Below are 57,671 nucleotides of genomic sequence, written 5' to 3'. Positions count from 1 at the left end.
CGTGAACGGCTCGAAAGGCGGCTTCGACGGCAAATATCACTCGGTGACCATCGACGCCAACGATCAGCTGCGTACCGCCGATGAGTACGGCAATTTGATCATCACTTACCAAAACGGTGCGGCGCTGCGGCTAAAAGATATCGCGCATATCGAGCAGGGACCGGAGAACAGCTTCCAGTCGGCGTGGGCCAACAACAGTCCGGCGATTGTGATCAGCGTGCAGCGCCAGCCGGGCGCCAACGTGATTCAGGTGGTGGACAGCATCAAAGCGCAGCTGCCGAAGCTGCAGGCGGCGCTGCCGGACGGCGTGAAGATGAGCATCTTGTCGGATCGCACGCAAACCATTCGCGCCTCCATCAGCGACGTGCAGTTTGAGCTGATGCTGTCGGTGGCGCTGGTGGTGATGGTGACGTTCCTGTTCCTGCGCAACGTGGCGGCGACGCTGATTCCCAGCGTGGCGGTGCCACTGTCGCTGATTGGCACCTTCGGCGTGATGTATCTGGCCGACTTCAGCCTGAATAACCTATCACTGATGGCGCTGACCATCGCCACCGGCTTCGTTATCGACGATGCGATTGTGGTGGTGGAGAACATTTCGCGGCGGCTGGAAGAGGGCGAAACGCCGATGCAGGCGGCGCTGAAAGGCTCGCAGCAGATTGGCTTCACCATCATCTCGCTGACCTTCTCACTGATAGCCGTGCTGATCCCGCTGCTGTTTATGGGCGACGTGGTTGGGCGGTTGTTCCGCGAATTTGCCATCACGCTGGCGGTGTCGATTCTGGTGTCGATGGTGGTGTCGCTAACGCTGACGCCGATGCTGTGCGCCTATCTGCTGCAGCACATTCCGCCAGAAAAACAGTCGCGCTTCTCGCGTAAAGGCGGCGAACTGTTCGACAAGCTGGTGCGCGGCTACGACCGCATGCTGACGGTGGTGCTGAACCATCAGAAGCTGACGCTGCTGGTGGCGCTGGCGACCTTTGCGCTCACCGCGCTGCTGTATATCGCCATCCCGAAAGGCTTCTTCCCGACGCAGGATACCGGGCTGATTCAGGGCGTCACCGTGGCGTCGCAGGATGTGTCGTTTAGCGAGATGTCGAAGCGGCAGCAGGCGCTGGCGAAAGTGATTCTGCAAAATCCGTCGGTGGAGAGTTTGTCCTCAACCATCGGCATTGATGGCAGCAACACCAGCCTGAATAGCGGGCGCATCCAGATCAACCTCAAGTCGTTTGAACAGCGCGACGACAAAGCCGACGTGGTGATTAAACAGCTGCAACAGGCGGCGCAGCAGGTGGCGGGCATTCAGCTCTATCTGCAACCGGCGCAGGATTTGACCGTTAACGATCAGGTGTCGCCGAGCCAGTATCAGTTCACGCTGGATGATGCCGACAGCGAAAACCTGGTGCGCTGGACGCCAAAGATGGTCGCCGCCTTGCAGCAGCGTCCGGAGTTTAACGGCGTGGTGAGTAACCTGCAGGATCAGGGCCGCGTGGCTTACGTCGAGCTGAACCGCGATAAAGCGGCGCGCTACGGCATTACCGCCGCCGACGTCGATACCGCGCTGTACAACAGCTTCGGTCAGCGTCTGGTCTCCACCATCTTTACCCAGGCCAATCAATATCGCGTGGTGCTGGAAGTGGCGCAGCAGTATCAGCAATCGCCCGCTTCGTTTGATGATGTCTATTTGCCGGTGACCAGCGCGAGCAGCAGCACTTCCACCACGGATGACACCACCACAACCACCACCGGCATGGTGAAGCTCACGTCCATCGCCACCATTCACCAGCGCACCGGTTCGCTGATGCACATGCGGCTCAATCAATTCCCGGCGGTGATGGTGTCGTTCAATCTCAACAAAGGCTATTCGCTGGAAGAGGGGCAGAAGGCGATTGCCACAGTAACGCAGCAGCTGAATTTGCCGTCGAGCATCACCTTGCGTTATCAGGGCGAAACCTCGGCATTCCAGAGCGCCACCGGCAACACCCTGTGGCTGATTCTGGCGGCATTAATCACCATGTACGTGGTGCTCGGCATTCTCTATGAGAGCTTTATCCATCCGGTGACCATTCTCTCGACGCTGCCGTCGGCGGCGGTCGGCGCGCTGTTGACGCTGCTGCTGGCGGGCAGCGAGTTCAGCCTGATCGCGCTGATTGGCGTAATTCTGCTGATCGGTATCGTCAAGAAGAACGCGATTATGATGATCGACTTCGCACTGGAGGCGGAAAACAAGCAGCACATAAGCGCGCGGGACGCGATTCATCAGGCCTGTTTGATGCGCTTCCGCCCGATTCTGATGACCACCATGGCGGCGCTGCTCGGTGCGCTGCCGCTGATGCTGGCGTCCGGTTCCGGTGCCGAGCTGCGCCAGCCGCTCGGTCTGGTGATTGTTGGCGGTTTGATCGTCAGCCAGGTGCTGACGCTGTTCTCCACGCCGGTAATTTACCTGTGGTTTGATGGCATCGCGCAGCGCGGCAAGCGCTACATGCAGCGCAAGCAGCAGCAGGCGCGGGGCGAACGATGAACCTCACCCGGCTGTTTATCTTCCGCCCGGTTGCCACGTTATTGCTGACGCTGGCGATCCTGCTGCTGGGCGCGTTGGGCTATCGGCTGCTGCCGGTGGCGCCACTGCCGCAGGTGGATTTCCCCACCATCATGGTGAGCGCCAGCCTGGCCGGTGCCAGCCCGGAAACCATGGCGGCCACCGTCGCTACGCCGCTGGAGCGTTCGCTGGGGCAAATCGCCGGCGTCACCGAGATGACTTCCAGCAGTTCGCAGGGATCGACCAGCGTGATTTTGCAGTTTGATCTCGATCGTGACATCAACGGCGCGGCGCGTGACGTGCAGGCGGCGATCAACGCCGCACGCAGTTTGCTGCCGAGCGCGATGGAGTCGCTGCCGACCTATCGCAAAGCCAATCCATCGGATGCGCCGATTGTGATGCTGGCGCTGACGTCCGCCACGCGCACGCCGGGCGAACTCTACGATCTGGCCGAAAGCAAAATTGAGCAGGCAATGGGCCAGGTGAAAGGCGTGGGCGAAGTGTCGCTGATGGGCAGCGCCTTACCGGCGGTGCGCATCGATCTGCAGCCGCTGAAGCTGGCGCAGTATGGCATTTCGCTGGATACGGTGCGCAGCGCCATCGCCAACAGCACCAGCAATAAGCCGAAAGGGATTTTGCAGGGCAGCAGCCAGTCGTGGGTGGTGGACAGCAACGGCCAGCTGGATAAAGCCGCGCAGTATCAGGATCTGATCGTTACGTATCAACAGGGCAAAGTGGTGCGGCTGCATGATGTCGCCACCGTGTATGACTCGGTTGAAGATCAGTATCAGGCCGGTTTCCTCAATGCCATGCCATCGGTGATGGTGGGCATTAAGCGCCAGGCCGGTGCCAACATGCTCGACACCATTGATGCCATCAAAGCGCAGCTGCCGGCGCTGGAAAAAGATCTGCCCGCCGATACGCAACTGAAAGTGGTGGTGGATCGCTCGCCGACGGTGCGCGCCTCGCTGTATGACACCGAAGAGACGCTGCTGGTGGCGATGCTGCTGGTGATCGCCGTGGTGTTTGTGTTTCTGCGTAACGTGCAGGCGGTGATTATCCCGGCGCTGGCGCTGCCGGTCTCGCTGATTGGCACCTGCGCGGTGATGTATCTGTTGGGTTACAGCCTCGATAACCTGTCGCTGATGGCGCTGATTATCGCCACCGGCTTTGTCGTCGATGACGCGATTGTGGTGCTGGAAAACATCACGCGCCATATCGAAGAAGGGCTCAGTCCGCTGCGCGCGGCGCTGCGTGGCGCGCAGGAAGTGAGTTTTACCGTGCTGTCGATGACCATGTCGCTGATTGCGGTGTTCATCCCGATTCTGCTGATGGGCAGCATCATCGGACGCTTGTTCCGCGAATTTGCCGTCACGCTGACGGTATCGCTGCTGATTTCGATGTTTGTCTCGCTGAGCCTGACGCCGATGCTGTGCGCGCGCCTGCTGAAGCCAAAGCCCAAAGTCACGCAACGCCCGCATCCGCTGTATCAGTTTATCGAAAACCAACTTAACGCATTGCTGGCGGCTTATTCGCGTGGGTTAACCTGGGTGATGGCGCACCAAAAGCTGACGATGTTCAGCCTGGTGCTGACCGTGCTGCTCAACCTGTTCCTGTTTTCCGTGGTGCAGAAAGGCTTTTTCCCCAATCAGGATACCGGCCTGCTGATGGGCGCGCTGCGCGCCGATCAGAACATCTCCTTCCAGGCGATGAAGCCGAAAATGCTGCAGTTCACCCACATCATCCAGTCCGATCCGGCGGTGGAGAGCGTGATGTCGTCGATGGGCAGCGGCATGTTCGGCTCGCGCAACAGCGCCAACTTCTTTGTGCGCCTCAAGGATTTTGACAAGCGCGATGCCACCGCCACCGAAGTGGCGAACCGTCTGAGTATGAAAACCAGCCATATTGCCGGCGCGCAGATGTTCCTGATGGCGGCGCAGGATCTGCACATCGGCGGGCGCAGCGCCAACGCCACCTATCAATACAGTTTGCAGGCCGACGATCTCGATCTGCTACGTGAGTGGACGCCCAAAGTGCAGGCGGCGCTGGCGGCAATCCCGCAGCTGAATAGCGTCGATTCCGACTCGCAAACCGGCGGTCAGGAAGTGGTGATTAATATTGATCGTGACCGCGCGAAACGGTTGGGCGTGGATGTGCAGATGCTCGACACCCTGCTGAATAACGCTTTCAGCCAGCGTCAGGTCGCCACGCTCTATCACACGCTTAATCAGTATCATGTGGTGATGTCGCTGCAGAATAGCTACACGCGCGATCCGGCGATTTTGCAGCAGCTGTATGTGATTAACGACAGCGGCGATCACGTGCCGCTCGCCGCATTCGCCAGCTTCAAGGGCGGCAACGCGCCGCTGTCGGTGGCGCATCAGGGCCAATCCGCCACCAGCACCGTGGCGTTTAACCTTAACGATGGCGTGTCGCTGGAGCAGGCGCAGGCGCTGATTAAGCAGGCGATGGCGCAGCTCGGTTTACCCTCCACCATTCAGGCCGGTTTTGCCGGCACCGCCGCCGCCTTCGCCCAGCTTACCGCCACCATGCCGTGGCTGATTATCGCGGCGCTGGCGGCGGTGTATATCGTGCTCGGCGTGCTATATGAGAGTTACATCCATCCGCTCACCATTCTCTCAACGCTGCCGTCGGCGGGCGTGGGCGCGCTGTTGTTGCTGCTGCTGACCAACACGCAGCTGACGGTGATCGCGCTTATCGGCATCATCCTGCTGATTGGTATCGTGAAAAAGAACGCCATCATGATGATCGACTTTGCGATTCACGCCGAGCGCAGCCAAGGCATGACGCCGCAGCAGGCGATCACCCAAGCCTGTTTGATGCGCTTCCGGCCGATCATGATGACCACGCTGGCCGCCTTCTTTGGCGCGCTGCCGCTGGCGCTGGGCAGCGGCGGCGATGCCGACTTACGTAGCCCGCTCGGGCTGGCGATTGCCGGTGGTTTGGCGCTGAGCCAATTATTAACGCTGTTTACTACGCCGGTGGTTTATCTCTGGCTCGACCGTTTAAGCCGCGCCACGCAACGTCAGTGGCAGCGGTTGCGTCATGTGGAATCCCGATAGATGAAAATGTCTCTGAAAATTACGCCGTTGCTCACCGTGATGTTGCTGGCGGGCTGCGCGGTTGGCCCCGATTATCAGCGCCCGAGCATGGCGATGCCGACCCATTTCAAAGAAGCCAAAGGCTGGACGCAGGCGACGCCGCAGGATGCAAACAGCAAAGGTGAATGGTGGCTGGTGTATCACGATGCCACGCTGGCTAGCCTGCTGAAGCAGGTGAGCATCTCCAACCAGAACGTTGCCAGCTATGCCGCGCAGTACCGCGAAGCGCAGGCGTTAGTTGGGCAATCACGCGCGGAGTTGTTGCCGTCGGTAAGCTACGACGCCAGCAGCACGCGCAGCGGCAGCCGCGCCAGCGCCAGCGGACAACGTAGCGTCAGCAACAGCCATGCCGCCGATCTCAGCGCCAGCTGGGAGCTGGATGTGTGGGGCAAACTGCGGCGCACGCTGGAGGAGAACAACGCCAGCGCCGAAGCCAGCAAGGCCGAGCTGGCGAATATCACCTTGAGCGCGCAGTCCGAACTGGCGCAGGACTATTTCCAGCTGCGCATCATCGACGAGAAAATCGCGCTCTATCAGCGCAGTATCGCGGCCTATCAACGCTATCTGACGGTGATTGAAAACAAATATGCGGCGGGCAGCGAATCACGCGCCACCTTAGCGCAGGCGCAGATGCAGCTGGAGAGCGCCCGCGCCTCGGCGCAGGATTACCAGTGGCAGCGTGCACAGATGGAGCACGCGATTGCGTTGCTGCTGGGCCGAGCTCCGGCGGATTTCTCCTTGCCGGTGGCGAAGCTGGAGGCCGCGCTGCCCGCGATACCGAACAGCGTGCCGTCGCAACTGTTGCAGCGCCGTCCCGATATCGCCTACGCCGAGCGCAACGTGGCGGCGGCGAATGCGGCGGTCGGCGTGGCGATTGCCGGTTACTATCCCGATTTGACGCTGAGCGCCAGCGGCGGCGTGAGTTCATCGGCGATCAACAGTTTGTTCTCGCTGCCCAATCGCGTCTGGTCTTTGGGGCCGGAGCTGAGCGGTACGCTGTTAGATTTCGGCGCCACCTCAGCGAAAGTCGAACAGGCGCGCGCCGCCTATGATGCCAGCGTTGCCAGCTATCGCCAGTCGGTGCTGACCGGCATGGGCGAAGTGGAGGATTATCTGGTGCAGCTGAATACTTTGCAGGGCGAAATCGCCGCACAACAGCGCGCCACCGACGCGGCGCAGGAATCGGCACGCGTGACGCGCAATCAGTATGATGCCGGAATGATCGACTATCTCGACGTCGCCACCACCGAAAACAGCAGCCTGAGCGCGCAGCAGAGTTTGCTGTCGCTGCAGAGCACGCAGTGGGTCAGCAGCGTCGGCCTGATCGCCGCGCTGGGCGGTGGCTGGCAGCCATAAATCAGGTCAACACTGCGCGATAAATCGCGCCGCTACAAAAGCGCGCCTATTCCGTAGCGGCGCAATTTATTGCGCAATGTTGGTCGGGGCTAAGAATGCCAAACCAGCACGAATATCACTACGCCACTTGTCGAAAATCCCCAGATCCTGCATCGTAAGAGCCATTTTTATGATTGCTAAGGAGCTGGCATGCTACTCACTTTTTTCCGTTTCCTGTTCCGCCTGCTGTGGCGTGTGGAACTGCGCGGCGACCTCACGGCACTGCATAAAGAGAAAGTGCTGATCACCCCCAATCACACGTCGTTTCTGGATGGGGTATTACTGGCGCTGTTTCTGCCGATCAAACCGGTGTTCGCGGTCTATTCGTCGATCAGCGATCAATGGTTTATGCGCCTGCTGAAGCCGATCATCGACTTCGTTCCGCTCGATCCCACCAAGCCGATGTCGATCAAACATCTGGTGCGCATGATCAATCAGGGCCGTCCGGTGGTGATCTTCCCCGAAGGGCGCATCACCGTGACCGGATCGCTGATGAAGATCTACAGCGGCGCCGGCTTTGTGGCGGCGAAATCCGGTGCCACCGTGGTGCCGATGCGTATCGAAGGCGCGGAATATACGCCATTTGGTCGTCTGGCGGGCGTGTTTAAACGGCGCCTGTTCCCGCGCATCACCTTAACGGTGCTGCCGCCAACGGTAATCCCAATGCCTGAAGCCAAACGCGCGCGCGATCGCCGCACGCTGGCGGGCGAGCACCTGCATCATGTGATGATGGAAGCCCGCATGGCAGTGCGTCCGCGTGAGACGCTGTTCGAGGCTTTCCTGAATGCGCGTCAGCGTTATGGCGCGATGAAGCCGTGCATCGAAGACGTCAACTTCAAACCGGATAGCTATACCGGTTTGCTGAAGAAAGCGCTTGGCGTGGGCCGCATTCTGGAGCGTTACAGCCAGCAAGGTGAATACGTCGGTCTGCTGCTGCCGAACGCCACGGTGACAGCGGCGGCGATTCTCGGTGCCTCGCTGCGCGGGCGCATTCCGGCGATGCTCAACTACACCGCAGGCGTGAATGGCATGCGTGCGGCGTTGACCGCATCGCAGGTGAAAACCGTGTTTACCTCGCGGCAGTTCCTCGAAAAAGGCAACCTGTGGCACTTGCCGCAGGGACTCAGCGAAGTGCAGTGGATCTATCTGGAAGATCTGAAAGATACCGTTACGCTGCAGGACAAATTGTGGATTGTGGCGCATCTGCTGATGCCGCGCCGTGCCCAAGTGGCGCAGCAGCCGGAAGATGCGGCGATGGTGCTGTTTACCTCCGGTTCGGAAGGCCATCCCAAAGGTGTGGTGCACTCGCATAAAAGTCTGCTGGCGAACGTTGAGCAGATTCGTACCGTGGCGGATTTCACCCCGCGCGACCGCTTTATGTCGGCGCTGCCGCTGTTCCATGCTTTTGGTTTAACCGTTGGCCTGTTTACCCCGTTGCTGACCGGCGCACAGGTGTTTCTCTATCCGAGCCCGCTGCATTACCGCATCGTGCCGGAGCTGGTTTACGACCGTAACTGCACCGTGCTGTTTGGTACCTCAACCTTCCTTGGCAACTATGCGCGTTTCGCCAGCCCGTACGATTTTGCGCGTCTGCGCTATGTGGTGGCGGGCGCGGAGAAACTGCAGGAAGCGACGCGTCAGATCTACATGGAAAAATACGGCATCCGTATTCTCGAAGGCTACGGCGTGACGGAGTGCGCGCCGGTGGTGGCGATCAACGTGCCGATGGCGGCGAAAAATCACACCGTGGGCCGCATTCTGCCGGGCATGGATTCGCGTCTGATTTCGGTGCCGGGCATTGAGCAGGGCGGTCGCCTGCAGCTGCGCGGTCCGAACGTAATGAACGGGTATCTGCGCGTGGAAAATCCAGGCGTGCTGGAAGTCCCGGTCGCCGATAACGGCGAAGGCGAGATGGAAGCGGGCTGGTACGACACCGGCGATATCGTCAGCTTTGATGAAGGCGGTTTCTGCCAGATTCAGGGCCGTGCGAAACGCTTCGCCAAAATTGCCGGTGAGATGGTGTCGCTGGAGATTGTGGAGCATATTGCGCTGAAAGCCTCTAACGAGAAGCAACATGCGGCGTCGCTGCGTCCGGACGGTAATCGAGGTGAGGCCTTGGTGCTGTTTACTACCGACAGCGAGTTGGGCCGTGACACGCTGCTGAAAGCGGCGCGTGAAATTGGCGCGCCGGAACTGGCGGTGCCGCGCGATATCCGCGTGATGAAACAGCTGCCGATGCTGGGCAGCGGCAAACCGGACTATGTCAGCCTCAAGCAGCTGGCGGAAGAGGAGCAGGCATGAGCCAGGCGTTAAATAAGGATGCACCGCTGTTATCGCGCAACATGCTGGCGGTGATTGTGGCGCAGTTCTTCTCGGCATTTGGCGACAACGCGCTGTTGTTTGTGACGCTGGCGGTGCTGAAAAATCAGTTCTATCCGGACTGGAGTCAGCCGATCCTGCAAATGCTGTTTGTGGCCACTTACATTCTGCTCGCGCCGTTTGTGGGGCAGATGGCGGATAGCTTTGCCAAAGGTCGGGTAATGATGTTCGCCAACAGTCTTAAGCTGCTCGGCGCGCTGGTTATCTGTTTCGGCTTCAATCCGTTCCTCGGCTATACGCTGGTGGGGATTGGCGCGGCATCCTATTCGCCAGCCAAGTACGGCATCCTGACGGAGATTACCAGCGGTGAACGCCTGGTCAAAGCCAACGGCTTAATGGAAGGTTCGACCATTGCGGCGATTCTGCTGGGTTCGGTGGCGGGCGGTATTCTGGCGGACTGGAACCTGGTCGCCGCGCTGGTGGTGTGTGCCATGACCTATGCGATGGCGGTGGTGGCGAACATCTTTATTCCGCGTCTGACGGCAGCGCGTCCCGGTCAGAGCTGGCATTTTGGCGCCATGCTGCGCAGTTTCATCGCGGCCACTAAGCTGCTGTGGCGCAATGGCGAAACGCGCTTCTCGCTGCTCGGCACCAGCTTGTTCTGGGGCGCGGGCGTGACGCTGCGTTTCCTGCTGGTGCTGTGGGTGCCGGTGGCGCTCGGCATCAGCGATAACAAAACCCCGACCACGCTGAATGCCATGGTGGCGATTGGCATCGTGATTGGCGCGGCAGCAGCGGCGAAGTTGGTGACGCTGCAAACCGTGCGTCGCTGCATGCCAGCCGGTGTGCTGATTGGCGTGATGGTGGTGGTGTTCGCGTTGCAAACCAGCTTGCTCAATGCCTATCTGGTTTTGATGCTGATTGGTGCGCTGGGTGGTTTCTTCGTGGTACCGCTCAATGCGCTGCTGCAGGAGCGTGGCAAGGCGTCCGTGGGTTCGGGCAACGCGATTGCGGTGCAAAATCTCGGTGAGAATACCGCGATGTTACTAATGCTGGGATTGTATACCGTGGCGATTAAGCTGGGCGCGCCTGCGGTGGCGACCGGCGTCGGATTCGGCGCGATTTTCGCCGTGGCGATTGCGGTGTTGTGGTGGAAAGCGCGGAAGTAACAAAAGCATAGCGTCGTAGCGGGGCAATGTATTGCGCAATGGCGAATGCCGCACAAGTGGAAAAATGTGCGGCGTTTTTAAAGCGCGCGATAAATCGCGCCGCTACGGTGTGGTGCGATTTATGGCGCTGGATAGGTAAACTGGCGATGAATCGCTTCCAGTTCCTCTAACACCTCGGCATTCAGCGTCAGATTGAAACTCTCAACGTTAATCTTCAGCTGCTCCAGCGTGGTGGCGCCCAGCAAGGTGCTGGCGACAAACGGCTGTTGACGCACATACGCCAGCGCCATCTGCGACGGATCCATATTGTGTTTCTGCGCCAGCGCAACATAGGCTGCAATCGCCTGCTGTGACTGATCGCCGCTGTAGCGGGTAAAGCGACTAAACAGCGTATTGCGCGCACCGGCGGGTTTGGCACCGTTCAGGTATTTGCCACTCAACGTACCAAACGCCAGGCTGGAATACGCCAGCAACTCGACGCCTTCATGCTGGCTGATCTCCGCTAAACCAACCTCGAAGCTGCGGTTCAGCAGGCTGTACGGGTTCTGGATGGTAACGATACGCGGCAGCTCATGCTTTTCAGCCAACTGCAGATAACGCATCACGCCCCACGCAGTTTCGTTCGACACGCCAATGTAGCGAATCTTACCGGCGCGCACCTGTTCGGTCAGCGCTTCCAGCGTCTCCAGCAGCGTCACCGGCACGCTGGAATCGGTGTATTGATAACCCAGCTTGCCGAAGTAGTTGGTCTGACGCTGCGGCCAGTGCAGCTGATAGAGATCGAGATAATCGGTGTTCAGACGTTTCAGGCTGGCATCCAGCGCTTCGCGGATGTTTTTGCGATCCAGCGCCTGGTTCGGGCGAATCGAGGCATCCGCGCCGCGTACCGGGCCGGCTACTTTGCTGGCGAGGATGATTTTGTCACGGCTGCCGCGCTTCTTCAGCCAGCTACCAATGTATTGTTCGGTTAATCCCTGGGTTTCCGGGCGCGGCGGCACCGGATACATTTCTGCGGTATCAATCAGGTTGATGCCACTGCTAACCGCGTAATCAAGTTGTGCGTGGGCGTCGGCTTCGCTGTTCTGCTCACCAAACGTCATGGTTCCAAGCCCCAGCTGACTCACTTCCAGCGTGCTATGGGGAATACGGTGATAGTGCATGTGCCGGCATCCTTTTTTCATTATGAAAGGGAATGTTGTGTCCTTTGGGACTATAGCGTGTGAAGCGGCGCGGAAGGAAGAGGGGAAAGTTCGGGAAATCGCCTGCACAAGGGGAAAACGCGTGCAGGCAGGGCAATTTGGCACTTAACGCTCAATGATGGTTGAAACCTCGTCACCATTGATCTGCATCTGATGGCCTTGCTCATCGGTGTACTGTACCAATCCGGTCTCTTTGTCGATGGCGGGTTTGCCATCTGTCATGATCATGCGGCCATCTTTGGTCGCCATGACGTAATCACTGCTACAACCACTCAATAACAGCGTCACCAAGGTTAAACCTACTGCACTCACCAACCCTTTCATTCTTATCTCCTTCTCGCGACTTCAACAGCAAAAGTGTAGTAATAAATGCTTTCGTCGTTAGGAGTAATCGCATCATTCCTAAAATTATCGGCAGCAATATGCATTTACAGTAAAAAATGTCGCGCCAAAAGCGGACCGGTGAAGCTTTTCTTCAGATAAAAGCCGCGCGGCAGCGTCATGATTGGCTCGCCGTGTTCGCCAATCGCTTCGGTCAACGCTTTGCTGTTGGCGGCTTTAGGGCGGATTTGCAGCCAGGCACCGTGACGTGCGGTGATGCGCTCCACCTGACCGAGCACAATCATATCCATCAACTCTTCCCAGTCTTCGCGCAGCTGTTGCTCCTCTTCTGCACTCGGATGCCACAGCAGCGGCGAACCGACGCGGCGTTCGGCCAGCGGCAAAGCACGATCGCCTTCGATCGGGATCCACAGCACCCGCGCCAGTTTGTGCCGCACATGGCTGGTTTGCCAGGTTACGCCGCTATTGCCGGTTAACGGCGCGACGCACACGAAGGTGGTTTCCAGCGGTTTGCCCTGCGCATCTACCGGAATCGTTTTCAGCTCAATGCCGAGATGGGCGAAATCCTGCTCGGCTTTGCTGCCAGCGCTGGCACCCAAATGCAGCTCTAACAGCATGCCAACCCAGCCTTTATCGCGTTTCAAATCTGCCGGAATCGGCAGGTTAATCTGCGCCGCCAGCGCGGCAAAGGTCTGTCCCGCCAGCTGCTGTGCGCGCTGCAGTAATTCCGCTTCGTTTTCAGGTGGCGATGGCAATAACGGTGAGAAGTGCATGCTAAAACCTACATTGGTTAAAGAGTGAACAGTAAACGCGAGCCGGGTTTGTCCACATGGCAGTTAGTTGAATAAAGGTGATAATAGCATGATTCAGCATGCTTTTTTATTTCAATAGAATGGGACGATCCAGTGATATGGCCCGGTTATCCCAGCTTGTTATCGACAATGAACAGGTGTTGAACCTGGTTATCCACAGAAAAGTGGGGTAACACCCTTTTGGGCATACCCCTGTTTCCATTTACAGCCTTGACTTTCGCGTTTTGAACGCTTTTTTTCCTTTCTTTGACCAGGTTTAGGGCATTCTCTGTGGATAAAAACGTCGGTGATGGATCTTTAACCGATCGAAAAAACTGAGCGGAGTATAACTACGGATCCTGGTAACGATTTAACGGTTAATAAGTTATATCTCAATGAATATTATGATTTTTTTTAGTGTTGCTATGTTGGGTGATGAGATTTATCCGAAGGGGTTATTCAATTCATTCCCGTGTTCTGCACAAAGCTATCCACAGAAAAGGTGAATAAGATCGCCGATAAATGGGGGCATCTGTTTATAACTTGGCTAATCTCTGTGAGTTATCCTGTTTTTATTCCGCCTGCGGCCCGCTATCCAGTGGTTTACCGCCTGTAAGGAGTGTGAAACAATCAGGCTATTCAAATTTAGCTTTGAGGTAGTCCAGTGATCGATGATGATGGCTACCGCCCGAATGTTGGTATCGTAATCTGTAACAGGCAAGGACAAGTGTTGTGGGCCAGGCGCTTTGGACAGCACTCCTGGCAATTTCCTCAGGGAGGCATCAATCCGGGTGAAACTGCTGAACAGGCGATGTATCGCGAGCTGTTCGAAGAAGTGGGTTTACACCGCAAAGATGTTCGAATACTTGCTTCAACCCGAAACTGGTTACGCTACAAGTTGCCAAAACGTTTGGTGCGTTGGGACACAAAGCCGGTGTGTATCGGCCAGAAACAAAAGTGGTTTCTTCTGCAGTTGATGTGCAGTGACGCGGAAATCAATGTGCAGCACAGCAGCACGCCCGAGTTTGATGGTTGGCGCTGGGTTAGCTTCTGGTATCCGGTACGTCAGGTGGTCTCTTTCAAGCGCGATGTGTATCGCCGCGTGATGAAAGAATTCGCGGGCGTAGTGATGTCTATGCAGGAGAGTGCGGGGCAGCGTAATAATGCCGCCCAACGACGTAAAAGAGGATAGGCCACGCCCTTTATGCTCACTCAGTTACGCGAAATAGTAGAGAAAGTGGCGAGTGCTCCACGTCTGAATGAAGCACTCGACATTCTGGTAAATGAAATTTGCCTTGCGATGGAAACCGAGGTTTGCTCGGTTTATCTCGCCGATCACGATCGTCGTTGCTACTACCTGATGGCGACTCGCGGGCTAAAAAAGCCGCGTGGTCGTACGGTCACGCTGGCGTTTGACGAAGGCATTGTTGGCCTCGTTGGACGCTTAGCCGAGCCGATCAACCTCGCCGACGCGCAGAGCCATCCCAGCTTCAAATACATTCCTTCCGTTAAAGAGGAGCGTTATCGCTCCTTCCTCGGCGTGCCGATTATCAGCCGCCGCCAGCTGCTTGGCGTGTTGGTTATCCAGCAGCGCGAACACCGTCAGTTTGATGAAAGCGAAGAGTCATTCCTCGTCACGCTCGCCACGCAAATGGCGGGATTGCTGTCGCAGTCGCAGCTCGGTCAACTGTTTGGTCAATTCCGTCAGACGCGGGTAAAAGCGATTGCCGCTGCGCCGGGCGTGGCGGTCGCGCCGGGTTGGGTGGATGAAACCCAGCCGCTGCTCGATCAGGTTTCCGCTGCGTCCACGCTTGACGTGCAGCGCGAACGCGAGCGTCTGGTGCTGGCGATGGGCGAGGCCGGCAACGAATTCCGCCGCTTCAGTAAACGCTTTGCTGCCAGCGTGCAGAAAGAGAGCGCGGCGATCTTCGATCTCTATTCGCACCTGCTTACCGATGCGCGGCTGAAAAAGGATCTGTTTGATGAGATCGAGCGCGGATCGGTAGCGGAGTGGGCGGTTAAAACGGTGATCGAGAAGTTCGCCGAGCAGTTCGCCAATTTGCAGGATCAATATTTACGCGAGCGCGCTGGCGATCTACGCGTGCTTGGTCAACGTCTGCTGTTCCACCTCGATGATTCGCTGGTCGGCACCAATGCCTGGCCGGAACGCTTCGTGTTAGTCGCGGATGAACTCACTGCAACCACGCTGGCTGAATTGCCGCAGGAGCGTCTGGCGGGCGTGGTGGTGCGCGACGGTGCCGCCAACTCGCATGCGGCGATTTTGACGCGCGCGATGGGCATTCCAACCGTGATGGGCGCGGATATTCTGCCGGCGCAGCTCAACAAACGCTTGCTGATTGTTGATGGTTATCGCGGCGAAGTGCTGATCGATCCGGAACCGGTGCTGGTGCAGGAGTATCAGCGTTTAATCAGCGAAGAGAACGCGCTGAGCAAAATGGCCGAAGGCGTGGTCGAGCAGCCCGGCGAGCTGAAAAGCGGTGAGCGCATTCAGGTGATGCTGAATGCCGGCCTCAGCCCGGAACACGAGCAGGCGCTCGATAACTGGGTGGATGGCATCGGTCTGTACCGCACCGAAATTCCGTTCATGCTGCACAACGGCTTCCCGTCCGAAGAGGAGCAGGTGGCGCAGTATCAGGGCATGCTGCAGCTGTTCTACGACAAACCGGTGACGCTGCGTACGCTGGATGTCGGCGCGGATAAACAGCTGCCGTACATGCCGATCAGCGAAGAGAATCCGTGCCTTGGCTGGCGTGGCATTCGCTTAACGCTCGATCAGCCGGAAATCTTCCTGGTGCAGGTGCGCGCCATGCTGCGTGCCAACGTGGCGTCCGGCAACCTGAGCATTCTGCTGCCGATGATCAGCCATATCGATGAGATCGATGATGCGCGTCGTCTGATTGATCGCGCTGGCCGCGAAGTGGAAGAGATGCTCGGCTATGTGATTCCCAAGCCGCGCATTGGCATCATGATTGAAGTGCCGTCGATGTTGTTTATGATCCCGCATCTGGCGGATCGCGTCGATTTTGTCTCGGTTGGCACCAACGATTTGACGCAATATCTGCTGGCGGTTGATCGCAACAACACGCGCGTGGCGAACCTTTATGATTCGCTGCATCCGGCGATGCTGCGGGCGCTGCACACTATTGCCAGCGAAGCCCGCCAGGCCAAGCTAGAGCTCTGTTTGTGTGGTGAAATGGCTGGCGATCCAATGTGTGTCGCGCTGTTAGTGGGCATGGGATATCACCATCTCAGCATGAACGGCAAGAACGTGCCGCGGGTGAAATATCTGCTGCGCCATCTCGATTTTGAAGAGGCACAGAAGCTCAGCGAGCATGGACTGGCCGCGCATACTGCCTCGGAAGTGCGTCATCTGGTCTCCACCTTTATGGAGCGCCGTGGTTTAGGCGGTTTGATTCGCGGCGGGCGTTAACGGTTACAACTTCACGACCTGTAAAAAAAAGTGGCTGTGCTATCATGCGCAGCCTTTTATTGTCCCGTTTCAGGGCAGAAAAATGATGGTGAAAGATGACTGACGGCTACATTTCGTTTCCCCAATTCGATCCGGTAATTTTCTCTATCGGACCGGTTTCGCTCCACTGGTACGGCTTGATGTATCTGGTGGGCTTTGTATTTGCTATGTGGCTGGCGACGCGACGCGCCAACAAACCTGGCAGCGGCTGGAAAAAAGAGGAAGTGGAAAACCTGCTGTATGCGGGCTTCCTCGGCGTATTCCTCGGTGGACGTATCGGCTATGTGTTGTTCTACAACCTGCCGTTGTTCCTTGAGAATCCGCTGTATCTGTTTAAGGTCTGGGATGGCGGCATGTCGTTCCACGGCGGCCTGATTGGTGTGATTGTGGTGATGCTGATTTTCGCACGCCGTACCAAGCGCACGTTCTTCCAGGTAGCGGATTTCATTGCACCGCTGATCCCGTTTGGTTTGGGGGCCGGTCGTCTCGGTAACTTCATCAACGGCGAACTGTGGGGCCGCGTGGCGCCTGATTTCAAATACGCGATGTTGTTCCCCGGTTCACGCAGCGAAGATATCGCGCTGGCGGCCAATAATCCGCAGTACCAGGAATTGTTGAACACCTACGGCGTGCTGCCGCGTCACGCGTCGCAGCTGTATGAGCTGTGCCTCGAAGGCATTGTGCTGTTCATCATTCTTAACCTGTTCATTCGCAAGCCGCGCCCCATGGGCAGCGTTTCAGGCCTGTTCCTGATCGGCTACGGCGCATTCCGCATCATCGTGGAGTTCTTCCGTCAGCCGGATGCGCAGCTTGGTCTGTTTGAAGGCGGCGTCAGCATGGGGCAGATTCTGTCGATCCCAATGATTCTGGCCGGTGTAATTATGATGATCTGGGCGTATCGTCGTCGCCCGCAGCAACAAACTCGTGAGGTAAAATGAAACAGTATCTGGACCTAATGCAACATGTGCTGAATGAAGGCGCAGAAAAGGCCGACCGTACCGGCACCGGCACGCTCTCCATCTTTGGCCACCAGATGCGTTTCAGTTTGCAGGACGGTTTTCCGCTGGTCACCACCAAGAAAGTGCACCTGCGCTCGATCATTCATGAGCTGTTGTGGTTCCTGAAAGGTGAGACCAACATCGGTTACCTGAAAGAGAACAAGGTCACCATCTGGGACGAATGGGCCGATGAGAACGGCGATCTTGGCCCGGTCTACGGCAAGCAGTGGCGCAGCTGGGGCAGCGCCTCGGGTGAAGAGATTGATCAAATCGGTAAAGTGATTGAGCAGCTGAAGCGTGACCCCGATTCGCGTCGCATCATTGTCTCGGCATGGAACGTGGGCGAGCTGGATCACATGGCTCTGGCGCCTTGCCACGCCTTCTTCCAGTTCTACGTGGCCAACGGCAAGCTCTCTTGCCAGCTCTATCAGCGCTCGTGCGATATCTTCCTGGGGCTGCCATTCAACATCGCCAGCTATGCGCTGCTGGTGCATATGGTGGCGCAGCAGTGCGATCTTGAAGTGGGCGATTTTGTCTGGACCGGTGGCGATACGCATCTGTACAGCAACCATTTAGAGCAGGCGCGCCTGCAATTAACGCGTGAGCCGCGCCCGTTACCGAAGCTGGTAATCAAGCGTAAACCGGCTTCTATCTTCGATTATCAGTTCGATGATTTCGAGATTGAAGGCTACGATCCGCATCCAGCCATTAAAGCGCCCGTCGCCATTTAACGCCACTCCCGCAAGGTCGCCATTCATGGCGACCACGCCCATATCGCACCACAATCCTGAATCTGTCTCACAAAATGCTGTACCTCTCTGCACCTCTCCTCGATTTCCTGCGCAACGTTTCCCAACGTCGATTTCTCCCCCTTGTTGAACGTCATGTTGCTGGGCACATTAGCCGCCATGAACAGAAACGTTAACCACGGCTTCACTTTGCCCGAACTGTTATTGGTGATGGTGATCGCCGGCATACTTAGCGTCGGCGCGCTGCAAGGTTGGCAGCGCTGGCAGCAATATCAACAGCTGCGCGACAGCGTACTGCAACTGCAGGGATTTCTGCTGCGTTTGCGCGCCCATGCTAACTGGCACAACCGCGATCTCACGCTGTGGGTACAGAGCGGTGAAAACGGCTGTCTTGGGGCGGGACCTAAACCTGCAGAGGGCTGCGCACTGCCCTCGCGCTGGTTATTTAAACCGCCGCACGACAGCGTGCGCCTTGTCGGCATCAATGGTGACGTCGGTTTTTACGGTCGGCGTGATGTCGCGCGTCCTGGCAGCATCGATCTCGCCAGTGCGGCGGGACGCTGGCGCTTAATTATCTCCGCCAGAGCGCGCATCCGTGCCTGTCAGCCGGGAGAGAAAGGATGCGAATAGCGCAACGCGGATTCAGCCTGCTGGAGATGCTGATTGCCATGGCGATTGGCGCGGTACTGATGATCAGCGTCGGACGATTTTTACCGCTGCTGCTGGAGCAGAATCTGCGTCTGCAACAGCGCGTGCAGTTACAGCAGGAGCTGCAGCAGATCGCCAATACGCTGCAAAAAGCGCTGCGCCGAGCCGGCTATTGCCACGGCCAGTGCAGCGGTTCGGCGCTAACGATTGCCGCCAGCGGCAGCTGCGTTTTACTGCGCTGGGATGAGAACAGCAACGGGCGCTGGGAAGGCGTGGGCCACAGCGAAAGTGACTATTACGGCTATCGGCTGCGCAGCGGACAGCTTGAAATGCAGCGTGGCGTGGATGAGTGCAACAGCAGCGGCTGGGAGAAACTCTCCGATCCGGCGTTTCTCACCATCGATACCTTCAAGCTTGAACGGCAGGGATCGCGTCTGGTGCTGCAACTGGCGGGACACGCCAACAGCCAAAGCGTAGAGCTGGCAAGCTGGATAGAAGGAATCAATCTGTGAAGCAGCGCGGCAATAGCACGCTGGGCATGGTGCTGATGATGTTACTGATGGGCGGATTGACGCTACACGCCACGCGAACGCAGCTCTCGCAAGGCATGGTGTTAGTGGCTGATGAGCAGCTGCACAGTCAGGATTTCTGGCAGGCGCAGGCGGCGTTAACGTGGGGCAGCGTGCAAAACTGGCCGCAGGCCACCGGCTGGCAATGTCAGCAATGGACAGCAGAACAGTGGCAAAGCTGCCTGCTACGAATGGAGGATGACAATGCGTTGTTATCGGGACATGGAGAAGGGCGCGCGCTGTGGCTCTATCGTTGGGTATCCATCCCCAACACGCAACCCCAGCCGCAAGCGCATGGCTGGATCGATTACTGCCCGCTGTCGCAGCCGGCGCTGTGCCAGCCAGAAGCAGCAGGGCTTTAGCCTGGCGGAAACGCTGGTGGCGATGCTGTTGCTGGCGATGACCATCAGCACATTACTGCAATATCATCGCGCGCTGGCGCTGGGGTTTAGCCAGCAGTGGCAGCAGCGTCAGGCGTGGCGCGTTGCCGGTCAGGCGTTGCTTGGCCGTGACGTTGAGGGATGGCAGAGTCAGCGCCAGCAGCAGAGCCTGGCGGGCGGCTGCACGCTGGAGCGCGTCACGGTCACGGGGCCACAGCAGCGTTCCGCCTCACTGGCGCAGCTCAATTGCCACTAGCGGTAGGCATCGCAGGTGATAAACGGTAGAGTGGCTCGGCTGCGTTGTTGTCTTGTGTTTAGGAGAAATATGTTCCGGGTCTATCACTCTAATCAGCTTGATCTGTTGAAAAATCTGGCAGGTATTCTGATTGAAAATCAACCGCTGACCGATCCGCTGGCGGCTGAACAGGTGCTGGTACAAAGCCCAGGCATGGCGCAGTGGCTGCAAATGGAACTGGCTAACAGTTTCGGCATTGCCGCCAACATTGATTTCCCGCTGCCTGCGAGCTTCATCTGGAACATGTTCGTTAAGGTGCTGCCCGATATTCCTGAAGAGAGCGCCTTCACCAAGGCCAGCATGAGCTGGAAGCTGATGCATCGCTTGCCAACTTTGCTGGAGCAGGACGCTTTCCAGCCGCTGCGTCACTACCTCAATGATGACGACGATAAGCGCAAGCTGTATCAGCTCAGCGCCCGTGTTGCCGATCTGTTTGACCAATATCTGGTGTATCGCTCGGACTGGCTCAACAGCTGGGAGCGCGGTGAACGGATTGATGGCTTAGGCGAATCGCAGCAGTGGCAGGCGCTGCTGTGGTGCGATCTGGTTAACTTTACCGAAAGCCTGGGTCAACCGATGTGGCATCGCGCCAACCTCTATGCGCGCTTTATCCAAAAGCTGGAACAGGCGCAAATGCCGCCGCCGGGCTTGCCGCAGCGCGTGTTTATTTGCGGTATCTCCGCGCTGCCGCCGGTTTATTTGCAGGCGTTGGAAGCGCTGGGCCGTCACATTGATATCCATCTGCTGTTCACCAATCCCTGCCGTCACTATTGGGGCGACATTCAGGATTATGCCTTTTTGGCGAAGCTGCAAAGCCGCCAGCGCCGCCGCATCCAATCGGATGAGCTGCAGCCGCTGTTCCGCGATCCGGCTAGCGCGTCAGCATTGTTTAACGATATCGGCGAGCAGCAGTTGACCAATCCGCTGCTGGCGTCATGGGGCAAGCTGGGGCGCGATAACCTGTTTCTGCTGAGCCAGATGGAATCCGCCGCCAACGACATTGATGCTTTCGTCGAGGTGCCTCAAGACAATCTGCTGCACAGCTTGCAAGCGGATCTGCTCAATCTGGACGATAAAGCGGTCATTGGCCTCAACGCCGGTGAGCTGGCGAACAGCGCCGAAAAACGCCTGCTTGACCCTGAAGATCGCTCAATCACGCTGCAGGTGTGCCACAGCGCCCAGCGTGAAGTTGAAGTGCTGCAGGATCATCTGCTCACGCTGATGGAAGAAGATCCCGAACTCAAACCACGCGACATCATCGTGATGGTGGCGGATATCGACAGCTACGCCCCTTTTATTCAGGCCGCTTTTGCCAGCGCGCCGAACGAACGCTATTTGCCGTTCGCCATCTCCGACCGCCGCGCCAGTCAGGCGCACCCGGCAATTCTGGCGCTGCTCAGCTTGCTGTCTCTGCCTGAAAGTCGCTTTGCCTCCGAAGATGTGCTGGCGCTGCTTGAGGTTCCCGCATTAGCGCAGCGCTTCTCGGTGGATGAAAGCGGGCTGCGCCTGCTGCGCCGCTGGGTGATGGAATCCGGCATTCGCTGGGGACTGGACGATGCCAGCGTGGAAGCGCTGGCGCTGCCGGTAACCGGACAACACACCTGGCGCTTCGGCCTGCAGCGTATGCTGCTCGGCTATGCGCTGGAGAGCCGCAACGGCGACTGGCAAGGGATCCTGCCGTATGACGAATCCAGCGGTTTGATCGCTGAGCTGGCGGGGCATCTGGCGGAACTGCTATCGCGACTCGAAGAGTGGCGTGCGCGTCTGGCAGAAGAGCGCACGTTAGCGGAGTGGCAGCCGCTGTGTCGTGAGCTGATTGAGTGCTTCTTTAGCGGAGACGCCGAAAGTGAAGCCGCGCTGCTGCTGGTGGAAACGCAGTGGAAACAGATTATCGAGCAGGGCATGCAGGCGGCGTATCAACAGCCGATTCCGGTTACGCTGCTGCGTGATGAGCTGCGTTCACGCCTCGATCAACAGCGTATCAGCCAGCGTTTCCTCGCCGGTCCCATCAACTTCTGTACGCTGATGCCGATGCGTTCAATTCCCTTCAAAGTGGTGTGTTTGCTGGGCATGAACGATGGCGTCTATCCGCGCACTTTAGCGCCGCTGGGTTTCGACCTGATGCAGCAACAGATGCGCAAAGGCGACCGTAGCCGCCGCGATGATGACCGCTATCTGTTCCTCGAAGCGCTGATTTCGGCGCAGCAGCAGCTCTATATCAGTTACATCGGCCGGGCGATTCAGGACAACACGGAGCGCTATCCATCGGTATTAGTGAGCGAGCTGGTGGATTACCTGGGGCAGAGCTTCCGTCTGCCGGGTGATGAAGCGCTCGAACCTGATATCAGCGAGCAGCGCGTGCGTGAACATCTGCAAAAGCTGCATAGCCGCATGCCGTTTGCCGCAGAGAACTTCCAGCCGGGCGCTCACGGGCAAAGCTTTGCTGCGGAGTGGTTGCCCGCAGCCACCGGCAGCGGCGTGGCACAGCCGGATTTTGTGCAGCCCTTGCTGCCTGCACCGATAGAAACCTTGTCGCTGGAGCAACTGCTGCGTTTCTGGCGCCATCCGGTGCGCGCCTGGTTCCAGCAGCGCTTGGGGGTGGCTTTCTGGATGGAAGAGAGCGAGCTGCCCGACAGCGAACCGTTCGCGCCTGACAGCCTGGAACGCTACCAAATCAACGCCCAATTGCTGAATACGCTGGTCAACGGTGACGATCCGGCGCAGCTGTATGCGCGTCACCGCGCCGCTGGCAATCTGCCTTATGGCGCGTTCGGGGAACTTTTCTGGCAGAGCCAGACCGAAGAGATGCAGGAAGTGGCCGCCGAGGTGAGTGGTCAACGCCAGCCCGCTGAAAGTTGGGAAATCAATCTGACGATCGGCGCAGTGCAATTGACCGGCTGGCTGACGCAGGTGCAAGCTGATGGCCTGCTGCGCTGGCGTCCGGGCGTGCTGAACATGAATGATGGTCTGCTGCTATGGCTTGAACATCTGGTGTATTGCGCGTTGGGCGGCAGCGGTGAAAGCCGCATGTACGGCCGTAAACAGAGTCACTGGCGCTTCGCGGCGCTGCCTGCTGAACAGGCGCTATCGCTTCTGCATGCGTATGTTGCGGGTTACCAGGCCGGATTAGTCGAGCCGCTGATGCTGCTGAATAAATCCGGCGGAGCCTGGCTGGAAGCCAGCTTTGATAGCAAGTCGCAGCAGTTGCTGGAAGACGAAGCCACGCAGAAAAAGGCACTTAACAAATTGCTGCAAGCCTGGCAGGGTGGTTTCCAGGTGGAAGGCGAGGGCAGTGATCCCTATCTGCAACGCCTGAGTCGGTCTTTGGACGATGATGCCGTGCAGGCGATTACTGCCGCCGCACGCCAATGGTATTTGCCGGTGCGCCTGGCGCATCAGAATGATGAATAGCATGGGGATACGGCCTCGTTTGAGGTTGTTCCTGACACGATAAGAAAGTTTGTCTATTTCACCGCTGGGCACACAGCCAGCGGAAAAGGGTAATGTAAGGGGTTTAAATGCGGATTTACGCACGCTGGATTGGAGCGCTGCTGCTGAGCACGTTAGCGCTGAATGCCTTTGCCGATACCGATCGCGGCTGGCAACCCATCAATGACACCATTCGTAAAAGCGATCACGATCCACGCAGTTATCAGGCGATTACGTTAAACAACGGTATGACCGTGCTGCTGGTCTCGGATGCCGAAGCGCCTAAATCGCTGGCGGCGCTGACCTTACCGATCGGTTCGCTGGATGATCCTAATCAGCAGCTGGGTCTGGCGCACTATCTCGAACACATGGTGTTAATGGGCTCAAAGCGTTATCCGCAGCCTGATAATCTCGCCGAATTCCTGAAAAAAAATGGTGGCAGCCACAATGCCAGCACCGCGTCGTATCGCACGGCGTTCTATCTGGAAGTGGAAAACAGCGCGTTGCAGCCCGCAGTTGATCGTCTGGCCGATGCGATTGCTGAACCGCTGCTCGATCCGGTTAATGCCGATCGTGAACGCCATGCGGTTAACGCAGAACTGACCATGGCTCGCTCACGCGATGGCTTGCGTATGGCACAGGTGGGTGCAGAAACTCTCAACCCTGCGCATCCCGGCTCGCGCTATTCCGGTGGCAACCTTGATACGTTGAGCGACAAGCCAGACAGCAAATTGCATCAGGCGCTGACCGATTTTTATCACAGCCACTACTCCGCCAATCTGATGAAGGCGGTGATTTACAGCAACAAACCGCTGCCAGAGATGGCCGACATTGCGGCAAATACCTTTGGTCGTGTGGCTAATCATCAAACGACGGTGCCAGAGATTGACGTGCCGGTAGTGACCGACGCGCAGAAGGGCATCATTATCCATTACGTGCCCGCACAGCCGCGCAAGCAGTTGAAAATTGAGTTCCGCATCCCGAACAACAGCGGCCAGTTCCGCAGTAAAACCGATACGCTGATCAGCTACATTCTGGGCAATCGCAGCAAAAACACTCTCAACGACTGGCTGCAAAAGCAAGGGCTGGCGGATGGCGTCAGCGCCGGTGCAGACCCGATGACCGAGCGCAACAGCGGCGTCTTCGCTATCAGCGTGTCGTTAACCGACAAAGGTCTGGCGCAGCGCGATGAAGTGGTGGCTGCGGTGTTCAACTACCTTGATATGCTGCGCAGCAAAGGCATCAGTAAAGAATACTTCGATGAAGTCTCCCACGTGCTGGCGCTGGATTTCCGCTACCCATCAATTACCCGTGATATGGATTACATCGAGTGGCTGGTAGATACCATGCTGCGGGTGCCGGTTGAACACACGCTGGATGCGCCTTATCTGGCCGATCAGTTCGATCCCGCGGCAATCAAAACGCGTCTCGACGAAATGACGCCGCAGAACGCGCGCATCTGGTACATCAGTCCGCAGGAGCCGCATAACAAAGAAGCCTACTTTGTGAATGCGCCCTATCAGGTGGACAAAATCAGCGACGCCCAAATTAGCGACTGGCAGCAACGTGCCGCGCAGCTTCAGCTGTCGATGCCCACGCTGAATCCCTATATTCCGTCGGATTTCGCCATCATCCCCTCCGATGGCAAAACCTACGATCATCCGGTCGCACTGACCAATGGCGACAGCATGCGTATTTACTGGATGCCAAGTCAGCAGTTTGCCAGCGAACCGAAAGCCGCTATTACCTTAGCGCTGCGCAACAAATTGGCGATCAGCGATGCGCGCCAGCAGGTGCTGTTTGGGTTGAATGACTATCTCTCCAGCCTGGCGCTGGATGAATTGAATTCGCAGGCTTCGGTTGGCGGCATCAGTTTCTCCACCGGGGAAGATGATGGCATCGTGTTTAGCGCCAGCGGGTTTACCCAACGTCTGCCGGAATTGCTGAAGAAGCTGGTGGAGGGTTACGCCACCTTTACGCCGGACCAGCAGCAGCTGGAACAGGCCAAATCCTGGTATCTGGATCGACTGGAAGCGGCAGAGAAGGGCAAAGCGTTTGAGCAGGCGATTCAGCCGATGCAGATGTTGTCCCAGTTGCCTTACACCCAACGTGAAACGCGCCGCAATCTGGTGAAAGACATCACGCTGAAACAGGTCACCGATTACCGCGATGCGCTGATTCAACATGCAACCCCGGAGATGATGGTGGTGGGCAATCTCTCTGCAGAGCGCGTGAAACTGCTCGGCGATGAGCTACAGCAACAGTTGCACAGCGATGGCCACGGCTACTGGCACAGTGATTATGTGGCGGTGGATAAAGCAATGAAGGCCAATCTGCAGAAAGCCGGCAGCAGCACTGATTCAGCGCTGGCCGCGCTGTATGTGCCGTTGGGCTACAGCGAATATCAAAGCATGGCCAACAGCACCATGCTGAGCCAGATCGTTCAACCCTGGTTCTACAACCAGTTGCGCACCGAAGAGCAACTCGGCTATGCGGTGTTTGCTTACCAGATGCCGATCGGACGCCAGTGGGGCATCGGATTCCTGCTGCAAAGTAACAGCAAGCAGCCGGCGTTTTTACTGCAACGCTTCCAGGCATTTTATCCGCAGGCTGAACAGCGTCTGCGCAGCATGAAAGCGGAAGATTTCGCCCAGTATCAGCAGGCGCTGATCAACGATATGAAGCAGCGTCCGCAAACGCTGGATGAAGAGGCGAACCGCTTTAACCGTGACTTTAAACGTCAGAACTTTGCCTTCGATACGCGTGAAAAAGCGATTGAGCAAATTCAGCAGCTGACGCCAGCCGGCCTGGCCGACTTCTTCCATCAGGCGGTTTTAGCGCAGCAAGGCATGGCGATGATTTCGCAGATCGGTGGCAGCCATGATGGCGCGACCAAAGATGACTACGCCCAGCTGCCGGGCTGGACCACATGGGATGAGGTTCAGAAGTTGCAGCAGTCGTTGCCCGTGAAGAGTGATGCGCAATGAGTCTGCTACCTGAATCGCTCAATCCTCTGACGCTGCCGCTGCGCGGTGAGCGTCTGATTGAGGCCTCAGCCGGCACCGGCAAAACCTTCACCATCGGCCTGCTCTATCTAAGACTGCTACTGGGATTGGGCGGACAACATGCTTATTCGCGCCCGCTGTCGGTAGAAGAGATTCTGGTGGTGACCTTTACCGAGGCCGCGACCGCTGAACTGCGCGGGCGTATACGCGCCAACATTCACGAGCTGCGGCTGGCCTGCCTGCGCGGCGTCAGCGGCAACCCGATGCTGATGCAGCTGCTGCAGGAGATTCCACAGCCCGCCGATGCGGCTTCGCTGCTGCTGGCCGCTGAACGACAGATGGATGAAGCCGCCATCTTCACCATCCACGGCTTCTGCCAGCGCATGCTGAATCTCAACGCCTTTGAGTCCGGCATGCTGTTTGAACAGCAGCTGATTGAGGATGAACAGCTGCTGCTGCGCCAGGCGACTGCCGATTTCTGGCGTCGTCACTGCTATCCGCTGACGCTGGATGTCGCGCGAGTGATTGTCAGCGAATGGAACGGCCCGGAGCAGTTGCTTTCCACCTTGCGTCCGTGGTTGCAGGGCGAATCGCCCAGCCTGCGTCTGCCGCCTGCCGACAGTGAAACCCTGGCTTCGCGCCACAGCGAAAACCTGGCGCGTATCGCCGCGATGAAAACGCAATGGCTGGCGGTGGGTGACGAAGTGCTGACGCTGGTGGGGCAATCTGACGTGGATAAGCGCAGCTACAGCAGCAAGAATTTGCCGGTTTGGGTCAATAAAGTCAGCTTTTGGGCGCAGAGCGAAACGCGTGATTATCAAGTGCCCGCCGAACTGGCGCGCTTCGGTCAGCGCATGCTTGAAGAGAAGACCAAAAAGGGCAGTCCGCCGCATCACAGTGTGTTTGACGCCATCGACACTTTCCTTGCTCAGCCGCTGTCGCTGCGCGATCTGGTGATTGCGCGTGCGCTGGTAGAGGTGCGCGCTGCGGTGCGCAAAGAGAAACGTCAGCAGGCACTGTTGGGTTTTGATGACCTGCTGAGCCGCCTCGACGAAGCACTGCAGCAGCCGAGCGGTGAGCAACTGGCTCAGGCGATTCGCCAGCGTTTCCCGGTGGCGCTGATTGATGAGTTCCAGGATACCGATCCGCTGCAATACCGTATTTTCCGCACGCTTTATATCAATCAGCCAGCGCATGCGCTGCTGTTGATTGGCGATCCCAAACAGGCGATTTACGCCTTTCGTGGCGCGGATATTTTTACCTATATCCGCGCGCGCAGTGAGGTCAGTGCGCACTACACGCTGGATACCAACTGGCGCTCGTCGCCTGCGATGGTCAACAGCGTTAACCAACTATTTGCGCGCCTCGACGCGCCCTTCCTGTTCGCTGAGATCCCGTTCCAGCCGGTGCAGTTTGCGCCTCCCAACCAGCAACTGTCGCTCAGTATCGATCAGGTTGAGCAAGCGGCGTTACGCTTCTGGCTGCAGCCGGGCGAAGGCTGCAGCGTTGGGGATTATCAACAACGTATGGCGCAGCAGTGTGCGGCCGATATCAGTCGCTGGTTGCAGGCCGGGCAGCAGCAGCGCGCGATGCTGGGCAAAGCGCCCAATTTGCGGCCGGTACAAGCCTCTGACATCACTGTGTTAGTGCGCAGCCGTAACGAAGCTAACCTGATTCGCGAAGCACTCAATCTGCTCGGTATTCCGTCGGTTTACCTGTCGAATCGCGACAGCGTTTACACCACGCCGGAAGCGCGTGAGCTGTTATGGCTGTTGCAGGCGGTGCTGGCGCCGGAGCAGGAGCGTATGCTGCGCACTACACTGGCAACCTCGCTGTTTGCTTTTGATGCCTCGCAGCTGGATGCGCTGGATCAGGACGCGCGCGGCTGGGATGAACTGGTGGATACCTTTGCCCGCTGGCAGCTGGTGTGGCAGCAGCGTGGCGTCTTGCCGATGCTGCGCGAGATGATGCTGGAGCGTCAGCTGGCGGAAAATCTGCTGGCATCGGAGAACGGCGAGCGTCGTCTGACGGATTTACTGCATCTCGGCGAACTGCTGCAGGAAGCGGCTGCGCAGATGGATAGCCCACACGCGCTGGTGCGTCATCTGGCACAGCAGATCGCCCGCCCGGATAGCCAGTCTGCCAGCCAGCAACTGCGTCTGGAGAGCGATCGTCATCTGGTGCAGATTGTCACCATCCACAAATCTAAAGGGCTGCAATATCCGTTAGTGTGGCTGCCATTCGCCGCCGGTTTTCGCGAGGCGGATACCGCGCTTTATCACGATCGTGAGAGCTTTAACGCGGTCCTGGATCTGCAAGCCGATGAAGAGAGCCTGGCGCTGGCCGAACAGGAGCGTCTGGCGGAGGATTTGCGTCTGCTCTACGTGGCGTTGACCCGTTCGATCTATCACTGCAGCGTCGGCGTGGCACCGCTGTTTCGCGGCACGCGCAAGAAAGAGGGCGAGAGCGATTTGCATAAAAGCGCGCTCGGTTTTCTGTTGCAGCGCGGTGTAGCGGCAACAGCCGAACAGCTCGGCGCGTTGCTGCATAACATGGACGCGGCGGGCACCGAAGTGGTGCTGGCCGAAGATATGCAAGCCGAGCGCTGGCAGGTTGAGGCGGTCGCCGATAGCGAGTTGGGGGCGCGAAGCGTAACGCGCGTGCTGGCCGACCCGTGGCGCGTCACCAGTTATTCCGGTTTGCAGCAGCACAGTTCTCACCGTCTGCTTGAGGTGATGCCGAATTTCGATGTGGAAGCAGCCGGCGAAGAGGATCGGGAAGAGGAAGGGGAAGCGGCGCTCACGCCCCATCACTTCCCGCGCGGTGCTGCGCCGGGAACGTTTTTGCATGAGCTGTTCGAATCGCTGGATTTCCCGCAGCCGCCTTCCGAGGAGAAGCTGGCGCAACATCTGCAGCAAAACGGCTATCCGCTGCACTGGCAGCCGATGCTCAGTGCGTGGATCAGGCGTGTATTGAGCACGCCGCTTAACGTGCAGGGTATTCATCTGGCGCAGGTGCAGAGCAGCGATCGTTTGGTGGAGATGGCGTTCTATCTGCCAATTGACAACGTGCTGACCGCGCGTGAACTGAGCGCGTTGATTGCTCAGGATGCGTTATCGGCGCAGGCTCCGCCGCTCGATTTCCGTCAGGTGCAGGGCATGCTGAAAGGCTTTATCGATCTGGTGTTCCGCTGGCAGGGCAAATATTACCTGCTGGATTACAAATCCAACTGGCTCGGCGACAGCCATGAAGCTTACACGCCGCAGGCAATGGCGCAGGCGATGATCGACCACCGCTACGATTTGCAGTACCAGCTCTATACGCTGGCGCTGCACCGCTATTTACAACATCGCGTGCCGGATTATGATTATGAGCAGCATTTCGGCGGTGTATTTTATCTCTTCCTGCGTGGCATGGACGGCAGCTCGCCAGACAACGGCGTGTTTCATACCCGTCCCACCTTCGACTTCATTTCACAACTGGATAGCCTGTTTCGCGGGCCGGGAGCGACAGCATGAGCGGTATGACCGCGCTTTTAGCACAGGCGGCTGAGCTGCGTTTGCTGCGTTCGCTGGATGTCCAGTTCGCTCAACTGCTGGCTGATGATGATCAACCGGCGCGTTTGCTGCTGGCGGCCTGCCTGAGCGCGGAAGCGGGAGATGGGCATGTCTGTTTGCCGTTATCACAGCTGAACCGCGACAACCTGTTTAAAGGGCGTCATGCGGAGCTGGCCCAGGCTATCTGGCAAGCGGCAGGCGAACCGCAGGATTGGCCGGCAATTTTAGCCGGCTGGTCGGCGCTGAGTAGCAGCGAGCAAGCGGCACCCATCGTGCTGAGCGAAGATCGTCTCTATCTGCATCGCCTTTGGCACAACGAAGGGCAGGTGGCGCGTTTCTTTCAGTCACAGTCGACAGCACAGCCTTTTGCGCCTGAACAGGTCAGGAAAGTGCTGGATCAGCTGTTTGGCAGCGAGCCGGATAACTGGCAGAAGATTGCGGCTGCGGTGGCGCTGACGCAGAAAACTGCGGTGATCTCGGGCGGTCCCGGAACCGGAAAAACCACCACGGTGGCAAAACTGCTGGCGGCACTGATCCGTCTTAGCGAAGGCGCGTTACGTATTCAGTTGGCTGCACCAACCGGCAAAGCGGCGGCGCGTCTCACCGAATCGCTGGGCAAGGCGCTGCAAAAGTTGCCGGTGAGCGAGGCGGAGCGGCAGCGCTTTCCGGCCGATGCTACCACGCTGCACCGCTTGTTAGGCGCGCAGCCGGAAACACAGCGCCTGCGCTATCACGCCGGCAATCCGCTGCATCTGGATGTGCTGGTGGTGGATGAAGCCTCAATGGTCGATCTCAGCATGATGGCGAATTTGATTGCCGCATTGCCAGCGCAGGCGCGCGTGGTGTTCCTCGGCGATCGCGATCAGCTGGCATCGGTGGAAGCGGGCGCGGTGCTCGGTGATATCTGTCGCTGTGCCGAAGCCGGTTACAGCCCAATGCGCGCTGCGCAGCTAAGCGAGCTCACCGGCAGCGGGGTGGCGGGCATCGATGATAGCAGCGCACCCGCGGTACGCGACGCGATTTGCCTGCTGCGTAAAAGCTACCGCTTTGACGCCAACTCCGGCATTGGCCAACTGGCCGCAGCGGTTAACGCCGGTGATGCAAAGGCGGTTGAAACGGCATTCAAGGCTGGTTTTAGCGATATCACCCGTCAACCTTTGCAGGATGCTGATGCGTATCAGGCGATGCTGACAGAGATTGCCGCCGGTTATCAGCCGTTCCTGAAACTCATTCGCCAACGCGCTGATCCTGCTGAGATTATCGCGGCGTTTGGCCGATATCAGCTGCTGTGCGCACTGCGTGAAGGGCCGTTTGGCGTGCAGGGATTGAATCAACGTATTGAGCAGAAGCTGATGCAGCTGCAGCTGATTCGTCGTCCAACCGGCGGCAGTCGCTGGTATCAGGGACGTCCGGTGATGGTGACGCGTAACGACAGCGCATTGGGCCTGTTTAACGGCGATATCGGCATTACGCTGTTTGATGAGGAAGGTCTGCTGAAGGTGTTCTTTCCGTTGCCGGATGGCAGCATCAAGGCGGTGCAACCGAGCCGCTTGCCGACGCACGATACCGCGTGGGCGATGACGGTGCATAAATCGCAGGGTTCGGAGTTTGACCACACGGCGTTGGTGATGCCGGCGCAGTTCCTGCCGGTGTTAACGCGCGAGCTGATTTATACCGCGATTACCCGCGCGCGTAAGCAGCTGACGTTGTACAGCGATGACGGCGTGTTCCGTCGTGCCGTGCAGTTGCGTACCCAGCGACGCAGCGGATTACTGGAGCGGTTGAGCGGGGAGTAATTAAGTATCGATTCCGCACAATCCGTTGCGGCGCGATGAATCGCGCATATCAATGGCGGCAGCTTGCCCATGCGGATATTGCGCAATAAATTGCGCCGCTACGGTATGTGCAACTACGCAACGGCACAGTTAAATGATGCGACTACCCCAAATCCGCCATCAGCACCTTTGAACGGCGCTGATAGTTATACATCTGCTTCTTGCTCTCGGGCAGGGACTCAATATCCACCGGCGTAAAACCGCGCTCCTGGAACCAGTGAATGCTGCGCGTGGTTAACACAAACAGCTTCTTTAGCCCCATCTGACGTGCCTGCAACGCCACGCGATCCAGCAACAGTTCGCCACGCGACGAGCTGCGATAATCCGGATGCACTGCCACACAAGCCATCTCACCAATCTGCTCGTCCGGGAACGGATAGAGCGCGGCACAGGCGATGGTTAAATTATCGCGCTGAATAATGGTGAACTTATCAATCTCCATCTCCAGCTGCTCGCGGGAACGACGCACCAGAATCCCTTGCTGCTCCAGCGGGCGAATCAGTTCGAGAATACCGCCGATATCGTTGATGTTGGCGCGACGAATCTGCTCGGCCGACTCCATCACAATCTGGGTACCGATACCGTCGCGCGAGAACAGTTCTTGCAGCAACGCACCATCTTCCTGATAGCTAATCAGGTGGCTGCGACGCACGCCGCTGCGGCAGGCTTTGACCGCACCACGTAAGAACCGCACGGTGCCAGAGAGGAAATCGCCATCGCTCTCCATTTCATCGATGCGCGCCTGGGCTTCATTCGGGAACAGTTCAGAAATAATCGCGCCTTCGCGATTGGTCACCCCCTGTTCGGAGCAGAAACCAATCATCTTCTCGGCCTTCAATTTAATTGCCAGCTGCGTCGCCACTTCTTCTGACGTCAGGTTAAAACTCTCGCCGGTCACAGAAACCGCTACCGGACCGAGCAGCACAATCGCATCGTTATCCAGCTGACGATGGATCGCTTCCTCATCAATACGACGAATACGCCCGCTGTGGCAGTAATCAACGCCATCATCCACCCCCAGCGGCTGCGCAATGATGAAGTTGCCGCTCACTACGTTAATGTGCGCGCCCTGCAGCGGCGTGTTGTTGAGGCTCATCGACAGACGCGCGGTGATATCCAGCTGTAAACGACCGGCGGCCTGCTTTACCAGCTCAAGTGATTGCGCATCGGTAACGCGCGTATGTTTGTGATAAATCGGTTCCAGCTGTTGCTGGGCCATGCTGGCGTCAATCTGCGGACGCGCACCATAAACCACCACTAAGCGAATGCCGAGGCTATGCAGCAGACCGATGTCATTAACGATGCTTGAGAAGTTCTCATGCTCGATGGCTTCGCCACCCAACATGATGACAAACGTCTTGTCACGATGGGTATTTATATAGGGAACGGTGTGGCGAAAACCCTGAACCAGTTCTGTACTGCGTTCCTTCACGGCAAAGCCCTCTATGCATGTTTATTCGTAATTTTCGTATTTTTATGCTCTTTTGCTCTTTATTGCAAGCGCCGGGCCTGACGTTACTTTACGATTTTCATGATGCAACACGCGCTAACAGACTGCATTATCTGGTTTTTCCGGCAAGACAAGACGATTCTCATCGAGTAAAGTTTTCACTTTCTTGCCATCGAGTGATGATTTTTTAGACATAACACAGCAGTTGGAGCGGCATGTCCGAAGCTTTTACACGACGACGATTATTACAGGGCGCTGGCGCATTATTAATGCTAAGCGTGACGCGTACCGGGCTGGCTGCCAGCCAGCATATTGTGGCGGTGCGCATCTGGCCCTCATCGACCTACTCCCGCGTAACCCTGGAATCAAACGTTCCCCTCAAGTACAAACAGTTCACGCTGGGGAATCCCGATCGTCTGGTTATTGATATCGAAAATATGCACATCAACCCGGTCCTGAAAGGAGTCGATAAGCTGGTGCGCGTGGACGATCCCTATATCAAAACCGCACGCGTCGGTCAGTTTGACGCTAACACGGTGCGACTGGTGCTGGAACTCAAGCGTAGCATTGCGCCCAAGACATTTACTCTTGCGCCAGTGGCAGGTATCAAGCATCGCTTAGTGGTCGATCTCTATCCTAATCAGCAATCACGGGAAGAGGATCCGCTACTGGCATTACTGCAGAATTACAATCAGGGCGATCTTGAACGCGATCAGCCGGTGCAGGCGGCGCTGCCGGGCAAAGCGGGGCGCGATCGACCGATTATCATCATGATCGATCCTGGCCATGGTGGTGAGGATCCCGGCGCGCATGGCAAATATAAAACGCGTGAGAAAGATATCGTGTTGAAGATCGGTCGCTATCTGAAGGCGCTGATCGACAAAGAGCGCAACATGAAAGCTTACATGACGCGCAATGAGGATGTGTTTATCCCGCTGCGTGTCCGCGTGGCGAAAGCGCGAAAGCAGCGTGCGGATCTGTTCATTTCGATCCATGCTGATGCCTTCACCAGTCGGGCCGCGCGCGGTTCGTCGGTGTTTGCCCTTTCGACCAGCGGCGCTACCTCAGCGGCGGCGCGCTTCCTCGCACAAACGCAGAATGAAGCCGATTTGATTGGCGGCGTCAGCATGAGCGGCGATCGTTATCTCGACCACACCATGTTCGACATGGTGCAGCGGCAAACCATCAGCGACAGCCTGAAGTTTGGTAAAGAAGTGCTGTCACGCATGGGACATATCAATCACCTGCACAAGCGCACCGTCGATCAGGCGGGATTTGCGGTGCTGAAAGCGCCGGATATTCCCTCGATTTTGGTGGAAACCGCGTTTATCAGTAATGTCGAAGAGGAGCGCAAGCTGCGCACGGCGCGCTATCAGCATCAGGTGGCTGAGGCGATTCTGCATGGGATTAAGGCGTATTTTGATAAGGGTGCGGCACTAGCGCATCGCTGAGGAGGGCGGCAGCAATGCCGCTTTTTTCCGGACGCCAGAAACAAAAAAACACCCGTTAAGGTGTTTAAATGATTGGTTGCGGGGGCCGGATTTGAACCGACGACCTTCGGGTTATGAGCCCGACGAGCTACCAGGCTGCTCCACCCCGCGTCCGTCTGTCGCATTAAGCGACTTTTCACATTGTATTCTTCTTAAGACAATTGGTTGCGGGGGCCGGATTTGAACCGACGACCTTCGGGTTATGAGCCCGACGAGCTACCAGGCTGCTCCACCCCGCGTCCGACTGACGCATTACACGACACTTCACATTGTCTCTTCATTTAAGAAGAATTGGTTGCGGGGGCCGGATTTGAACCGACGACCTTCGGGTTATGAGCCCGACGAGCTACCAGGCTGCTCCACCCCGCGTCCGTGGATGCGCACTATACTCTGGACGCGCGGCGATGCAACCCCTTTTTGAGACAAAACGTCAAATTTACAGTCAGTTGATGAATAAACTCGCCATTGGGTGGATTATTGTACAGATGTGAGCGTGACCGCTGATGGCAGATTTCATTCTCTCTGCCCCTTTGCTATCGTCGCCGGGCAAACAATCGATAAAAAGAGAAGGTTATGAAAGGACATTGGGCGAAGTATGCACTTACTGGCGCATTTATCGCGCTGTTAGCAGGCTGTAGTTCCAAACCGACCGACCGCGGTCAACAGTATATCGATGGCAAGCTGGAGCAACCGCTTGGGCTGGTCAACCAACCGAATGCTAAAGGGCGTCCGGTGAACGGCAAAGACTTTAGCGATCAGGTAGTGCAGATTCAAACCGCCTCATCCGGCCTGTTCGGGCGCAACAACGGTACTTACAGCGCAGTGCAAAACTGGCTGCTGTCCGGCGCGGATACGCGCCAGCTCAACCAGTTTGGTTTGAATGCTTATCAGATGGAAGGCACTGACAATTACGGCAATGTGCAGTTCACCGGTTACTACACGCCGGTTGTGGAAGCGCGTTATACCCGTCAGGGCGAGTTCCAGTATCCGATTTATCGTATGCCACCGCGTCCGCGTGGACAGAAACTGCCGAGCCGTGCTTCTATCTATAATGGTGGGCTCGACGATCGCTACATCATTGCCTATAGCAATTCGCTGATCGATAACTTCATGATGGATGTGCAGGGCAGCGGCTACGTTGATTTTGGTGATGGTCGTCCACTGCGCTTCTTTGGTTACGGCGGCAAAAATGGCTGGGCTTATCACAGCATCGGCAAAGAGCTGATCGATCGCGGTGAAGTGAAGCGCGAAGATATGTCGATGCAGGCGATTCGTCAGTGGGCGCAAGAGCATTCGCCACAGGAAGTGCGTTCGGTGCTTGAAACTAACCAATCCTTCGTCTTCTTCAAACCGGAAGAGTATGTGCCGGTGCGCGGTGCCAGCGCGGTGCCGCTGATTGCCAAGGCTTCCGTTGCCTCCGATCGTTCATTGATTCCGGCCGGAACCGTGCTGTTAGCCGAAGTGCCGCAGCTGAACGAGAAGGGCAAGTTCAATGGCAAATATGAGATGCGTCTAATGGTGGCGTTAGACGTGGGTGGCGCGATTAAAGGCCAGCACTTCGATATCTATCAGGGCGTTGGCCCGGATGCGGCGCATCTGGCCGGTTTCTACAACCATTATGGCCGCGTCTGGGTGCTGAAAGCCGCGCCGGGCACCGGTCAGCCGCTGTTTAGCAACCCACAAAATGGCAACAACGGTTCGCTGCTGTTAGGTTCTAATTAATGTCCCGTTTTCCCGGAAAGGTTAGGTTATGACAGTAGTAAGCGACGCCTGGCGACAACGTTTTGGCGGCACGGCGCGTCTCTATGGCCAGGACGCGCTGCAGCGTTTTGCCGACGCGCACTTTTGCGTGATCGGTATTGGCGGCGTGGGTTCGTGGGCGGCGGAAGCCTTAGCGCGCACCGGCATAGGTAAAATCACCCTGATTGATATGGACGATGTCTGCATCACCAATACCAACCGCCAGATTCACGCGCTGCAGGGCAAAGTGGGCCAGGCGAAAACCGAAGTGATGGCGGAACGTATGCGCGCCATCAATCCGGAATGCGAAGTGATCTGCATCGATGATTTCATCACGCCGGAAAATACCGCTGAACTGTTATCGGCGGGTTTTGACTACGTGATTGATGCGATTGACAGCGTGCGCCCCAAAGCCGCGTTGATCGCCTGGTGTCGTCGCAACAAGATCCCGCTGATAACCACCGGCGGCGCGGGCGGCCAGATCGATCCCACGCAGATCCAGGTGAGCGATCTGGCGAAAACCATTCAGGATCCGCTGGCGGCCAAGCTGCGTGAGAGATTGAAAGGGGATTTTAACGTGGTGAAGAACAGTAAAGGCAAGCTCGGCATCGACTGCGTATTCTCGACGGAAGCGCTGATGTATCCGCAGCCGGACGGCAGCGTGTGCACTTCACGCTCCACCGCCGAAGGCCCGAAACGCATGGATTGTGCCGCCGGATTTGGCGCGGCGACCATGGTTACCGCCACGTTCGGGTTTGTGGCGGTTTCCCATGCATTGAAGAAGTTTCTGGCGAAGGCAGCGCGTCAAACGGCCTGAGCGTGCTGACGGGCAGCGCGTTGCACCGCATCCGCCAGCGCCTGTAAACCGCTGCTGCGCGACGCACTGAGCTGTGCGCGCAGACCTAACGTATCAAACAACGCCAGCGGATCTTGCTGCAGCAAGTCGGCTGGCGTTTTGCCTTCCACCGCCGTCAGTAACACCGCTAGCAATCCGCGCACGATGCGTCCTTCGCTGTCACCATAAAAGTGCAGCGTGCCGTTGTTCAGCAACTGGCTGCTTAGCCAGACGCGATTTTCACAGCCCGTGAGTTCGATATCTGGCGTCTTTAACTCTTCCGCTAACGCAGGCAGCTGGCGGCTGAGCTGGATCAGTTGACGATAGCGATCTTCCCACTGATGAAAATGGGTGAATTTTTCCGTCAGGCTGGCGGCGGTAATCAGATCGCCGAACGGATGCGGGGCGAGCAGGGTTGATGTCATGGGCTTATTCACTCAGTAAGTCTACGGCATGGCGCATGGCGCGCACCAGCGCATCCACGTCCTGCAAATTATTATAGGGGGCGAACGAGACACGCAGCGTGCCGGTGACGCCCAGCGCCGCCATCAGCGGCTGCGCACAGTGCTGCCCGGCGCGCAATGCGATGCCATGCTCGGCGAGCAGCGTAACGATATCGCTGTGGTGAATGCCGGCAATATCAAACGCCAGCAGGCTGGCATTGCCACAGCGGAAGCTGCGAAAACCGGGGATCTCGCTCAGTTGCTCTTCGGCGAGGCTCGCCAGTTGCTGGCTCCACATTTCGGCCTTTTTGCCATCATGTTGCGCCAGCCACTGCAGCGCGGCACTCAACCCCACCACGCCGGCAACGTTAGGCGTTCCGGCTTCAAAACGCCACGGCACCGGCTGCGGTGTGAAACTGTTAAAATCGACCTGCGTCAGCATTTTGCCGCCGCCTTGCCATGGATCCATCGCTTCCAGCAGTTCCGCTTTGCCATACAGCACGCCAATGCCCATTGGGCCATAAAGCTTATGGCCGGAAAAAGCATAGAAATCAATATCCTGCGCCTGTACATCCGGCGGACAATGCACCACACCTTGTGCGCCATCGACCATCACTTTGGCACCGACGTCATGGGCTAAACGGATCGCCTGCGCCAGATCCGGACAGCCGCCGGTGACGTTCGACATCTGACCAACGGCCAGCAATCGGGTACGTGAATTGAGCAGTGCTGGTAACAGCGTGATATCCGGCAAACGATCGTCGCCCAACGGCCATTTCACCACTTTCGCGCCCGCCGCTTTTGCCACCATCAGCCACGGCACCAGATTGGCGTGATGTTCGGCTTCGCTAACCACGATTTCATCGCCAGCCTGCAATCGCGGAGCCAGCCAACTGTTCGCCACCAGATTGATCGCTTCGGTGGTGCCGCGCGTCCAGACAATCTGCCGATCGTCCGCAGCATTGAGCCAGCGCGCCACTAATCCGCGCGCCTGTTCGTATTTTTCCGTTAATGCGCGAGCGGCAGCGAACTGGCTGCGATGCACGGTGCCAGCGCTGAGGCTGTAGAACTGTGCGGTTGCGTCGATCACCGCCTGCGGCTTGAGCGCAGTAGCCGCGCTATCGAGGTAGATTCCGGCATCGCTCAGCGCGGGGAACTGCTGGCGGAAGGCGCCGGGAGAAAAAATGGTCATACTCAGCCCACTGTTAATCATGTTAGGACCAGGCTGAAAGCTGGCCCGTTGCCTGGCAAAGCTGGAAAAGCGCGTTATGCTAATTATTGCAAGGTTTGAACCGAAACCCGCATAACGCGTCGCTATTCATAGTCGATTTCACTGGCGCTACCTTTGGTGAGCGCATGCGGGTGGTTTAATGCAATCAATCTGCAAGGAGATAGAAGATGAATAAACTCACCGCAGTGCTGGCCGTGTGTACTCTGGCCTTTACCCTGTCCGCATGTTCCAGCAATTACGTAATGCACACTAACGATGGTCGCACCATCGTCGCCGATGGCAAACCTAAAGTTGATGACGAAACCGGTATGATCAGCTATCAGGATGCCAATGGCAACAAGCAGCAGATTAACCGCTCTGACGTCAAAGAGATGGTGGAGATGGGGCAGTAAGGCAAAAAAAAAGCACCGCAATTTGCGGTGCTATTTAAAATCACTATGGACAGACAGGGTAAATCTACAGGAATTAAAAACTTGATCTGCAAGCGTCAGATCAAAATGCAAACACAACATCACGACCACAAGCCAAAAGCTCTCCAAAAGTCTGCGATCTCTCGCACGTTTCCAGAAATCTTTTCGTTCCGGCTCAGGAAGTGCGGCAACTATAGGTATTTGCTGGAGCTTCCTCAACGGACAAATTATAATGTCTCGGATTAAAAAAACTAATACCTAGCGACTTTGTATAAGTTGAAGTATTACCTTGTCAATCCGGATACGGAAAACCATGTCTAAACGCCTTCCGCCGCTTAATGCCTTACGCGTCTTCGATGCTGCTGCCCGTCATTTGAGCTTCACCAAAGCCGCTGAAGAGCTGTTTGTTACCCAGGCTGCTGTCAGCCATCAGATCAAATCTCTGGAAGATTTCCTCGGTCTAAAGCTGTTTCGCCGGAGGAATCGTTCGCTTTTACTGACAGAAGAAGGTCAAAGCTACTATTTAGATATTAAGGAGATTTTCTCCGCACTAAACGATGCGACGCGTAAATTACAGGCGCGCAGCGCTAAAGGTGCGCTGACCGTCAGTTTGCTGCCGAGTTTCGCCATTCAGTGGCTGGTTCCTCGCCTTTCCAGCTTTAATATGGCTTATCCGGGCATCGACGTGCGTATCCAGGCGGTGGACCGTGATGAGGAGAAATTGGCGGACGATGTCGACGTGGCGATTTTCTACGGTCGTGGCAATTGGCCAGGCCTGCGGGTTGAGAAATTGTATGCCGAATATTTGCTGCCAGTCTGCTCACCGATGTTGCTGACGGGTGATCATCCTCTCAAATCGCCGGCCGATTTGGCGCACTGCACGCTGCTGCATGATGCATCGCGCCGTGACTGGCAATCCTATACGCGTCAGCTGGGCGTGCAGCATATTAATGTGCAACAGGGCCCGATCTTCAGCCACAGCGCCATGGTGTTGCAGGCGGCGATTCATGGTCAGGGCGTGGCGCTGGCGAATAATGTGATGGCGCAGAGTGAAATTGAAGCCGGTCGTCTGGTATGTCCTTTTAACGACGTGTTGGTCAGTAAAAATGCTTTTTATCTGGTTTGTCATGACAGCCAGGCAGAACTGGGTAAAATAGCCGCCTTTCGTCAGTGGATCCTGGAAAAAGCGGCCAATGAACAAGAAAAATTCCGTTTTCGCTACGATCACTAATGCGTTGCTGGCTGCACAATGATGTGCGCATTACCTTGAGGATTGTTTGATGTCCAGTCGTGCCATGTTTGTTTTTGCTGCCATTAGCGGATTTATGCTGGTGGCGTTTGGTGCTTTCGGCGCGCATGTGCTGAGCAAATCGCTCGGCCCAGCCGAAATGGCGTGGATACATACCGGGCTTGAATATCAGGCGTATCACACGCTGGCGGTGATTGGCCTGGGTGCCGCTATGCTGCGTCGTGCCAATATCTGGTTTTACTGGAGTAGCGCCGCGATGGCGCTCGGTATCGTGTTGTTCAGTGGCAGCCTCTATTGTCTGGCGCTGTCGCACATGAAGTTTTGGGTTTTTGTTACGCCGGTGGGAGGCTTATGCTTCCTTATTGGCTGGTTCTTGATGTTGATTGGCGCACTGCGTCTGAAACGAAAGGCAGATCGCCATGAATAAAGTTTTACTCTATTGCCGTCCAGGATTTGAGAAAGAGTGCGCGGCAGAAATCAGCGCGAAAGCGGCTGAGCGCGAGATTTACGGCTTCCCGCGCGTCAAAGATGACTCAGGTTACGTGCTGTATGAGTGCTATCAGCAGCAAGATGCTGAAAAGCTGATCCAAACGCTGCCGTTTGCCGAACTGATTTTTGCGCGGCAGATGCTGGTGGTGGGAGAGCTACTGCGCGATCTGCCACCAGAAGACCGCATCACGCCGATTGTCGGCATGCTGACCGGTGTGGTGGAGAAGGGCGGTGAACTGCGGGTTGAAGTGCCGGATACCAATGAAGCGAAAGAGCTCACCAAGTTCTGCCGTAAATTAACCGTGCCGCTGCGTGCCAGCCTGCGTGAAAGCAAAATCCTGCTTAATTACGAAACGGCTAAGCGTCCGGTAGTGCACGTGTTCTTTATTGCGCCGGGCACCTGTTACGTCGGCTATTCGCTGCCGGAAAACAACTCGCCATTCTACATGGGGATTCCGCGCCTGAAATTCCCCTCCGATGCGCCGAGCCGTTCTACGCTCAAGCTGGAAGAGGCGTTTCACGTGTTTGTGCCTGCGGATGAGTGGGATGAGCGTTTAGCCAGCGGCATGTACGCCGTCGATCTCGGCGCTTGCCCCGGCGGCTGGACCTATCAACTGGTGAAACGCAGCATGTGGGTTTTTGCGGTAGATAACGGCCCGATGGCGCCAAGCCTGATGGACACCGGACAGGTGACGCACTGCCGCGAAGATGGTTTTAAATTCCGTCCGCCGCGTACCAATATCAGCTGGCTGGTGTGCGACATGGTGGAAAAACCGGTGCGCGTCGCAAGCCTGATGACCGAATGGCTGGTGAATGGCTGGTGCCGCGAGGCGATATTCAACCTCAAGCTGCCAATGAAAAAGCGCTACGAAGAAGTGACACAGAACCTGACGATGATTGATGACGCGTTGAAAGCGCAGGGTATTAATGCCCAGATTCAGGCGCGCCAGCTTTATCACGACCGCGAAGAAGTCACCGTTCACGTACGCCGGTTGTGGGCAGCGGTGGGCGGCCGTCGCGACGAGCGCTAATCCTGCTTCATACTTTGCGCTACAGCGGTCCTGCTTCATACTTTGCACTACAGCGGCGTTGGCTGCGTTTGCTCGCCCCGGTCACATACTGATGTATGCTCCCGGGGACTCGCGCACTTGCCGCCTTGCTGTAGCACAAATTATTTCGCAGGATAACTGTTTTACACAGTCGCTATTTATGGCGACGGCTGTTTCGTTTGAAATCTCAATGTATTGAGATTGCCTTGCAGTACCAAATCACGTTTTAACGTCGATACTTTGCGGCAAATTTCTGCCATTTCCCGCTGTTCCTGCAATTTTCCCTGCCATTTGCTCGGTACCTGATCCCATTGCTGATAGATCGCATCCAGCGATCCAAACTGCATCAACAACTCGCGGGCGCTTTTCGGGCCAATGCCGGGCACGCCGGGAATTTTGCTGCTGCTGATACCACACAATCCCCAATAGTCGGGCAACTGCGCGGGCGTTACGCCAAACTCTTGCTCGATAAAAGGCACATCCAGCCAGCGCTTCTGGAAATAGTCGCGAATACGAATGTTAGGTGCCAGCAGCTGGCAATAACCTTTATCGGTAGAAACAATCGTTGCTTGATGACCAGCGTCCGCCATTTTCACCGCCAGCGTGGCGGCGAGATCGTCGGCTTCGTCTAAATCAGCCACCCAGCAGTTAACGCCTGCTGCGCGGAAGGCGTCCTGCAGCGCGGGCATCTCCAGATGCAAATCCTCCGGCATCGGCGGGCGACCCGCTTTGTAATCCGGTAATAGCTGATGGCGCCAACCGGGCTGACGCTCATGGCTATCAAACACCGCCACCACGTGCGTGGGTTGTGTATGTCCCAATAACTGATGCAAGGCGGCAACGCAGCTGTCGCGGCATGGCGAACCCTGAACAGCGTGCAGACGGCGAATCAGATTGAGTGCATCAATGATAAGAAGATGAAGCGACATAGCGATAGCGGCAGCCCGCAGGCTGCCTTCCTGATGAGTTATTTGATGATTTCGTAGCAAGGCGTGTAGGCGCTGCCCGGCAGCTTCATGCGCTGCTGTGCGACAAAACCTTGCAACAGTTCGTCCATGCGGTGCATGAGATTGGCATCGCCGTGCAGTTTGTACGGGCCTTTCTCGCGAATTTCACGAATTCCGATCTCTTTGACGTTACCCGCCACAATGCCGGAGAAGGCGCGACGCAGATCGGCTGCCAGCAGCTCGGCGGGCTGATCCGGGAACAGCTTCAGGTTTGCCATATTCTCGTGCGTCGGCAGGAAGGGCACTTGCAATTCGGGTGCGATACGAATCGACCAGTTGAAGCTGTAGGCATCGCCGGTTTCGCGGCGATACTCTTTCACCTGCGGCATGGCTTTCTTCATCAGACGCGCCACTTCAGCGGCATCATCAATGATAATTTTGTAGTGCTTGCGTGCGGCTTCGCCCAGCGTATTAACGATGAAATCATCCAGCACGCGGAAGTAGTCGGCGCTCTCTTTGGGTCCGGTCAGAATCAGCGGCAATACCTGATCGCTGTTGTGCGGATTCATTAAAATACCCAACAAATACAGCAGCTCTTCGGCTGTGCCCACGCCGCCAGGGAAGATCACGATACCGTGGGCGATACGCACAAAGGCTTCAAGGCGTTTTTCGATATCCGGCATGATGATCAGCTCATTGACCAGCGGATTCGGTGGTTCGGCGGCAATGATTGAGGGCTCAGTCAGGCCGATAAAACGGCTGTCATGATAACGCTGCTGCGCATGTCCTACCGCCGCACCTTTCATCGGTGCTTCCATGACGCCAGGTCCGCAACCGGTACAGATGTTGAGTTCGCGCAGGCCCATTTGCGTGCCGACGTTGCGGCAATATTGGTATTCCACCGCATTGATTGAGTGGCCGCCCCAACACACTACGGTATTCGGATATTCGCCGATGTGCAGTGCACGCGCGTTACGCAGAATCGAAAACACCTGATTGGTGATATGCGCAGAGTCTTCCGGCTCCTCGTTCTGGTAGCGTTCTGTTGCCGCCAGTTGTCCGTTTACAAACAGAATGTCGCGCAGCACGGCAAACAAGTTTGCCTGCAGCGAACGAATAATCCGGCCATCAACAAATGCCTCTTCCGGCGGGTTAATCAGCTCCAGTTTCACACCGCGCTCACGGCGCAACACGTTGATGTCGAAGTTTTCAAAACGCGAAAGCAATTCCTGGCTGCTGTCGGTCTGGCTACCGGAGTTGAGTACCGCAAGAGAACAGTTACGAAACAGCTGATAAAGGTCGCTGCTAGCGGTGCGCTTCAGCATGTCGACTTCAAGCTGGGATAGCAGATCCATCGAGCCAAGCGGGCTGATATGTGTAATCAAGAGAACTCCTTTACACGCAAATGCGTGGCTGATGACGCTGCGCTTAACTTATTAACGCAGCGACGAAAATCCCTGGTCGCGCATGCTTCGATCGCGCCTTCAACAGAGTAACGTTGTCCGCTGTGAATGCTCAAGGGGAACCGCGCATCCGTGCAGCGGCCTGCGAGGCGTCTCGCAAACTATTACTGGCGAACCAGGCGGGAAAATCCCGGAGAGAAGGGCACGTTACTGCGCCACGGATTGATATCCAGACCCCCGCGTCTGGTGTAGCGTGCATAAACGCTCAGGGCTTCTGGCTGACAAAAGCGCTGAACGTCGTTGAAAATGCGCTCAACGCACTGCTCATGAAACTCATTATGCTGACGGAATGAGATGAGATAACGCAGCAGCGCTTCACGGTTAATACGCGGGCCTTTGTAGCGAATCATCACCGAGCCCCAATCGGGCTGATTGGTAATTAAGCAGTTCGATTTCAGCAGATGGCTAACCAGCGTTTCTTCAACAATTTCACGGCCTGCAGCCTGCGCCAGATAATCTGCATTGAAGGCGTAATCGTGGATTTCGATATCCTGTTCATCAATCACTTCGCCACTGAAGTGGCCGATCGGCTGGCCTTCCACTTCGCTGAGACGAAACAGCGCCACGCTGACCTGACCCTTCGCGCAGGCGCTGAGATCGCGCTCCAGCGTCTGACGCACTTCGCCCCAGTCGGCGAAAACGCTCTGATTAAAACTGTTAAGATAGAGCTTGAAACTCTTCGACTCGATCAGGTTTTGGCTATCGGCGCGCAGTACCACTTCGCCCACTGCGACCTGCGGAACGCCTTTGCTGTTGAGCCAGGAGAGTTCGTAGAGCGTCCAGATATCTGCGCCAGTAAACGGCAGATTATCGGGATACAGCCCCAGCGGCTCACGGTTAAGGCTGCGCGGCACGGATTGCAGCAGCGTGTTATCGTAGCGATCAACATAAGCCGTGGGCTTACCTAAGGTCAGGCCGCTTAATGCCTGATCCCGGTTTTCAGAAGACATAACGGTTACCACTAAATTTCATCAAAGTGGTTAAGTGTAACCTAACACCTGCGAGAATATGAATGATGCAGCAAACCGTAGATGCTCTGCGTGAGTTTACCGCCCGCTACGTGGAACATTGGCAGCAACAAACCGGACATTTTCCCGCCAGCGCCGATCTGCTTGGCGTTCCCTCCGACTGCATCATCAGCACGCTGGATGACCGCGTGTTGTGGCAGCCGCAGCCGTTTACGTTACCGGCCACGCTTGAAGCGGTAGAGCGTGCGTTGGATCTGCAACTGCAACCAGAAATCAGTGCGTTTTACACCAGCCAGTTTGCAGGTGATATGACGGCAACCTTTGAACAGCAGCCCATTACCCTGCTGCAGGTATGGAGTGAAGCGGATTTCACTCGCCTGCAGGAAAACCTGATTGGTCACTTGGTTATGAAGCGCCGCTTAAGACAAGCGCCAACGCTGTTTATTGCCACCACCGACTCAGAGAATGATGTGATTGCGCTGTGCAATCTTACCGGCGAGGTCATTATTGAGGAGCCTGGCACTAAAAAGCGTGAAGTCCTGGCAACATCGGTTGAGAAGTTTCTTAATGCTTTACAACCGGTTACTCAGTCATTTGCAGATTTTTAGGCTGCGCTTTGTGAGAGATCTCTCACGTTACGTGTGAGAGATCGCTAGATCATTGCGCAGACTTGCGGAAGCGCTAAATGTAAAAATATTGTGAATCATGAACTTATGGCATCAATCTGAAAATTAAGACAGGACTTAATCCATTAACGCTTCTTACTGGCTTGTTATTGCGATGGTTTCTGGGAGAATAGTCACCACTGGCAGGATGCTGGAGATTAAGAGACGTTCAGGAGAATGTCAGCCATGAGGCGGGAACGTAACGGAGTTTACGGCACAAGGAAGGCTTCAGGACGAAGCAGGACACTCAGGATTGAGTATAAAGGACACCTCCAGGACGGAGAATGAGAGCCACGCGGAACGTGGCGGGCCAGGATGCTAAGGACCAATGTCATGATGACAAGCGACGGAAAGCGCAGGAAAAGTTGTCATGGATGAGCAGGGAGCACAGCAGTAGCTGGAATGCTGCAAACGAAAACCGGGAGCACTGTAATCACAGTGCTCCCTTTTTTTATGCCATTTTTACGCCGGGCGTGACTGATGGTATGCTTGCCGCCCAATTTTTCTCTGGAGGTGGCGCATGTCGTCGCAAATGATTTTTCAGCGCCTGCAGCAGGTCGAAGCGGTGATGCGTGAACACGGCCATTGGCAGTCACAATCCCCCGAGGCGGGCGCCTTCGCCAGTACCGAACCTTTCTGTCTTGATACCATGGAGCCGCTGCAATGGCTGCAATGGGTATTCATGCCACGTTTTTATGCGCTGCTCGAAAGCGGCGCGCCGTTGCCGCAGAATTTTGCCATCGCTCCCTATTATGAAGTCGCATTGCCAGCCGACACGCCGGGCTATGCGGTGCTATTGCTGACGCTCAGCAAGTTTGATGCGCTGTTCCAGGAACCTTCCGCCTGATGCTCGAAATCCTTTATCAAGATGCGTGGCTGGTCGCGGTGAATAAGCCGGCCGGTTGGCTGGTGCATCGCAGCTGGCTCGATCGCAATGAAAAAGTGGTGGTGATGCAAACGGTGCGCGATCAGATTGGCCAGCATGTGTTTACTGTGCACCGCCTCGATCGCCCAACGTCCGGCGTGTTGCTGATGGCCTTATCGAGTGAAGTCGCCCATTTACTGGCGCAGCAGTTTGAACAGCATCAGATGCAGAAAACCTATCATGCGGTGCTGCGCGGCTGGCTGGAAGGCGGCGCGACGCTGGATTATCCGCTGGTGGAAGAGCTGGATAAGATTGCCGACAAATTTGCCACCCAGGAACCTGTTGCCCAACCGGCGGTAACGGATTACCAGGCGCTGGCACACGTTGAGATGCCGGTCGCCATCAGCCGCTATAACACCGCGCGCTATACGCTGGTGGAGATGGCGCCGCACACCGGGCGTAAACATCAGCTGCGTCGCCACATGGTGCATCTGCGTCATCCGATTATTGGCGACAGCGCGCACGGCGATCTGCGTCAGAATCGCGGTGCGGCGGCACATTTTGGCCTCAATCGCCTGATGCTGCACGCCAGCGCACTCAGCTTTACCCATCCCGTTACCGGCGAGCCCATAGTGATTCGCGCCGGGTTGGATCGCGTCTGGCAGCAGATGCTTGAGCAGTTTGGCTGGCAGGACCAGATCCCTGAAGTTCCCAGGGTTGAGTTTGCCATGGATGCAGTCCAGGATAAGCCGACAGAATAAAGGAGCGGCAAGATGGCAAAGATTGGCATTTTTACAGGTACGGTTTACGGCAATGCGCTGCTGGTAGCTGAAGAAGCACAGACGGTGCTGGAAGAGCAGGGCCACGACGTGAAGGTGTTTGAAGATCCGTCGATGGCGGATTGGCAGGCATACAGCCAGGATGTGGTGCTGATTGTCACCTCAACCACCGGTCAGGGCGACTTCCCGGATAACATTGCCCGCCTGTATGTTGCAGTGCGTGATCAGCTGGGTTATCAACCAGAATTGCGTTATGGCGTGATTGGCTTGGGTGACAGCAGCTATGACAATTTCTGCGGTGCAGCTAAAACCTTTGATGCCACCTTGCAGGAGCAGAGCGCGCAGCGCATCGGCGAGGTGCTGTTGGTGGATGCGACGGAAGATCCGGAGCCCGAATCAGTGACCTCACCGTGGGTGGAGAGCTGGAGTAAGTTGCTGTAAGGACTTTTCCCTCACTCTAACCCTCTCCCGCCTGCGGGAGAGGGAATATTTAGAGGGTGCAGCCCGCACGGTTTGTTCCCTCTATCGCGAAGTGGGAGAGGGCCCGGGTGAGGGCAATAACCATCACGTTACCGGCGCCGGATTAAACACCGCCAGCTGATTACGAATCCCCCAACGATCCGACCACGTCTGCTTGCGCCCGCTGGCAATCTCCAGAATCAACTCAAACAGTCGCCAACCGACCTGTTCAATACTCTCTTCGCCCGTTGCAATAGTTCCGGCATTAATATCCATCAAATCATGCCAGCGTTCGGCCAGCGCATTGCGCGTTGCCATCTTGATTACCGGAATGGCGGCCAAACCATAAGGCGTGCCGCGCCCGGTAGTGAACACCTGCAAGGTAATGCCTGATGCCATCTGCTGCGTGCCACACACGAAATCGCTGGCTGGTGTGGCCGCATAAATCAGCCCGCGTTTGGTGGGGCGCTGTCCTGGCGATAACACTTCAACAATCGGGCTGCGACCTGACTTGGCAATCGAACCCAGCGCTTTCTCCACCACATTCGCCAGCCCGCCTTTTTTGTTGCCCGGCGAGGGATTGGCGCTGCGATCGGTTTGGCCCTGGCTAAGATAATCGTCATACCACGCCATCTCTTCCAGCAGCCGTTTGCCGACCGCTTCATCCACCACGCGCGGCGTCAGCAGATGGATAGCATCCCGCACTTCGGTCACTTCCGAGAACATCACCGTCGCACCGCAGCGCACCAGTAAATCAGAAGCAAATCCCACGGCGGGGTTCGCCGTTACACCCGAGAAAGCGTCGCTGCCGCCGCACTGCGTGCCGATCACCAATTCCGATGCTGGACAGGTTTCGCGCTGACGTTGATTAAGCTTTTTCAAATGGCGTTCGGCGACCTGCAGGATTTCATCCACCATCGCGCCGAAGCCCACCAGCCGCTCATCCTGCAATCGCACAATGTCGTTGTCATCCAGCGAAATGGCCTGCACATCCGGTGTGCCGGTCAGCAGACGTTCGGGCTGTAACTTCTCGCAGCCGAGGCTGACGATCATCACTTCGCCACCAAAATTGGGATTCAGCGCCAGGTTATGAATGGTGCGAATCGGCACCACCGCGGCGGGCGCATTGATTGCCACGCCGCAACCGTACAGATGATTCAGCGCCACCACGCCATCGACATTGGGATAACGCGGCAGCAAATCACGCTCAATGATCTGCACTACATAATCCACCACGCCCGCCACGCAGTGAACGCTGGTGGTGATGCCGAGCAGGTTGCGCGTGCCCACGCTGCCATCTGCGTTGCGATAGCCTTCGAAGGTATAACCTTCCAGCGGCGGCAGCGCGGGCGGCACATTGTTTGCCAACGGCAAACTGTTGAGTGGCGGCGCTTCGGGCAGCGCTACCAGTGATTCTTCAATCCAGCTACCTTGTGGGATGGGGTGCAGCGCGTAGCCAATCACTTCACCGTAGCGCAGGATCGCGCCTGCTTGCGGGATATCGCTTAGCGCGACTTTATGTCCCTGCGGCACATGCTCAGTCAGTTGCAGTCCGTCGTCGAACCGGGTGCCAGACGGTAATCCCTGATTGTTGACCACGATCGCCACGTTATCGGCATCGTGCACTTTGATATAGAGCGGTTTTTCTGTCAGAGGACGGTTCATTGCTCACCTTCCAGTTCGTCGCACCGTACGTAGCAGCGCGGTTTAAAATACGTCCATCACGTCATCGTTTTTTGCCAGCCTCAGTATATGCAGGGGTATTTGCCGTATGCATTGTGCAACTGACTGGCTTTAAGGAGATTTATCAGGGGAATTTGGTTCGTTTATCCAAACACAAGTGAAGGGACTCACAAACTGCCGTTATCCTGTACGTTAACCAGGCAAAATCAGGGAGCAAAAAAGCGTTCCGTGAGCCACGCCGCAGCGTTATGTGCAGATGCCATAAAATCATTCTCTTTCAACCCTAATCCTCATGCGTTCTTCCAGTGTTTCGCCGCCAGGCTGTTCCTATACTGATTCTCGTTCTTCAACGTTAGGTTATTCGTCACGACGCATCATCGTATTGCCAAATATAAAAATCGCCGTGTTTAACCCGACTTCATTCTGATACCCAACGCGATGTGTATGCAGTCAGAGTGGATGTAGCGTTAGCTATATTTCAGGAGTGCATCATGAATAGTTTCAGCCAGACAGCGGAAGCAGTGCAAAAGCGCACTAATGCCCGTTACTGGATTGTGGTGATGTTATTTATCGTCACCTCGTTCAACTACGGTGACCGCGCAACCATTTCGATTGCCGGTTCGGCGATGTCCAAAGAGATCGGCCTTGATTCGGTCGGCCTTGGCTATATCTTCTCCGCCTTTTCCTGGGCGTACGTGATTGGGCAGATTCCGGGCGGCTGGCTGCTCGACCGCTTCGGCTCAAAACGCGTCTACTTCTGGAGCATCTTCCTCTGGTCGCTGTTTACCTTGCTGCAAGGCTTCGTCGATCTGTTCAGCGGTTTTGGCATTATCATTTCGCTGTTCCTGTTGCGCTTCCTGGTCGGCCTGGCTGAAGCGCCATCCTTCCCCGGCAATAGCCGCATTGTTGCGGCCTGGTTCCCGGCACAGGAGCGCGGCACCGCCGTCGCAATCTTTAACTCGGCGCAATACTTCGCCACGGTAATCTTCGCGCCGATCATGGGTTGGCTGGTCTCCGAAGTGGGCTGGGCGCACGTGTTCTGGTTCATGGGCGGATTGGGCATCATCCTCAGCTTTATCTGGCTGAAAGTGATCCACGATCCCACCGATCATCCGGGCGTCAACAAAGCCGAGCTGGAGTACATGGAGCAGGGCGGCGCACTGATCAACATGGACGTCAAAAAGGATGACCGCAAAGTGAGCTGGAGCGAGAAGTGGTTCCAGATCAAACAGCTGCTGACCTCACGCATGATGCTGGGCATCTATCTCGGCCAATACTGCGTCAACGCCTTAACCTACTTCTTTATTACCTGGTTCCCGGTGTATCTGGTGCAGGCGCGCGGCATGTCGATTCTGAAGGCCGGCTTTATTGCTTCGATTCCTGCGGTGTGTGGCTTCCTCGGCGGCGTATTGGGCGGCGTGATTTCTGATTACCTGATGCGTAAAACCGGTTCGCTGAACATCGCGCGTAAAACGCCCATTGTGCTCGGTATGCTGCTCTCCATCTCGATGGTGATGTGTAACTACACCGACACGGAATGGGTGGTGGTGTTCTTTATGGCGCTGGCATTCTTCGGCAAAGGCATTGGTGCGCTGGGTTGGGCGGTGATGGCAGATACCGCACCGAAAGAGATCAGCGGTTTGAGCGGTGGCTTGTTCAACATGTTCGGTAACTTCTCCGGCATCGTCACGCCAATTGCCATCGGTTACATCATCGCCACCAGCGGATCCTTCGAGGGCGCGCTGATTTATGTCGGTATCCATGCCTTTGTCGCCGCATTTAGTTTCCTGGTGATTGCTGGCGATATCAAACGCGTTGAACTGAAAACCAGGCCATAAGGACGGAATATGACTACGCAAAGCACGCCGGTCATCACCGATATGCAGGTGATTCCGGTTGCCGGTTACGACAGTATGCTGCTCAACATCGGTGGCGCGCACAGCGCCTGCTTCACCCGCAATATCGTGGTGCTCACGGATAGCGCGGGACACACCGGCGTCGGTGAAGCGCCGGGCGGTGAAACCATCTACCAAACGCTGGTTGAGGCGATTCCGCAGGTAAAAGGTCAGCAGGTTGCCCGCATGAATCGTCTGGTGCAGCAGGTGCACAAAGGCAATCAGTCGGCGGATTTCGATACCTTCGGCAAGGGCGCGTGGACCTTCGAGCTGCGCGTCAATGCGGTGGCCGCGCTGGAAGCGGCGCTACTGGATTTACTCGGCCAATGTCTCGGCGTGCCGGTGGCGGAACTGCTCGGTCCGGGCCAGCAGCGCGATGAGGTCACGGTGCTCGGCTATCTGTTCTATCTCGGCGATCGTCGCAAAACCGATTTGCCGTATCTGACTGGCGAAAATGCCAGCCACGACTGGTATCACTTGCGTCATCAGGAGGCGCTGACGCCGGAATCTGTGGTGCGTCTGGCGGAAGCGGCGCAGGACAAATATGGCTTCAAAGATTTCAAACTCAAAGGCGGCGTGCTGCCGGGCGAGCAGGAGATTGAGTCGGCGGCGGCGCTAAAAAAACGCTTCCCCGATGCGCGCATCACCGTCGATCCCAACGGTGCCTGGACGCTGGATGAAGCCATTCGCTTGTGTAAAGGCATGGGCGATGTGCTGACCTACGCCGAAGATCCGTGCGGTGCCGAGCAGGGCTATTCCGGCCGCGAAGTCATGGCCGAATTCCGCCGTGCGACGGGGTTGCCGGTCGCCACCAACATGATCGCCACCAACTGGCGCGAGATGAACCACGCGGTGATGCTCAATGCCGTCGACATCCCGCTGGCCGATCCGCACTTCTGGACGCTGAGCGGTGCAGTGCGCGTGGCGCAGCTGTGTGATGACTGGGGGCTGACGTGGGGCTGTCACTCCAATAACCACTTCGATATTTCACTGGCGATGTTCACCCACGTTGGCGCCGCTGCGCCGGGTAAACCCACCGCGATTGATACGCACTGGATTTGGCAGGAGGGCGATCAGCGCCTGACCAAAGAGCCGCTGCAGATCCGCAACGGCAAAATCGCCGTGCCGGATAAGCCGGGCCTCGGCGTCGAGCTGGATTGGGATCGCCTGCATCAGGCCAACGCGTTGTACAAATCACTGCCAGCGGGCGCACGTAACGACGCCACCGCGATGCAGTATCTGGTTCCCAATTGGTCATTCGATCGCAAGCGTCCAGCCTTTGGTCGCGGCTAAGTTTAAGGAGCAGGAAATGAGTCAGACACCGAAAATAACATCGCTGCAGGTCATTCCGGTGGCCGGTCACGACAGCATGTTGCTTAACCTGAGTGGCGCGCATTCGCCGTTCTTTACCCGCAACATCGTCATCATTAAAGACAATGCCGGACACACCGGCGTCGGTGAGATTCCGGGCGGCGAAAAGATTCGTCAGACGCTGGAGGATGCGGCGGCGCTGGTGGTGCAGAAAACCGTTGGCGAATACAAGAACATCCTCAACCTGGTGCGCAGCACCTTTGCCGACCGCGATTCCAGCGGACGCGGCAACCAAACCTTTGATTTGCGTACCACCATTCACGTGGTTACTGGCATCGAAGCGGCGCTGCTCGATCTGCTGGGACAGCATTTAGGCGTGAACGTCGCCTCGTTGCTCGGCGATGGTCAGCAGCGCGACCGGGTAGAAATGCTCGGCTATCTGTTCTATGTCGGCGATCGCAAGAAAACGTCGCTGCCGTATCAGAGCCAGGAAAATGACAAATGTGATTGGTATCGCCTGCGCCACGAAGAAGCGCTGACACCGGATACGGTGGTGCGCCTGGCGGAAGCGGCCTATGAAAAATATGGCTTTAACGATTTCAAACTGAAAGGCGGCGTGCTGCGCGGTGGCGAAGAGGCCGAAGCGGTGACGGCGCTGGCGAAGCGCTTCCCGCAGGCGCGTGTGACGCTTGATCCTAACGGCGCCTGGTCGCTCAACGAGGCGATTCTGCTCGGTAAGCAGCTGAAAGGTGTGCTGGCCTATGCGGAAGATCCGTGCGGTGCTGAGCAGGGCTATTCCGGTCGCGAAGTGATGGCGGAATTCCGCCGCGCCACCGGCATGCCGACCGCCACCAACATGATCGCCACCGACTGGCGTCAAATGGGCCACACGCTGTCGCTGCAGTCGGTCGATATCCCGCTGGCCGATCCGCACTTCTGGACGATGCAGGGTTCGGTACGCGTGGCGCAGATGTGTCACGACTTCGGCCTGACGTGGGGCTCGCACTCTAACAACCACTTCGACATTTCACTGGCGATGTTTACCCACGTTGCCGCCGCCGCACCGGGTGCGATTACCGCCATCGATACGCATTGGATTTGGCAGGAAGGCAATCAGCGCCTGACTAAAGAGCCGCTACAGATTAAAGGCGGCATGGTGCAGGTGCCGCAAAAACCGGGTCTCGGCGTCGAGCTGGATATGGATCAGGTGATGCAGGCCAACGCGCTGTATCAGAAACACGGTTTGGGCGCGCGCGATGATGCGCAAGCCATGCAGTTCCTCGTACCGAACTGGACCTTTGATAACAAGCGTCCGTGCCTGGTGCGCTAACTTTTCCGGCTCCCCGCGCGGGAGCCTGCTGTAACCGACAGGAGTGAAGACAATGAGCAATGCCTGGCCGAACCCTTTTCGTCGCCGTTTGCTGGCAGGAGAAACCCTGATTGGCAGCTGGTGCGCGCTGGCTAATCCCCTTACCACTGAAGTGCTGGGCCTGGCGGGCTTTGACTGGCTGGTGCTGGATGGCGAACACGCGCCGAATGACATCACCACCTTTGTGCCGCAACTGATGGCACTGAAGGGCAGCCACAGCGCGCCGGTGGTGCGTCCGCCGTGCAACGAACCGATCATCATTAAGCGCTTGCTGGATATCGGCTTCTACAACTTCCTGGTGCCGTTTGTGGAAACCGAGGAAGAGGCGATTCGCGCGGTGGCATCAACTCGCTATCCACCGGCGGGCATTCGCGGTGTGTCGGTTTCGCATCGCAGCAACATGTACGGCACGCTGCCGGATTACAACAGCACCATTAACGACAACATCACGGTGCTGGTGCAGATCGAAACGCAACAGGCGGTGGACAACATCGATGCTATCGCCGCGGTGGAGGGGGTCGATGGCATCTTCGTTGGGCCGGGCGATCTCTCGGCCGCGCTCGGCTATCTGGGCCAGCCTGCGCATCCCGAAGTATTGAAAGTGATTAAACACGTCTTCGAACGCGCCAAAGCAGCGGGGAAACCGAGTGGCATTCTGGCGCCGGTGGAAGCCGATGCGCGCCGCTATCTGGAGTGGGGCGCCAGCTTTGTGGCGGTAGGCAGCGATCTGGGTGTGTTCCGTAACGCCACGCAGGCGCTGTGTGACAAATTTAAAAAATAACTGACTGAGAGGAAAGGCAATGAAAATTGGATTTATCGGCCTCGGCATCATGGGCAAACCGATGAGTAAAAACCTGGTGAAAGCCGGTTATTCGCTGGTGGTGCGCGACCATAATGTTAGTAACGAAGCAGAGTTGGTGGAGCTGGGCGCCACCGTAGCCAAGACGCCAAAAGAGGTGGCTGAACAGGTGGATGTGTTGATCACCATGGTACCGAACTCGCCACAGGTTAAAGAGGTGTGCCTCGGCGCTAACGGCATCATCGAAGGCGCGAAGCCGGGCCTGATTGTTATCGACATGAGTTCCATTGCGCCGTTGGCCAGCCGCGAAGTGCATGATGCGCTGGCGGCGAAAGGCATCAAAATGCTCGATGCGCCAGTCAGCGGCGGCGAGCCGAAAGCGATTGAAGGCACGCTGTCGGTGATGGTGGGCGGCGATAAAGCGGTGTTTGATCAGTGCTACGACATCATGAAAGCGATGGCGGGTTCGGTGGTCCACACCGGTGACATTGGTGCGGGGAATGTGACTAAGCTGGCAAATCAGGTGATCGTGGCGCTTAACATCGCGGCGATGTCAGAAGCGCTGTCGCTGGCGACCAAAGCGGGCGTTAATCCTGAGCTGGTTTATCAGGCGATTCGTGGTGGTCTGGCAGGCAGCACCGTGCTGGATGCCAAAGCGCCGATGGTGCTGGATCGTAACTTCAAACCGGGCTTCCGCATCGATCTGCATATCAAAGATCTGGCCAATGCGCTGGATACCTCGCACGAGATCGGAGCGCATCTGCCGCTGACTGCCGCAGTGATGGAGATGATGCAGGCGCTGAAAGTGGATGGACAGGGCACTTCCGACCATAGCGCGCTGGCCTGCTATTATGAAAAATTGGCGAAAGTTGAGATCACCCGGTAGTGCAATCGTCCGGCGTCTACGGATGTCGGGCGGCTCGCTGCCTTCGCAGGACGGATGTCCGTCATCAACCGCGCTGGATTGCCTATGAAAATTGTCATCGCACCGGATTCATATAAAGAGAGTTTATCCGCCCTGGAAGTGGCTTCGGCGATTGAAGCGGGATTCCGCGAGATCTTTCCCGAAGCTGAGTACGTGAAAATACCGGTTGCCGACGGTGGTGAAGGCACGGTTGAAGCGATGGTGGCGGCAACGCAGGGAAACATTGTCCGGCTGACGGTTACTGGACCGCTCGGCAAGCCAGTGGAGGCGTTCTACGGTTTGTCAGGTGATGAGCGTACCGCATTTATCGAAATGGCGGCAGCCAGCGGGCTGGAGTTAGTGCCCGCGGCACAGCGCGATCCGCTGATTACCACCTCGTTCGGCACCGGTGAGCTGATCAAAGATGCGCTCGATCGCGGTGTCGATCACTTCATTATCGGCATTGGCGGCAGCGCCACCAATGATGGCGGTTCCGGCATGATGCAGGCGCTGGGCGCACAACTGCTGGATGAGCACGGCAAGCAAATCGCCTACGGCGGCGGCGCATTACCGCAGCTGGCGCGCATCGATATCGAACAGCTGGATACGCGTATTAAGCAGTGTCGCTTTGAAGTCGCCTGCGATGTCAGCAATCCGCTCACCGGTGATAAGGGCGCTTCGGCGATCTTCGGTCCGCAGAAAGGCGCGACGCCGGAACTGGTGCAGCAGCTGGACAAAGCACTGGAACATTACGCCACCCTGATTCATCGCGATCTGGATATTGATGTTTTACACATTGATGGTGGCGGCGCGGCGGGCGGCATGGGCGCGGCGCTGCATGCGTTTTGTCAGGCCGAGTTACGCAGCGGCATTGAGATTGTCACTGAAGCCTTGGGCCTGGCCGAGCAGGTGAAAGATGCCGATCTGGTGATTACCGGCGAAGGGCGCATTGATAGTCAAAGCATTAACGGCAAGGTGCCGATTGGTGTGGCAAAGGTCGCGAAGCAGTTTAATAAACCGGTGATTGGCATTGCCGGAAGTTTAACCGCGGATGTCGGCGTGGTGCACCAACATGGGCTGGATGCGGTGTTCAGCGTGCTGTTTAGCATCTGCTCATTGGATGACGCGCTGGCCAACGCGGCGCAGAACGTGCGCCTGACGGCGCGCAATGTGGCGGCGGTGATAAAGCTGGGGAAAGGGAGATAGTTTTCCCTCACCCTAATCCTCTCCCTGTACAGTCCGGGGACATGGTAGACAGGTGTTCGGGGACATGGTGAACACTTTTTAACATCCTTTACCCATGGTGATCGACTTTTTCTTCAGGTCGATCACCCCCACTTTTGTGCTGTA

At 56.9% G+C, this 57,671-nt stretch carries 45 protein-coding genes and 3 tRNA genes (1 of these 48 running past the window's edge); 34 read left to right on the top strand and 14 right to left on the bottom strand.

Translation table 11 applies throughout. The features are described 5' to 3' along the window. The 5 genes from ACFQW4_RS20040 to lplT all read left to right on the top strand — a co-directional run. Window positions 1-2,518: the 3' portion of an MdtB/MuxB family multidrug efflux RND transporter permease subunit gene (locus tag ACFQW4_RS20040; protein ID WP_377726963.1), read on the top strand. It extends 635 nt beyond the left edge of the window; 2,518 of the gene's 3,153 nt are visible here — the last part of the coding sequence; its start codon lies beyond the left edge, outside the window; the stop codon is at window positions 2,516-2,518. After that, window positions 2,515-5,619 carry an efflux RND transporter permease subunit gene (locus ACFQW4_RS20035; protein WP_377726960.1) on the top strand — a complete coding sequence of 1,035 codons (3,105 nt, stop codon included), beginning with the start codon at window positions 2,515-2,517 and terminating at the stop codon, window positions 5,617-5,619. Before ACFQW4_RS20040 ends, ACFQW4_RS20035 begins: the two co-directional genes overlap by 4 nt. Beyond that, the gene (locus ACFQW4_RS20030; protein ID WP_377726957.1) at window positions 5,620-7,014 is read left to right on the top strand and encodes an efflux transporter outer membrane subunit; all 1,395 of its coding nucleotides are present in this window, start codon (window positions 5,620-5,622) and stop codon (window positions 7,012-7,014) included. A gap of 189 nt (window positions 7,015-7,203) precedes the next feature. Then, on the top strand, window positions 7,204-9,354 hold the full coding sequence (gene aas / locus ACFQW4_RS20025; RefSeq protein WP_377726954.1) for a bifunctional acyl-ACP--phospholipid O-acyltransferase/long-chain-fatty-acid--ACP ligase: 2,151 nt from the start codon (window positions 7,204-7,206) through the stop codon (window positions 9,352-9,354). After that, window positions 9,351-10,541, top strand: a complete 1,191-nt coding sequence (gene lplT, locus ACFQW4_RS20020) for a lysophospholipid transporter LplT (RefSeq protein ID WP_110867969.1) — start codon at window positions 9,351-9,353, stop codon at window positions 10,539-10,541. Before aas ends, lplT begins: the two co-directional genes overlap by 4 nt. Window positions 10,542-10,660: 119 nt before the next feature. Here the strand turns inward: lplT and ACFQW4_RS20015 are convergent, their stop codons facing one another. The 3 genes from ACFQW4_RS20015 to mutH form a co-directional block, all read right to left on the bottom strand. Then, the gene (locus ACFQW4_RS20015; protein WP_110867968.1) at window positions 10,661-11,701 is read right to left on the bottom strand and encodes an NADP(H)-dependent aldo-keto reductase; all 1,041 of its coding nucleotides are present in this window, start codon (window positions 11,699-11,701) and stop codon (window positions 10,661-10,663) included. Between the two features lie 144 nt (window positions 11,702-11,845). Further along, complete coding sequence (locus ACFQW4_RS20010; RefSeq protein ID WP_101761992.1) at window positions 11,846-12,064, bottom strand: YgdI/YgdR family lipoprotein; 219 nt, start codon at window positions 12,062-12,064, stop codon at window positions 11,846-11,848. Window positions 12,065-12,168: 104 nt separating this feature from the next. After that, window positions 12,169-12,855, bottom strand: coding sequence for a DNA mismatch repair endonuclease MutH (gene mutH / locus ACFQW4_RS20005; RefSeq protein ID WP_110867967.1), 687 nt, complete (start codon window positions 12,853-12,855; stop codon window positions 12,169-12,171). A 682-nt stretch (window positions 12,856-13,537) separates the two neighbouring features. Between mutH and rppH the strand changes: the two genes are divergently transcribed. The 12 genes from rppH (at window position 13,538) to recD (ending at window position 31,789) form a co-directional block, all read left to right on the top strand. Further along, complete coding sequence (gene rppH, locus ACFQW4_RS20000; protein ID WP_007890933.1) at window positions 13,538-14,065, top strand: RNA pyrophosphohydrolase; 528 nt, start codon at window positions 13,538-13,540, stop codon at window positions 14,063-14,065. A gap of 12 nt (window positions 14,066-14,077) precedes the next feature. After that, the gene (gene ptsP, locus ACFQW4_RS19995) at window positions 14,078-16,324 is read left to right on the top strand and encodes a phosphoenolpyruvate--protein phosphotransferase (RefSeq protein WP_008109260.1); all 2,247 of its coding nucleotides are present in this window, start codon (window positions 14,078-14,080) and stop codon (window positions 16,322-16,324) included. A 95-nt stretch (window positions 16,325-16,419) separates the two neighbouring features. Then, the gene (gene lgt, locus ACFQW4_RS19990) at window positions 16,420-17,301 is read left to right on the top strand and encodes a prolipoprotein diacylglyceryl transferase (protein WP_008109262.1); all 882 of its coding nucleotides are present in this window, start codon (window positions 16,420-16,422) and stop codon (window positions 17,299-17,301) included. Continuing rightward, a complete protein-coding gene (gene thyA / locus ACFQW4_RS19985) occupies window positions 17,298-18,092 on the top strand; it encodes a thymidylate synthase (protein ID WP_377726949.1) in 795 nt (264 codons plus the stop codon). The genes lgt and thyA overlap by 4 nt, the downstream gene beginning before the upstream one ends. Window positions 18,093-18,269: 177 nt before the next feature. Next, window positions 18,270-18,740 (top strand): prepilin-type N-terminal cleavage/methylation domain-containing protein, encoded by a 471-nt coding sequence (locus ACFQW4_RS19980; RefSeq protein WP_101762023.1) that lies wholly within the window; start codon window positions 18,270-18,272, stop codon window positions 18,738-18,740. Beyond that, window positions 18,731-19,270, top strand: coding sequence for a prepilin peptidase-dependent protein (locus tag ACFQW4_RS19975; protein ID WP_210081685.1), 540 nt, complete (start codon window positions 18,731-18,733; stop codon window positions 19,268-19,270). The genes ACFQW4_RS19980 and ACFQW4_RS19975 overlap by 10 nt, the downstream gene beginning before the upstream one ends. Next, window positions 19,267-19,689 carry a DUF2509 family protein gene (locus ACFQW4_RS19970; RefSeq protein WP_110867963.1) on the top strand — a complete coding sequence of 141 codons (423 nt, stop codon included), beginning with the start codon at window positions 19,267-19,269 and terminating at the stop codon, window positions 19,687-19,689. Before ACFQW4_RS19975 ends, ACFQW4_RS19970 begins: the two co-directional genes overlap by 4 nt. Next, window positions 19,622-19,963: a prepilin-type N-terminal cleavage/methylation domain-containing protein gene (locus tag ACFQW4_RS19965; protein ID WP_110867962.1), complete on the top strand. Its 342-nt coding sequence runs from the start codon at window positions 19,622-19,624 to the stop codon at window positions 19,961-19,963. The genes ACFQW4_RS19970 and ACFQW4_RS19965 overlap by 68 nt, the downstream gene beginning before the upstream one ends. Before the next feature lie 69 nt (window positions 19,964-20,032). Beyond that, on the top strand, window positions 20,033-23,413 hold the full coding sequence (gene recC, locus ACFQW4_RS19960; protein ID WP_377726944.1) for an exodeoxyribonuclease V subunit gamma: 3,381 nt from the start codon (window positions 20,033-20,035) through the stop codon (window positions 23,411-23,413). Between the two features lie 107 nt (window positions 23,414-23,520). Then, entirely contained in the window at window positions 23,521-26,418 is a 2,898-nt protein-coding gene (gene ptrA, locus ACFQW4_RS19955; RefSeq protein WP_377726941.1) for a pitrilysin, read from the top strand. Continuing rightward, window positions 26,415-29,954 (top strand): exodeoxyribonuclease V subunit beta, encoded by a 3,540-nt coding sequence (gene recB / locus ACFQW4_RS19950; protein ID WP_377726938.1) that lies wholly within the window; start codon window positions 26,415-26,417, stop codon window positions 29,952-29,954. Before ptrA ends, recB begins: the two co-directional genes overlap by 4 nt. Then, the gene (recD, locus tag ACFQW4_RS19945) at window positions 29,951-31,789 is read left to right on the top strand and encodes an exodeoxyribonuclease V subunit alpha (protein WP_377726935.1); all 1,839 of its coding nucleotides are present in this window, start codon (window positions 29,951-29,953) and stop codon (window positions 31,787-31,789) included. Before recB ends, recD begins: the two co-directional genes overlap by 4 nt. Before the next feature lie 142 nt (window positions 31,790-31,931). On the opposite strand, the gene argA is transcribed toward recD, so the two are convergent. Next, complete coding sequence (gene argA, locus ACFQW4_RS19940; protein WP_007891884.1) at window positions 31,932-33,260, bottom strand: amino-acid N-acetyltransferase; 1,329 nt, start codon at window positions 33,258-33,260, stop codon at window positions 31,932-31,934. A 233-nt stretch (window positions 33,261-33,493) separates the two neighbouring features. On the opposite strand from argA, the gene amiC reads away from it, so the two are divergent. Beyond that, window positions 33,494-34,729, top strand: a complete 1,236-nt coding sequence (amiC, locus tag ACFQW4_RS19935; protein WP_146001292.1) for an N-acetylmuramoyl-L-alanine amidase AmiC — start codon at window positions 33,494-33,496, stop codon at window positions 34,727-34,729. 73 nt (window positions 34,730-34,802) lie between these two features. Here the strand turns inward: amiC and ACFQW4_RS19930 are convergent. The 3 genes from ACFQW4_RS19930 to ACFQW4_RS19920 all read right to left on the bottom strand — a co-directional run bounded on the left by ACFQW4_RS19930 (window position 34,803) and on the right by ACFQW4_RS19920 (window position 35,137). Beyond that, window positions 34,803-34,879 (bottom strand) — tRNA-Met (locus ACFQW4_RS19930). A 51-nt stretch (window positions 34,880-34,930) separates the two neighbouring features. Beyond that, window positions 34,931-35,007: transfer RNA gene (locus tag ACFQW4_RS19925), tRNA-Met, on the bottom strand. Between the two features lie 53 nt (window positions 35,008-35,060). After that, window positions 35,061-35,137: transfer RNA gene (locus ACFQW4_RS19920), tRNA-Met, on the bottom strand. Between the two features lie 204 nt (window positions 35,138-35,341). Between ACFQW4_RS19920 and mltA the strand changes: the two genes are divergently transcribed. Together mltA and tcdA are read left to right on the top strand one after the other, a co-directional pair. Continuing rightward, a complete protein-coding gene (gene mltA, locus ACFQW4_RS19915; RefSeq protein ID WP_101762003.1) occupies window positions 35,342-36,490 on the top strand; it encodes a murein transglycosylase A in 1,149 nt (382 codons plus the stop codon). Between the two features lie 28 nt (window positions 36,491-36,518). Then, on the top strand, window positions 36,519-37,325 hold the full coding sequence (tcdA, locus tag ACFQW4_RS19910; RefSeq protein ID WP_176973561.1) for a tRNA cyclic N6-threonylcarbamoyladenosine(37) synthase TcdA: 807 nt from the start codon (window positions 36,519-36,521) through the stop codon (window positions 37,323-37,325). On the opposite strand, the gene csdE is transcribed toward tcdA, so the two are convergent. Together csdE and csdA are read right to left on the bottom strand one after the other, a co-directional pair. Further along, window positions 37,313-37,768, bottom strand: coding sequence for a cysteine desulfurase sulfur acceptor subunit CsdE (csdE, locus tag ACFQW4_RS19905; RefSeq protein ID WP_110867956.1), 456 nt, complete (start codon window positions 37,766-37,768; stop codon window positions 37,313-37,315). The genes tcdA and csdE overlap by 13 nt on opposite strands. Window positions 37,769-37,772: 4 nt before the next feature. After that, window positions 37,773-38,978 (bottom strand): cysteine desulfurase CsdA, encoded by a 1,206-nt coding sequence (gene csdA, locus ACFQW4_RS19900; protein ID WP_377726926.1) that lies wholly within the window; start codon window positions 38,976-38,978, stop codon window positions 37,773-37,775. Between the two features lie 206 nt (window positions 38,979-39,184). Between csdA and ACFQW4_RS19895 the strand changes: the two genes are divergently transcribed. The 4 genes from ACFQW4_RS19895 (at window position 39,185) to rlmM (ending at window position 42,196) form a co-directional block, all read left to right on the top strand. Beyond that, on the top strand, window positions 39,185-39,409 hold the full coding sequence (locus ACFQW4_RS19895; RefSeq protein ID WP_008109575.1) for a YgdI/YgdR family lipoprotein: 225 nt from the start codon (window positions 39,185-39,187) through the stop codon (window positions 39,407-39,409). Between the two features lie 331 nt (window positions 39,410-39,740). Next, the gene (locus tag ACFQW4_RS19890) at window positions 39,741-40,658 is read left to right on the top strand and encodes a transcriptional regulator GcvA (protein ID WP_101762006.1); all 918 of its coding nucleotides are present in this window, start codon (window positions 39,741-39,743) and stop codon (window positions 40,656-40,658) included. Between the two features lie 49 nt (window positions 40,659-40,707). Continuing rightward, entirely contained in the window at window positions 40,708-41,103 is a 396-nt protein-coding gene (locus tag ACFQW4_RS19885; RefSeq protein WP_101762007.1) for a DUF423 domain-containing protein, read from the top strand. After that, the gene (gene rlmM / locus ACFQW4_RS19880) at window positions 41,096-42,196 is read left to right on the top strand and encodes a 23S rRNA (cytidine(2498)-2'-O)-methyltransferase RlmM (RefSeq protein ID WP_110867955.1); all 1,101 of its coding nucleotides are present in this window, start codon (window positions 41,096-41,098) and stop codon (window positions 42,194-42,196) included. Before ACFQW4_RS19885 ends, rlmM begins: the two co-directional genes overlap by 8 nt. Before the next feature lie 176 nt (window positions 42,197-42,372). On the opposite strand, the gene xni is transcribed toward rlmM, so the two are convergent. The 3 genes from xni to queF form a co-directional block, all read right to left on the bottom strand. Continuing rightward, window positions 42,373-43,143, bottom strand: coding sequence for a flap endonuclease Xni (gene xni, locus ACFQW4_RS19875; RefSeq protein ID WP_101762009.1), 771 nt, complete (start codon window positions 43,141-43,143; stop codon window positions 42,373-42,375). 38 nt (window positions 43,144-43,181) lie between these two features. Continuing rightward, window positions 43,182-44,546: a nucleotide 5'-monophosphate nucleosidase PpnN gene (gene ppnN, locus ACFQW4_RS19870; protein ID WP_101762010.1), complete on the bottom strand. Its 1,365-nt coding sequence runs from the start codon at window positions 44,544-44,546 to the stop codon at window positions 43,182-43,184. A gap of 182 nt (window positions 44,547-44,728) precedes the next feature. Continuing rightward, on the bottom strand, window positions 44,729-45,574 hold the full coding sequence (queF, locus tag ACFQW4_RS19865) for an NADPH-dependent 7-cyano-7-deazaguanine reductase QueF (RefSeq protein WP_110867951.1): 846 nt from the start codon (window positions 45,572-45,574) through the stop codon (window positions 44,729-44,731). A gap of 62 nt (window positions 45,575-45,636) precedes the next feature. Between queF and syd the strand changes: the two genes are divergently transcribed. The 4 genes from syd to ACFQW4_RS19845 all read left to right on the top strand — a co-directional run bounded on the left by syd (window position 45,637) and on the right by ACFQW4_RS19845 (window position 48,342). Beyond that, complete coding sequence (gene syd / locus ACFQW4_RS19860; RefSeq protein ID WP_101762012.1) at window positions 45,637-46,200, top strand: SecY-interacting protein; 564 nt, start codon at window positions 45,637-45,639, stop codon at window positions 46,198-46,200. A 577-nt stretch (window positions 46,201-46,777) separates the two neighbouring features. Then, window positions 46,778-47,104 carry a YqcC family protein gene (locus tag ACFQW4_RS19855; RefSeq protein WP_377726917.1) on the top strand — a complete coding sequence of 109 codons (327 nt, stop codon included), beginning with the start codon at window positions 46,778-46,780 and terminating at the stop codon, window positions 47,102-47,104. Continuing rightward, window positions 47,104-47,883 (top strand): tRNA pseudouridine(65) synthase TruC, encoded by a 780-nt coding sequence (gene truC, locus ACFQW4_RS19850; protein WP_377726914.1) that lies wholly within the window; start codon window positions 47,104-47,106, stop codon window positions 47,881-47,883. Before ACFQW4_RS19855 ends, truC begins: the two co-directional genes overlap by 1 nt. Window positions 47,884-47,895: 12 nt before the next feature. Next, the gene (locus tag ACFQW4_RS19845) at window positions 47,896-48,342 is read left to right on the top strand and encodes a flavodoxin (protein WP_377726911.1); all 447 of its coding nucleotides are present in this window, start codon (window positions 47,896-47,898) and stop codon (window positions 48,340-48,342) included. A 123-nt stretch (window positions 48,343-48,465) separates the two neighbouring features. On the opposite strand, the gene garD is transcribed toward ACFQW4_RS19845, so the two are convergent. Next, window positions 48,466-50,025, bottom strand: coding sequence for a galactarate dehydratase (garD, locus tag ACFQW4_RS19840; protein ID WP_377726908.1), 1,560 nt, complete (start codon window positions 50,023-50,025; stop codon window positions 48,466-48,468). Between the two features lie 509 nt (window positions 50,026-50,534). Here garD and ACFQW4_RS19835 point away from each other — a divergent pair. The 6 genes from ACFQW4_RS19835 (at window position 50,535) to ACFQW4_RS19810 (ending at window position 57,527) form a co-directional block, all read left to right on the top strand. Beyond that, window positions 50,535-51,881 (top strand): MFS transporter, encoded by a 1,347-nt coding sequence (locus tag ACFQW4_RS19835; RefSeq protein WP_101762584.1) that lies wholly within the window; start codon window positions 50,535-50,537, stop codon window positions 51,879-51,881. A gap of 9 nt (window positions 51,882-51,890) precedes the next feature. Further along, window positions 51,891-53,231 carry an enolase C-terminal domain-like protein gene (locus tag ACFQW4_RS19830; protein WP_110868302.1) on the top strand — a complete coding sequence of 447 codons (1,341 nt, stop codon included), beginning with the start codon at window positions 51,891-51,893 and terminating at the stop codon, window positions 53,229-53,231. A gap of 16 nt (window positions 53,232-53,247) precedes the next feature. After that, entirely contained in the window at window positions 53,248-54,579 is a 1,332-nt protein-coding gene (gudD, locus tag ACFQW4_RS19825; protein ID WP_192412005.1) for a glucarate dehydratase, read from the top strand. A gap of 52 nt (window positions 54,580-54,631) precedes the next feature. Further along, a complete protein-coding gene (gene garL, locus ACFQW4_RS19820; protein ID WP_101762587.1) occupies window positions 54,632-55,399 on the top strand; it encodes a 2-dehydro-3-deoxyglucarate aldolase in 768 nt (255 codons plus the stop codon). 19 nt (window positions 55,400-55,418) lie between these two features. Then, a complete protein-coding gene (gene garR, locus ACFQW4_RS19815) occupies window positions 55,419-56,303 on the top strand; it encodes a 2-hydroxy-3-oxopropionate reductase (RefSeq protein WP_064738030.1) in 885 nt (294 codons plus the stop codon). Between the two features lie 84 nt (window positions 56,304-56,387). Next, on the top strand, window positions 56,388-57,527 hold the full coding sequence (locus ACFQW4_RS19810; RefSeq protein ID WP_192236501.1) for a glycerate kinase: 1,140 nt from the start codon (window positions 56,388-56,390) through the stop codon (window positions 57,525-57,527). 78 nt (window positions 57,528-57,605) lie between these two features. Here the strand turns inward: ACFQW4_RS19810 and ACFQW4_RS19805 are convergent. Then, window positions 57,606-57,671, bottom strand: a 66-nt coding sequence (locus tag ACFQW4_RS19805) for a hypothetical protein (RefSeq protein ID WP_240516136.1), incomplete at its 5' end; no start/stop codon positions are given.

The organism is Pantoea sp. GCM10028869 (genome assembly GCF_042666835.1).
Taxonomy (GTDB): Bacteria; Pseudomonadota; Gammaproteobacteria; order Enterobacterales; family Enterobacteriaceae; genus Pantoea; species Pantoea leporis.
Note: the sequence above shows the minus strand (reverse complement) of the source record. Positions and strands in the feature narration are given on the sequence as shown.

Bases quoted from the DNA above. Each gene is read 5' to 3' on its own strand.
- ACFQW4_RS20030 (WP_377726957.1), top strand. From the start codon at position 5,620: ATGAAAATGTCTCTGAAAATTACGCCGTTGCTCACCGTGATGTTGCTG.
- gudD (WP_192412005.1), top strand. From the start codon at position 53,248: ATGAGTCAGACACCGAAAATAACATCGCTGCAGGTCATTCCGGTGGCC.
- rlmM (WP_110867955.1), top strand. From the start codon at position 41,096: ATGAATAAAGTTTTACTCTATTGCCGTCCAGGATTTGAGAAAGAGTGC.
- recD (WP_377726935.1), top strand. From the start codon at position 29,951: ATGAGCGGTATGACCGCGCTTTTAGCACAGGCGGCTGAGCTGCGTTTG.
- ACFQW4_RS19890 (WP_101762006.1), top strand. From the start codon at position 39,741: ATGTCTAAACGCCTTCCGCCGCTTAATGCCTTACGCGTCTTCGATGCT.
- queF (WP_110867951.1), bottom strand. From the start codon at position 45,574: ATGTCTTCTGAAAACCGGGATCAGGCATTAAGCGGCCTGACCTTAGGT.
- aas (WP_377726954.1), top strand. From the start codon at position 7,204: ATGCTACTCACTTTTTTCCGTTTCCTGTTCCGCCTGCTGTGGCGTGTG.
- ACFQW4_RS19885 (WP_101762007.1), top strand. From the start codon at position 40,708: ATGTCCAGTCGTGCCATGTTTGTTTTTGCTGCCATTAGCGGATTTATG.
- ACFQW4_RS19980 (WP_101762023.1), top strand. From the start codon at position 18,270: ATGAACAGAAACGTTAACCACGGCTTCACTTTGCCCGAACTGTTATTG.
- ACFQW4_RS19810 (WP_192236501.1), top strand. From the start codon at position 56,388: ATGAAAATTGTCATCGCACCGGATTCATATAAAGAGAGTTTATCCGCC.
- truC (WP_377726914.1), top strand. From the start codon at position 47,104: ATGCTCGAAATCCTTTATCAAGATGCGTGGCTGGTCGCGGTGAATAAG.
- ACFQW4_RS19975 (WP_210081685.1), top strand. From the start codon at position 18,731: ATGCGAATAGCGCAACGCGGATTCAGCCTGCTGGAGATGCTGATTGCC.
- ACFQW4_RS20010 (WP_101761992.1), bottom strand. From the start codon at position 12,064: ATGAAAGGGTTGGTGAGTGCAGTAGGTTTAACCTTGGTGACGCTGTTA.
- garL (WP_101762587.1), top strand. From the start codon at position 54,632: ATGAGCAATGCCTGGCCGAACCCTTTTCGTCGCCGTTTGCTGGCAGGA.
- ptsP (WP_008109260.1), top strand. From the start codon at position 14,078: ATGCTCACTCAGTTACGCGAAATAGTAGAGAAAGTGGCGAGTGCTCCA.
- ACFQW4_RS19845 (WP_377726911.1), top strand. From the start codon at position 47,896: ATGGCAAAGATTGGCATTTTTACAGGTACGGTTTACGGCAATGCGCTG.
- ACFQW4_RS19835 (WP_101762584.1), top strand. From the start codon at position 50,535: ATGAATAGTTTCAGCCAGACAGCGGAAGCAGTGCAAAAGCGCACTAAT.
- lplT (WP_110867969.1), top strand. From the start codon at position 9,351: ATGAGCCAGGCGTTAAATAAGGATGCACCGCTGTTATCGCGCAACATG.
- mutH (WP_110867967.1), bottom strand. From the start codon at position 12,855: ATGCACTTCTCACCGTTATTGCCATCGCCACCTGAAAACGAAGCGGAA.
- ptrA (WP_377726941.1), top strand. From the start codon at position 23,521: ATGCGGATTTACGCACGCTGGATTGGAGCGCTGCTGCTGAGCACGTTA.
- ACFQW4_RS19965 (WP_110867962.1), top strand. From the start codon at position 19,622: ATGGCTGGATCGATTACTGCCCGCTGTCGCAGCCGGCGCTGTGCCAGC.
- thyA (WP_377726949.1), top strand. From the start codon at position 17,298: ATGAAACAGTATCTGGACCTAATGCAACATGTGCTGAATGAAGGCGCA.
- ACFQW4_RS19830 (WP_110868302.1), top strand. From the start codon at position 51,891: ATGACTACGCAAAGCACGCCGGTCATCACCGATATGCAGGTGATTCCG.
- amiC (WP_146001292.1), top strand. From the start codon at position 33,494: ATGTCCGAAGCTTTTACACGACGACGATTATTACAGGGCGCTGGCGCA.
- ACFQW4_RS20035 (WP_377726960.1), top strand. From the start codon at position 2,515: ATGAACCTCACCCGGCTGTTTATCTTCCGCCCGGTTGCCACGTTATTG.
- csdE (WP_110867956.1), bottom strand. From the start codon at position 37,768: ATGACATCAACCCTGCTCGCCCCGCATCCGTTCGGCGATCTGATTACC.
- lgt (WP_008109262.1), top strand. From the start codon at position 16,420: ATGACTGACGGCTACATTTCGTTTCCCCAATTCGATCCGGTAATTTTC.
- csdA (WP_377726926.1), bottom strand. From the start codon at position 38,978: ATGACCATTTTTTCTCCCGGCGCCTTCCGCCAGCAGTTCCCCGCGCTG.
- recB (WP_377726938.1), top strand. From the start codon at position 26,415: ATGAGTCTGCTACCTGAATCGCTCAATCCTCTGACGCTGCCGCTGCGC.
- ACFQW4_RS20015 (WP_110867968.1), bottom strand. From the start codon at position 11,701: ATGCACTATCACCGTATTCCCCATAGCACGCTGGAAGTGAGTCAGCTG.
- ACFQW4_RS19855 (WP_377726917.1), top strand. From the start codon at position 46,778: ATGTCGTCGCAAATGATTTTTCAGCGCCTGCAGCAGGTCGAAGCGGTG.
- garD (WP_377726908.1), bottom strand. From the start codon at position 50,025: ATGAACCGTCCTCTGACAGAAAAACCGCTCTATATCAAAGTGCACGAT.
- tcdA (WP_176973561.1), top strand. From the start codon at position 36,519: ATGACAGTAGTAAGCGACGCCTGGCGACAACGTTTTGGCGGCACGGCG.
- garR (WP_064738030.1), top strand. From the start codon at position 55,419: ATGAAAATTGGATTTATCGGCCTCGGCATCATGGGCAAACCGATGAGT.
- syd (WP_101762012.1), top strand. From the start codon at position 45,637: ATGATGCAGCAAACCGTAGATGCTCTGCGTGAGTTTACCGCCCGCTAC.
- mltA (WP_101762003.1), top strand. From the start codon at position 35,342: ATGAAAGGACATTGGGCGAAGTATGCACTTACTGGCGCATTTATCGCG.
- ACFQW4_RS19895 (WP_008109575.1), top strand. From the start codon at position 39,185: ATGAATAAACTCACCGCAGTGCTGGCCGTGTGTACTCTGGCCTTTACC.
- recC (WP_377726944.1), top strand. From the start codon at position 20,033: ATGTTCCGGGTCTATCACTCTAATCAGCTTGATCTGTTGAAAAATCTG.
- xni (WP_101762009.1), bottom strand. From the start codon at position 43,143: ATGTCGCTTCATCTTCTTATCATTGATGCACTCAATCTGATTCGCCGT.